Genomic DNA, 57,671 nt, shown 5'->3' on the forward strand with positions numbered 1-57,671 from the left:
TCTTATGCTAAGGTTAACCAAATGAGGATCATTTGGCGTGAATAAAAAACCTAAAGCAGAAAACGCCAGAATTATAATACAAATGAAATATGATAATTTGTGTCCTTTTAACATAGTGCATCTCCACTCTTAATCAACTTATTTTTCTGTAGAAGCTCCTGTACATAATCTGATAATACATTAAATATAACAAGCATAACCGCAAGAAATAAAACAGAAAGATGTATCATAGGTGAATCACGATTTAAAACACTATCAATAATTAGATATCCTAGTCCAGGCAAGGAAAAAACTCTCTCAATCATTGCTGCCCCTGCAAGGGTTAGCCCAATACTTTGTAAAAAGCTGGGTACGAGGGCAATAATTCCATGTGCTATGGTATGATTAAAAAGAATTCTTATCTCTGATAATCCCCTGCATCGAGCATAAAATACATAATCACTATCGGATTCTCTTTCCAAATTTCTGAATAACAATCTAGCATAAAAGGCCATTGGAGCTATGGAAAGACAAATCGCAGGATGAAAATATTTCATAAAGCCAACATTTCCAGCAACTGAGATAGCTCCCCATTTCACAGCAAATATATCAAGATATACACTTGCAATATAAAACCCAGGAATTGAAATAGCACTAAGGGTTAGTAGTGAGAAAAACATTCCAACCTTCTTTTCCCTTAGCAGATATAACAGGGGTCCAAATAGAATTATACCTATAATTTCTAATATCATTGCTATAAAGACTACTTTTATCGTTACGGGTACTGCATTTAGGAGCTGATCCCAAACAGGTTTGCCATCCACTAAGGACTTGCCAAAATCCAATTTCAAAGCATTTTTCATCCAGTTCCCATATTGAACAATGAAGGCCTTGTTTAGTCCCATATCAGAACGGATTTGTGCTATTTGTTCCGCACTAGGATTCATCATAGCCCTTCTTGCATATGCTGTTGCTGGATCTACGGGTGACATACGCATAAGCCCAAAGGATAATAGGCTTACTATTAGAAAGGTTAATATAACTTCCAGTATTCTTTTAAATGTAGGTTTAAATTTTGACATACTGTCCCTCCACAACGAGTATTTAAATTGAATATAGTTAGATATATCTAACTGAAAAACACAAAAAAAAATAGTTTACTCAACTATTGACAATAGTACATTAATTATAATCTTTTATCTACTCTGATTAGTCAAAATCAATCCAATTAGACAACGGATTTGACATTTCATTTTTGGGACATTAGCTTTACCTTTTCTTTTTTTATTGAGAACAATTCCAATATAACTTTAATATTTACAATATTCCCTTTAAGCCTATATTTATAATAGCTATTCCACTTATTTCCCGCAAACTAGCTTCAAAGGGCTTACAAATAAATGACTTTATATTTACCTTTAGGAATCTCATATTTTATAATGAAGGGTAGAAATCTATTTGTAAGCCCTTATACTAATTTATACTTACCAAAATATAGGATATTTCTTTAAAATTCTCAATTTAGACGTTTCCAGCTAATTCATTATTTGATTCATGGGAAACTTCAAAATATTTATCTTTAATATTCATTTTATTATCAAATTCATATACTAATGGAACTCCCGTAGGTATATTTAATTCTACTATTTCTTCCTTATTTAAGTTTTCAATATATTTTACAAGTCCCCTTAGACTATTGCCGTGGGCAACAATTATTATTCTTTTCCCTTGCTTCATTAAAGGATATATATTTTCATTCCAATATGGTATAACTCGATTAATAGTAGATTTCAGGCTTTCCCCTAATGGCAATTCATCCTCCGGAATATCTTTATATTTTATATCGACCTTCGGGTACATAGGATCATTTTTAGACAGCATTGGTGGTGATACATCATAACTTCTTCTCCATAGTTTTACTTGATGTTCTCCATGCTTTTTTGCAGTTTCACTTTTATTTAGTCCCTGCAGTCTACCATAATGTCTTTCATTTAACTTCCACGTTTTCTGTATTGGTATCCAATGCAAATCCATCTCATCTAATATTATATTAAGAGTTCTTACGGCTCTTTTTAAATATGATGTATAGGCCATATCAAATATATAGCCTCTATCTTTTAGGATTCTGCCAGCTTCCCTTGCTTCTTCAACACCTCCTTCAGATAAATCAACATCCGTCCAACCAGTAAACTTATTTTCCTTATTCCATAAACTTTGTCCATGTCTCACAAGTACAATTTGCATGATAAAAATCCCCCTTATAAAAACAAATCCCTACATCACTTATATATATTTCTATGCTATTGTAATATCTTTATTTAAATAAACATCCTGAATAGCGTTAATAATGCTTATTCCCTCATTCAATGGTTTCTGGAATGCTTTTCTTCCAAGAATTAATCCACTTCCCCCTGCTCGCTTGTTAATCACAGCAGTTTTTACGGCTTCGGCTAAATCATTTGCCCCCGATGGGCCACCTGAATTAATCAATGGAATTTTACCCATATAATTATTTATTACTTGATATCTAGTAAGGTCAATAGGATTTTCTGAGCAAAGTTCTGTATATATTCTTTCATCGAATTTCCCATAATCGCTTTTTCCCATATTTAACGCCTTAAATCCACCATTATTAACTGGTAATTTTTGTTTTATAATATCAGCACCAATTGTTACTCCTAGGTGATTTGCTTGACCTGTAAGATCCGCTGAGGAATGATAGTTTTTATCCTTATTAAATTCATCATTTCTTAAATAACACCATAGGATAGTGAAAAGTCCTTTTGAATGTGCATATTCAAACATTTCACTTATCTCAACGATTTGTCTGTTAGACTCTTTAGAGCCAAAATATATAGTAGCCCCTATTCCTACAGCTCCCATATTATAGGCTTGTTCCACAGAAGCAAAACGTATTTGATCATATGTATTGGGAAAGGATAATAATTCGTTATGATTAATTTTAACAATAAACGGTATTTTGTGGGCATATTTTCTTGATACAATGGATAATACTCCTAATGTAGATGCAACTCCATTACACCCGGCTTCTATTCCAAGTTTAACAATACTTTCGGGATCAAAATATATTGGGTTTTTAGCGAATGATGCCCCTGCGGAATGTTCAATTCCTTGGTCAATAGGTAATATAGATATATACCCAGTTTTTGCCAACCTTCCAGAATTATATAAACTACTCAAATTTACTAAAACTCTATTATTTCTATCTGATCGCATAAAAACATTATCAATAAAATCCTCATTTGGAAAGGTTATTTGTTCCTTTTTGATTTTAGGATTGCTAAATTCCAGAAGTTTATAATCAGCACCTAGTAAATCCTTAATCTTCTCAATACTTAACATTTTAATCATCCTTCCTAATAACTTTATTATATTAAGTTTGATCCTTACAAATTATTAAAGGTAATCCCCAAGAATAAATGATATTGATTTTCAATATCATTTATTCCTAAATTATAAACTATTTCCATTTGCGATGTCAATAATCTCCATTACATAAAGCTACATCCTTGTTACTGTACCTTGTCTAATATTAAACTAGTTCAACTTTCTCACTACGAAAAAATATGGTTATATATATGGCATCAGATAAAATCTTATTTAAAAATTTATTGAAGGCTGCTATTCAGAGACCATAGAGAGTTTAGGGTGAATCTTAATTTATACATATAGAAATATCTGATATTTCTGGGGATTTTTGATATGTATAAATTAAAGTTTTGACTGGAATCTCTATGTTACTCATCTAAAATAGATACTAAAAACCCTTGAACTCAAGCATAAAATTCAAGGGGTTACATCTATTATATTCAATTTTTCAACTCAAAGCCTAGTGCAAATTGACATGTTTACACGTACCATATCTTATAGGGATCCTTTTATTTTTATACTCCTTTTTTAGGTATCTTAAAACATAATTTTCTCTATTTCCACCACAGAAAAGAAAACTGAATAAACGCTAGTGAAATTAATGATTTTTACGACATATGATAGTGTCAAGTCAGGACAAATAATATCAATATGTACACAATCCCAACGGGTTCTTGACTAACAAATATGACTTTTACTTCAAAACATAAGTAGAAATATAGTTTTGTCTGTCCTGTTCTGAATTATACTTGTTTATAAGTTTGATTTAATTCATATACTGGAACTCTAAATCTTTAACTCCTACACCTACAAACAACTTAAGTCCTTCATCATCACATAACTGCTTAATAACAGGAACAAATTCCTCTTTAGTCCCAAAAGAAACACTTTTTATCCGTTTTACTCCATTTGGATGCACGTAATCCTTTGAAGGTCTTACATTAATATTAAACTTGGTTCCCAAAACTGGAATCTCCAGATCATAAGGAAAAAGACCTTTAAACCGCAATTTTCTATTCTTTGTGTCTGTCCTCCCTGATCTTAACTTTAGATATTTTAGATTTGCTTTGTCAAGGATTTTCTGCTCAATATCCACATCAAACCTGTCATTTTCTAAGGCAACCCCAATTAATCCTTCTTTGGAATCATCCCAAATATTAAGTCTATGTACAAAATCTTTTTTACCCATAAATACAAATATTTTTTTTGCAAAAGAAGGCATCCCTGTATTATGTAATAATTCAAGATATGGTCCTTCTGCAAAATATATTAAGGCATTACAAGGATTTTTATTCTTGCCATATTCAACTGTAAAACCTTTATTAGTATATTCATTTACAGCCGCATCTAAGTCATTTACTTTATATATAATATGTCCTAACTTCATTTTTGATTCCTCCTATTCTTTTATTTCAATTTTTCTTTACAATCTTTTGAGTATTCTAACAGTGTTTTACTCCAATGTTCCATATCATCATCCTTTCTCATAATGTTTATTTCTATTTCTTTTTCTATACTCTTTAGGCAACAATCCTATAATCTGTCTAAAAGCACCTGAAAATTTACTAGGATTAGAATATCCAACTTTTAGCCCAATTTCCGCAATTGACAGCTCCGTCAAAAGTAACTCTTTAGCTGCATAACTCATTCGATATTCACGCATATAGGTATTAACCGGTTTACCATATACCCCTTTAAAACAACTTGTCATGGCTGTCAAAGGTATTTTGAATTCATCTGAAAGCTCATTAAGAGTATAATGATGCTCCAAATCATCAACCATTAGTCCCTGTATAAGCTTCACTTTCTCCACGTCTGATTTATGAAAGTAGGAATATTCGTCTACTCCTAATAATTCGTCTTCTTCAACAGAATCCAAAACCAATAATAATTCTAGAATCTTAATAGTCGCATAAGTACTCTTATTCTTCATTGTTACATCCCTTAACGATTCAAAGATACTGTTGAGTTCAGTATAATTTTGAATAAAGCATGGATAAGAATGGTCTAAAAACTTATCTCTTAACTTTTTTAAGTTCACTGGAAAGCTAGGAAAGCATCTTTCAATTGATTCCTGCGCTTTTGGTAAAAACAATGCTATACTCAAAGAATGATAATGATTCAACGGAAAAAAATAACCATCTGCACTTTTCATACGACTGTCTACACTTATATCTCCTGGTTTGTGATAAACAAAAACTCCTTCATCCACTGAACATTCAAGCCTGCCTTCATAACAATAATCAATGGCCAAACAGTCGATATCTCGCCGATCTTCGCTAACGACACCATTCATATGAAAATCACTGAATATTAAACTGATATCCTCTAATACTTCATATATGGAAATAATGCCTTCTCCCGTTTCATTACGCATGATATATACTTTTGAATCCTCATTCTCAACAACCGACACCGATGCATTTAAAGTGTTTGTTTCAAATCCATTCACTTTCATTTAACTCCTCCAAAGTTAGCCTTAATTAACACAATATAGCAATATATTACACTAGGTATATATATAAGTCTACTCCACTTCATCGTTAATACTCCATTTCATTGTCAAATTATACTTTCGATTTTCTTATCAATGTTTCAAATAATTGTTAGAATTCTCCACATCCTTTGTTTATCACGTTCCGATAATTCTATCTCGATTTTTCAATCATATATATCCTTAGGTTTTCTCTATAGGCCTGTTTGCTTGTTTTTTTCGATGACTTCATTTGATATATTTTCGAGGTAGAGATTTAGTATGTCTTCAAAGGTAGATTTCCCATTGTATTGTTTTCGTATTTTTATTGGTATTTTCATTTCTATTATTTTTTTGTATAAGAAATCCCCTACTTCTCTAATTGAGCTATAGGGGATAATGTTTAGATTTTAATTGGGTTATTGAAATAGTAAAAAAGAACCGATGGTTAGTCGATTCTTATATTTAAAGTAGTATATCCAAAAGCGTTCTCACCCATCTTCTTTAGTATCGTTATATTTATCATAATTACTTTTTCTAGTTTTTTCAAAGGTTTTAAAATATTTAAGCAGCAGTTAGTCTGCTTCGTAAAAGACGTGTATATTCTCTCCCAAATATACACGTATATTTTCCACTACATATTTTTAAGTTTTTTGAACGTATTCCCACATACCATATCATATAGCAATTCTTATCGTTATACTCCTTTTTAGGTCAAGTATTGATATTCAAGAACGTATTGTACTTATAAGAGGCAAAGGTAATAAAGAACGAATTATGTACATTTCTTCTGATGCTGTTATTTCCCGTCTTAAAAAGTGGCTTTGTATAAGAAACTCATTTAATCCACAATCAGAGGCATTATTTTTAAATAAATATGGTACACACTTATCAATTTATTTAGTGTAGGTTGAAAAATCAGGAAATATTGAGGCGTAAGAAATTTTGATATTAAAAGCTGTCCAATTGAGGCATACTATTATTTATTATGAATAAACTGGTCATTTGTTTTTATTAATATAGAAATATAGATGTACAAAAAAAGATATCACTAACACATATCAATTCACAATAACTGTTTGACTCGAAACTATTATTTTCCTACAAGTAGTCTGATATAAAACTAATATAAAAAGGAGTGTTTTAGTTGACTAATAGCAACTTTAAAGCTATGTTAGTGTCAGAAATAGAAGAAAAAAACTTTGAAAGAAGAATTATTGATAGAAGGATTAAAGACCTACCAGAAGGAGATATACTAATAAATGTGAAATATTCTTCTCTGAACTATAAAGATGCTCTTTCTGCTATAGGCAATCGAGGAGTAACAAGAAATTATCCACATACTCCTGGAATTGATGCTTCAGGAATTGTAATGGAAAGCAATAATAATTATTATAAAGTTGGAGATAAGGTTATTGTGACAGGATTTGATTTAGGAATGAACACATGGGGAGGCTTTGGAGAGTATATTAGAGTTCCTGCTGAATGGGTTCTTAAGCTTCCTAAAAATCTTTCACTAAGAGAGAGTATGATCTATGGTACTGCCGGATTCACTGCTGCTTTATCAGTTTATAAAATAGTAAATTCAGGTATCAAACCTGATGATGGAGATATATTAGTAACAGGTGCAACTGGAGGAGTAGGTAGTATAGCTATTTCAATCTTAAGTAAAATTGGTTATGATGTCATTGCTGCTACAGGAAAAACTCATGAAAGGGAAATGCTCTTAGGAGTTGGTGCAAAGGATATAATTCATAGGAAAGAAATAGATGACGATTCCGGAAAAGCTCTTTTAAGGGGAAGATGGGCTAGTGTAATAGATACAGTTGGTGGAAATATGTTAGCTACAGCAATTAAATCAACTAATTATGGTGGTTGTGTGACATGCTGTGGAAACGTAGCCGCTCATGAATTTTTAACATCTGTATATCCCTTCATTCTAAGAGGTGTAACACTATTTGGAATCGATTCTGTTAGGTGTCCTATGGATATTAGACTTAAGATTTGGAAGAAATTATCTTCAGATTGGAAAATCAGTGATCTAAATGATAATGTAGATGAAGTCTCATTAGAAGGATTGGGTAAAAAAATAGATCTGATCTTAGAAGGTAAACATAAAGGTAGAACTATAGTTAATCTTGATTTGTAGATTGGAGGATATTTATGAGATATCAAGGCACAATCTATCCTCCTCCAAGTGAATTTGATAGCCTAATTATACAGGCTCCATAGGTTGTCCTCATAATAATCGCAAAAGTGTGTAAATTCCTTGGTTATTAGCAGTCTACCCGATGGAATCTCGTCACTGTCTCCACATGAGTTGGATTATGGTCGCTTAAGATTTAAGCTTTATTGAAGGTTTTAAGATATGCTTTAAATCCTTGATTTCACTACTATTCTATAAGTTTAGCAAAGTTATATATGATTTTAATTTCTTGGTTTTCACCTATTATTATTTTATCTATAAACATATTGACTACTTCTCTTGTTATGTTTTCAAAATTTTTATAGCTATCAAATAGCTTGGTTATTCTATCTAGTTCCTCATGCTGTTCTAATTTTTTATTCAATATATTTTTTATTTCTATCAGCTTTAGTTCTATAGCATTACTTTCTTCGTCTAGCTTTGTTGTTGCAAGGTCATAGGCTTCTTTTGTTAGTTCATCTGTGCTGAATTTTATTATTAGCTTTGATTTTATTTCTTTTATCTCCTGTAGCCTTGCTTCGTATTTTGTCCGCTTGTATTTGGCTGTCTTTTCACTGGCTTGAATCTTCTTGTTGATACTAGCTTTGATTTTTTCGTAGTCATTGAATTTATCTGCAAACTTCTTTAGGTCTTTTTGTAGGATTTCTTTTAAGGTGCTTTCCTTTATTTTATGAGTGTTACAGTGATTTCTCCCATATTTCTTGAATGTTCCACAGTAGTAACTCTTATGACTTTTTATTAACCAAAGTTTTTTTCCACATTCTCTACAAAATAGTTTGTCACTGAATAGATGTTTTTTTGGCGTTGCTCTGACTCTGGATTTTTGGCTTCTTTCCTGCATTATTTGCTGTACTAGCATGTATTTTTCTTTTGATATTATTGGTTCATGGCTATTTTCTATGATGACTGGCTCTTTGTTTGGTATCTTGTCTTTTGTTGTTATGTCTTTTGTTGTTATGTCTCTTGTTGTAGATACACATTGGCTTAAGATTCCTGTATAGTGAATATTTTTTAGTATGAGCTTTATGGTTGTACCGTGCCATCTCCTCCCCGCATTCTTTTTTTCTTTTATTTGGGAAGGTGTTGGATAGCCTTGATTTGTTAGCTCTCTCGCCATGTATTCTGTTCCATACCCTTCTATGTACATTTGATAGATTTTCTTTACTACTTCTACTGTTTCATCGTCTCTTGGAATAAGTTGACCACTTTTTATGGTATATCCATAGGGTGGGTCTCCTGATAGGAATTCTGCTCTTAGGGCTTTTGAGCGTTTGGCTGATTTTATTCTCTTGGATATTCTTCTGCTTTCATCTTCGTATAGCCAAGCAAACAGTCCATATTTGCTTATATCATCTTCTAAGGTATTGATTGAGCCATCTAAGCATATGATGTGGATGTTATTTGCCATTATAACTTGTTTAAATTCATGGCTTATCCCTATGTTTCTTGCTGGTCTTGATAGTTCTTTTGCTAGTACTACGTCAAATTTCCCTGCCTTTGCATCTTCAACCATTTCTATGAATCCAGATCTTTTTCCATGTGTACCAGAGTCTACGTCTTTGTATATTTTGTAGAGTGTCCAACCCTTTGCTGATATGTATTTTATGAACATATCCTGTTGGTTTTGTAGTGAAGATTCTTGCTCTATGTGTTTTGTTGATACTCGTATGTATATCGCTGCTTCTACTCAATTAGTTCGAGTAATTCAATATTATTTCTTTGATTTTTTAAGCATTTTCTCTGCACCATCAATTGATTCTATAAAATGCTTCTCTACTGTAGTTAATTCATTTTTCATTTTTTCTTTATATTTATTGTACTCAAGGCTAGCTTTTTCTTTAGCTTGGTTATGGCTAATTGTCCCTGCATGATTTAGTATTTCATTGTCGGTCATTCTTAGAAAATCGTCTAATTTTACTAACCAGTCCTTCATATACATTGGTTTTTTCCTAATAGCCTGTAATTCAGCAAATTCTAAATATGCTGTTACTATTCTATTTAGTATATTTATTTCATCTTCTTTTAAATAATTCTTAGCTATTATTGTATCTGCCTTTTTAGGTTTATCACCTATAAATGCTGTCATTCCCATGCATGGTAGCTTCGCATTTGCTCTGTTATAAATAATTTCAGCTGCTGTATGCCTATGTGCCGCCCAGTGCATTTTGTTTTGTATTGTTTTAAAAAATATTATGGAGCTTTCTATCTTTGGATCATAATCAATACTAGTAGCATAAATGTCTAGTACCTTCCTCCAAAACACCTTTTCTGAGGAACGAATATCTCTAATTCTTGCTAGTAGCTCATCAAAATAATTGCCGCTACCAGCTTTTTTAAGAAGTTCATCGTTCATTGTAAATCCTTTTATTATGTATTCTCTAAGTCTTTCTGTAGCCCAAATACGGAATTGTGTTCCTCTGTGAGATTTTACTCTATAGCCGACTGAAATAATTACGTCAAGGTTATAGTGCATTACATCATATTTTTTCCCATCTACAGCAGTTGTTCGGAAATTCCGAACGACTGAATCTTTCTTAAGCTCACCTTCTTTGAATATATTAGAAATATGCTCGCTTATCGTTGATTTTCCTTTTTGAAATAGCTCACACATTTGAGCTTGAGACAACCAAACCGTATCATTCTCCATAGTTACCTCAATCTTCGTCTGCCCATCCTCAGTTTGATATATGATAATATCCGAGTTATTTATATCCATAAGCATTTTCACCCATCTTCTTTAGTATCGTTGTCTTTATTATAATTATTTTTTCTAGTTTTTTCAAAGATTTTAAAATATTTAAGCAACAGTTAGTTAATCTGCTTCATAAAAGACCTCTATATTCTCTCCCAAATATAGACGTATATTTTCCTATCTCTGATAGTCTACTCTCCAGATGATGGTTAGGACTAAATAGAAGTATCATTATTTGATTCTATGAGTCGTGGCGATTTATTCTTACTAGGAATAATTTTAAGGCAAAACTTAATACCAGAGGTATTTGGAATACTAAGTTGGTATCGTTTAAGTATTCTCTTATCGCTCTTGCTGTTATAGCAGTCATGGCGTTTTCCCTTATGTCGCTTTCCCGCTAAGGTCATAGGAGTAACGTACTTAAATATTTTCTGTATTTAGTTTTCAGTGTTCATATGAAAGGAAAAATAACCCCTTACTTCTTTAAGGAAAAAAGTAAGGGGTTGGCTGAAAAAAATTTTTATTTAAAACTAATATTCTCGCTCATAATTAATGGCATTTGGATTATCCCAATCTAGTCCTCTGCCCTTCTTTAGTTCTGCTATTTTCTCAATTAAAGCATCACCTTCAAGCTCTGATAATGGATAGTTTCCATTCTTAGAGTTTTGTTGATTATTTGAGTTTTGAGATAATAAAATAGCTACAGCGTTAAGAATGTTATCCATTCTTTGCTGTAGCTCTCTTTTATTTGCATATCTTGCGTTCAGTTCTAGTCTGGATTGTATTTTTTCTTTAGTTAGTTCATCAGCTTTGTATAGCTTATTGTTTCTACATTTTTTACCGCTTGGAGTGGTGAAGGTGATATATTTTCTTGTGTCTGTCCATTTAACTTCATAGCCTAATTTTTTCATATTGTCTATGAATTCTCTTTTTGATGTGGAATTTCTTATGCATTCATTGACTGCAAGGTACAACTCGTATTTCCAGCTCGTTCCTCTTTGACTACTCCTATATTCTCCTGCTTTTGTATAGTTGCTTTTGTCCATAGATGGAATGACTATTAATCCATATTGTCTACAGATTTCGTCAGAATAACCCTTGAGCCTTTGTAAGTCCTTTGGATTCTGTTGCCATTTATAGCCTGTTTCATAGTTAACTGTATTGATTATGAAATGATTGTGAATATGGTCTTTATCTATATGGGTTGTTATTACTATTTGAAATCCTTTGAAGCAGTCAAGCTCTAATAGCTCTTTAGCTATTTCATTGGCTGTTTCTGGGGTTAGTCTATCATATGGTGAGAAGGATTGTACAAAGTGGATGAATTGTCTTCCTATGTCCTTGGCATAGCTCCGTTTTATGGTTGTTATTTCTACGTAGGCATTGTCTGGATTACAATCTTTTCCCCATATTAAATGGGGTTCAGTCTTTTCTGGACTGGTGATGTAATCTATTGCTTTCCCTAATCCTGTGAGGGTTTTGTTGGTTCGGTTAAGAAACTCAATAATTGCCATATATTATTTAGCTCCCTTCTAGTTCGGCTTAGGTCTGGACATGTGATTCTTCCTTGATGACATAGGGTAACAAGTTGGTTTAGATTTGTATCAATTTTGATTAATTGTTTTGCTACTTATGGTAATCCATTTACAGATACTACTTTCTTACCTAAAGCAGAAAAAGCTACGAATCTGCTTAAGCTCATTCCAGATTTCGTAGCTTTTTTCTTTATGGTTTCATATTCTTTTTCTGTCACTCGCAGAGTGATTAATTTGGTTTTCTTCATTCGATTCTCCTTTCGTGAAAGTAATATTTTTACAGAGGGTTTGGGAGATTTCTCCCAACAAGCAACTAAATGTATTACATTTAGTAAGCTTGCCAACTCTAAAGAGTTGTTACTTGGATTTGGTGCTTTAATATTAGATTTATATACTTGGAAAAATATGAAAGAAGGATATTGGAAAAGAAAAAAAGTTCTTGTTTGGTGGTATACCTGTTAAGACCTTTTTTAAATGCTGATTATATGCCTGCTATATTATACGATTTTGGTATAATCAGCTCCAAAGACTACTCTATAATAATACAACTCATTTAACTTATTAATAAGTCCTTAGCTAGACTAAATTTAATACTCGAATTAGAAGCTTCAAAACATATTCAACTTCACTTGCTTGACTTTTTAATTTCTCTATATCATCTTCAATAAATCTTATGGATATAGAATGGGCTGTGGAATTTCCACTTTCTCTATATTTATTAATTACCTTGATGAAGTCTTTATTCAGATTCTTTTCAAGATGAGTAAAATCATCTAAATTTGCATCCAATATCTCTACAATTTTAATAAAACTATGACATTTTCTATACCTTGGATCATAATACTTTTCAATATCACTTGTTCCGTATTTCTTCTTAAAAATATCTATAATAAGATTTTCAATAAATTTTCTTATAAGAAATGGTATTACAGAGAATAGACCGTAATTATATGCTCGATTAATCTCAGATTGTAAATCCCTGTAAAAACCATCTGGTAAATCTTCAATTTTTAGATAATGACTAAATGTAATTTGAATTTCTTCTATACCTAATTCAGGATTTTTTATATTGAGCTGGTTAATTAGAAATTGGTTCTTTAACATAAATTCTTCATTTGTATCTTTTAATTTTTCATTAAGAACATAATCAATAAAACTTTTAGTTTTTTCTTCGCCTTCCGACTTTAAAATAGAGTTAAATAGATTCAACACACATGAAGGATAATCATTATCCCCCCAACTTTGACTTCTTAGAAGCCTATAGGTATCAGCAACATATTTTTCCAAACCAAAAAGTTGAGCTGATAATCTCCAATCTGTACTCCAACAACAATCTGTAATTAATTTTGTTGCCACTGCTAAATACTGTTTCATTATGTATTCCTCCAATTATCATTATTTTAAAGACCACAACTCTATGCTCTGAAATGATTATGCCAGTGTTGTATAACGTGTACTTATTGCTACCGCCGTTCACCAACCTAACTATTAGTAATAATATTCAGTTTCATCTTTCCTTTTTTCACATATATGTAAATCAATTATACTAAAAAAATTATAAACTTCATTCATCCTATTCTCTAAATTAACTAAATCTAAATATGTCCATTCTTCATGATGTAAGTTTAGTTTCCTATTAACTGGGTATCTAAATGCATCTCCTTTTATATCATAATTGTGAAATTCAGTTATATACTCCTGTAAAATATCTAAATATTTCATTTCATCATCTGAAGTATATTCTTCTATGATTGGTCTTAAACAATTCCAAATTTTCACAAGACTATGGTCTATTCTATTTATTTTATTTTCTTTTCTTTTTCTTCTCTTGACAGATAACTATATTCAAGAAATAAGTGTTTCATTATAAGTTCAAGATATTGTCTATAAGAAAATATAATAGGAAATACTAGCTTATCTTTTAAATTATGATCATTATTTTTCAAACCTTGTTCTATTAATATATCTCCTGATTTTTTATATCCTTCTGAATAAACATAAAATTGTGCATCCTCTTCTCCCCATCCGAAATATGCATATTCGCTAAAAATTTTACCTTCTTTAAATAATTTTCCTTTTGTAATTAGTTCATGACTCATATTATTCCCCCCTTAACATTTCAGATTTTTAACTTCCGAATTATAAACATTAGTCTCACGATACTATTATTCCTTCAAAAAAATTTACTACTAATTTCACACGACTATAGTATTTAAGTTTAAGATATTACTTTATTTGTAATTATGTTTATAATAGTTGCTCATTCATATAGTTCTATAACTCATCTTAAATCCATACCAAAATTATACATTGTCTTCACATATATTTTAATTAATAACGTACCTTACTGTTGTTTTTCTTACCATTTCACAATCTTCGTTATAACAAAATCAATTACTTATTTAACCCATAAAAAAACCGATAAAGCCTTTTACAATATGCCTTATCGGTCAAATCAGTTTCTTACTATTTGCATCTGCAATATTTTATTATGTAACTGTTATATAGGCTCAAGAACATTCAGAAGCTTAATGCAGTCTTTATATCCTTGAAAATAAAGTGTTTCCCTCTCTATCCATTCAATCCTTCCAGTACAATCCTTATTTCTTAAAATAAATGCTCTATCTTCATCATCAAGTGATTTAAGTATTTCCCTAATCTTAATGCTTTCTTCTACATTATTCCTTACTAATTCACTATACTCTTTATCAGTGTCACGTAAATTCTTCATTATATCTTCATGAATGTCAAAAAATAATCCTTGAAGATATTCCATATATTCAGTTGACATAATTCCCCTCCTTGTGATGATTTCTTGAATTACTATCTCAAACAGGGTATAATAGATTTACCGCTATCTTTGATAGTGGTTCATTAGAAGTGGTGGAATTGCTTGATCGGCGTTCACCGCTTCTTTTATTTATCTTTTAGGGAATGAATACCATCTCTAATGCCCTGTGCCTGAGTTTTATTATTCTTCTTACAGTAGGTTTTTAAAATATTTAATGTCTCCTCATTAATACGAGCTGTTATTTTAATTGGTTTAGGGCCATCAGTTGGTCTCCCCATTTTTTTGGTAGCCATATAACACCTCCTATTTTTGTCTCCCATAAGTCAAGTGTTTTTTTACACTCATTCAGTATTGAATTTACTCATCATCGTAACTTTAACATTATATACTTAACTCCTTCTACACATTCTAATTTTCATAATCCATTCCAAAACGTATATCAGCACCAAAGATAGCTAAATTATAATTATCTTCATCAAGGCAATATAGAATATCTCTAGGTAAAATATATTCATCTTTGTATCCATTATAAAGATTAAACCCCAGTCTTATAAGTGCCTTTGAACTTGTGCAGAAATCAATATTTTTATTATTCAAACACTCTGTATTTATCCAATTTTCTTTAAAATCATAGATGTGATTTCTTTTATTATACAAGTAATTATTACTTTCTATAATGCAGAACAAGGCTTGTCTTTCCTTGTCCTGCGGGTGGGTTCTGTCATTAAACATTAGTTGTTTAAATGTTCTTGGCAAGAAAATCTCATATTATCAACTCTCATTATTAATTTGGAGCATAAGAAAAGCCCATAAGATTGTTAAAATCCTCTAGACTTTGTTATTATACTTGTATGCCCATCCTCTCTAGTAGCGGTCATAATATTTAATTACATAAAAGTAAAAAAGAAATACACACAAAGCTTTTGCAATGTGCGTATCAATATAGATTTTAGCTCTTATTTAAGTTCAATATGAATCTCTTTTCCCAGCCCTTTTGCTACCTTAAATAAAAAATCTAATGTAGGATTATAATTACCACTTTCTAATCTACTAATATTGGATTTCTGTGTACCAGTGCGAAAAGCAAGCTCTTCTTGAGTCATATTTTGCTCAGTTCTTGCTCTAATTATTTCTGATATAATTTCATATCGTGGTTTAAGTTTTTCATATTCAGCTTTAAATTCTGCATCTTTCATTAAATCCTCTTTAACCTTTGAAAATGATATACCTGCTTTACTCATCGTCACACCTCTTTTCATAATCATATTTATATTTTATTGCTTTTTCTAACTCTACTTTTGGAGTGGAATTTGTTTTCTTCAAGAATCCATTTAACAATACAAATGTATTTCTATGGTATGTAAAATAAAATATTCGTGAAGCATCTGAACCAAGCTTTATTCTTAATTCATACAATCCTTTATATTTTTACCTTTTATACGCTTTACATACGGTTCTTTTAAGTTAATTCCATGTTCTTGTAAAAGCTCTATTTCGCTATATGCTTTTGCTCTCATTTTTGGTTGAAGCGATAATAGAAAGTCTACTACAGGAACATCACCATTTTCTTTTATATAGTATTCTATTTCCCAATGCATTTTTATTCCTCCGCACTATAGTATATGTTCCTTCTTAGTTATATGTTATCATATAAGATAACTATATTCAAGAAGTTTTATTTCTTAAAATTTAATTACTCAACAAATATTAATCATAAATCAACTCTTTCAACACAACCTCCTCAGCCACTTCACGAGCCTCCTGCCTAATTCTATAGCTCTCCATAAAACTCCTATCATCAGGTAATGGATGTTCTCTAAGGTATCCCTGCTGAATCCTCTCAAATCTCTCATAAACCTGCTTCTCTATTTCAATAACATGCTTCATCAACTCCCCTTCTAAAAGCAACCTAGAAAACAAATAAGGCTTGTTTTCCTTCAAATATTTATACCTTAACCTACCATACTTTTTAAGCTCTACACTTTGATCAATCCCAAAATCAATCTCTGGATAATAATAATCACCTTTTCTAACATATTTAATCTCACTCATTATAAATCTTCCTTTTCACTTTTTATTTTTCCATACAAAAAAAGCCGACAAGATTATTAAAATCCTATCAGCTTTGCTTTACTTATAAATTCGTCTAAACCCTGTATTTACAAGGTATAAACCTACAACTATCACACCTATTATTCCTTCCTAGTAAGTAGCGAGCAACACTCCACATGATAAGTATGAGGAAACATATCTAAGGGCTGTATCTCTTCTACCCCGTATCCATTTTTAGTTAAATATTTTAAATCCCTTGCTTGGCTTACTGGGTTACAAGATATATATATGACTTTTTTAGGACCTAATTTAACTATGGAAGATAAGAATTTTTCATCACTCCCGCTTCTTGGAGGGTCCATAAATACTGTATCCACATATTGCTTATCTTCCGCCATTTTGACCATAAATTCCCCGGCATCACCTTGGTAGAATCGAACATTTTTAATTTTGTTTCTCTTTGCATTATTAATTGCATCCCTCAAAGCATTTTTGTTGAGTTCCACACCAATAACTTTTTTGACTTTGCTGCTCAAAATTAAAGCTATTGTGCCAATACCACAATATGCGTCAAGTACTACTTCTCCTTTTTCAAGCTTTGCCATATCAATTGCTTTGTTGTATAGTTTCTCTGTTTGAATGGGATTAATCTGATAAAAAGACTTTGGAGAAATTTGAAAAACCTTACCACATAGTTTGTCTTCAATAGTACCTTTACCATATAATACCTTTTCAATATTTCCAAGAACCACACTGGTTTTTCGATTGTTAACATTCATAACAATTGTTGTAATTTCAGGATGTTTTTTCAGCAGTGCCTTTACAAAGTTATTTTTAGAAGGAAATATATGTGTCGAAACTACAAGTACTACCATGATCTGCCCACTAGTAAATCCTGTTTTGACCAAAACATGTCGTAAAAATCCCTGACCAGAGTCTTCATCAAAGGGCTTCATCTTGAATGATTTCATCAGTTGACGAATTGAACCAATAATGGCATCGGCATGGGGGTCCTGAATAATACATCTATCTATGGGAATAACCCTATGGCTGTATTCCTCATAAATTCCAGATATAATTTCTCTTTTTTTTCCATATCCAAAGGTTGAATGGATTTTATTGCGGTAGTCATAGGGCTTATCCATAGTGATAATCCTATTAACTTTCCCATAGTCTCCTAGCAGCTTTCTAACACTTTTTTCCTTGAAATCAGTCTGGGCTTCATAGGACATATGCTGTAGTTGACAACCTCCACACTTAAAAAAATAAGGACATTTAGGAACAACTCTATCCTTTGATTTATCAAGTATACTATTTACTTTTCCCGTGTTAAAATTTCTCTTATTAAAAATCTCTACTTCAGCTCTTTCTCCCTCAATCAAATAAGGAATAGTAATCTTTTGGCCATTTATGTTTACAATTCCCTTTCCTTCTTCGTCTATAGCTGTACAATTTACATTTACTTTTTGATTTTTAATATCTGATCTTTGATGACTATTTTTTTTTACCCCTTTGTTTTTTGTTTTATAATTTCTTTTATTTTTTTTCACTAATCCTCATCCTTAAAAATTATTGTTTAAAACCATTTATTACACTTGGTAATTATATTTTATGGGGATTCTATTTGTAAGTCAACGGTATAAAGTTTATAATTCCAATGTTTTATGAATTTCACCTCAATTAAGGCACATATAGAGAGTCTAGGGGGAAATCTTAATTTATACATATCGAAACGTCCAATATTTCTAGGAATTTTTTACATGTATAAATTGAAGTTTTGACTGGAATCTCTAAAAAAAAAATAAACCAGTCATCTGACTTGTTTATTTTTTTATGTGCCTAAATATCCTCTTCTATGCCACAGCTCCGTTCTACAAACTTTGGAGGCCATGCTTTTGGTGGTGTACCATTCTTTTTAATTCTAAAGTTGCAACAATCGCACCCCCATGCCAAGTTTTTAGTACGATGCAGTTCAAGCCCAAGGGCTTCAAATAGTACATAATCTAAATTACATAGGTAGGGTATCAATTCATCTGCATTTTGACTACGCATAAATTTTACAATGCCACACTCAGTATAATCTATACCAACATCATATGCTTTACCATCTCCCTCAAAAATTTCCCATACCCAATCTCCAGGGTATTTTTTTTGTTGAGAATCTTCTGCTCTTTTTTTCATTTTAATAAGATTTCGTTTTGAAAATATCGTTTTCCCCATCAACCTACGTATGAATAGTGGCATTTTTTTCAACTGCCTCTCCAGGGATAAATGAATTAATTCCCCGACTTCCTCAACATCATATCCATATCCATCTAATACAAGATATAAAGCTAACCCCCAACTAGCTTTAATAAGATTAGAAGTGAGATTATTATCCTTTCCTCCAATATAAGGGAATTGTGGTATAAGCTTTTCAAACTCCTTTAAAGCCTGAACACGAATTTCATTTGCTCCTTCTTTCCCAAATTTCGATACAAGCTCTGGCTTAATGGGCTTAAGAAATTTATCCATTCCTTTTATTAACTTTTGTTCCTGTGACAAATAAAACATATTTGATTCCATATCAATCCCTCCCCCTTAAAGTTTTCCGACACCCCAAAATAGTTAGTTAATTCTTCTTATAGAAAATGGGGGTGTCTCAGAACAATAAATTTTTTCATTATTCTAAAACACCCCAGTTATGAATTCAAACAATCGTCTTTTAACACAATCCCTTGAAAATATTATTTATTTAGTTCCATTGTATTACAACTACAATTGCTCTTGCTATTTGATCCAGACATTGGACAACCAATGCATTTAGTACCTCTTCGCTTTTCCTTAACAACCTTTGTAATAGATAAACCAATAATTACTATAATCACCAATCCAACTATTATATTTGTCATAATCTTCTCCTATACAGCTTTTTCTAGTTTTTGCTGTGATAAATTATTTCCTTTTTTCACAAGGTATACAACATACGCTACCATCGCCGCAACAGCAATAAGTCCTGGTATAAATCCTCTACCGAAAGAACCTGTTGTAGCTAATGTACCTATTTGATAAGTTAAAAATGCTACCACATAGCCCATTCCAAATTGGAATCCAATACCGGCCCAAAGCCATTTGCTATTTTCCATTTCAGAGTTCATTGCCCCAATAGCGGCAAAGCAAGGAGGCGTGAACAGGTTAAACATAAGATAAGCTAAAGCAGCCACTGAAGTTAATCCCATAACACTTGCAACATCTGTAGCACCTGATACTAATTCTAATGCATCTGCATCAATGAAATTGGTAATTGAATAAACTACAGCTAAAGTACCAACAACATTTTCCTTAGCTATAAAACCAGTGATAGCTGCTGCTGCAAGCTGCCATACACCAAATCCTAATGGAATCAACAATACAGCAAATGGTGATGCAATACTAGCTAATATACTTGTTCCTTCTGCTCCTTCAGCAACAACTTCAAAATTCCAGTTAAATGTTTGCATAACTTGTACCGCTGCGTTACAAAGAAGTATAATAGTACCCGCTTTAATAATAAATGCTTTTCCTCTAGCAAACATTGAAACTGTAGCCCTTTTGATGCTTGGGAATCTATATTCTGGAAGCTCCATAATGAAGAATGATCTTGCATTCTTTTCACCAGTAATTCTTACCACAACTAATGCTCCAAGAATAATTATGGCAATACCTAGAAAATACATACTTGTACCAACCCATGCCGAATCGTCAAAGAATACTCCAGCAAATAATGCAATAACTGGTAATTTTGCTCCACAAGGCATGAATGGCGTTAACATTGCAGTAGTTCTTCTTTGTCTTTCATTTTTGATAGTTCTAGTTGCCATAATCCCAGGGATAGCACAACCAGTACCGATAATCATAGGAATAATTGATTTACCAGATAAACCAACACGCTTAAAGAAACGATCCATTATAACAGCTACACGGGCCATATACCCACAATCTTCAAGTAATGCTAGTAAGAAAAATAACACCATAATTAGTGGTAAAAATCCAACTACGGCTCCAACACCACCAATAATACCATCTAACAGTAATGCACTAAGAATCGGCGATACTCCTTCACCAAGCATACCTCCAGCCCATGCATTTAAACCATCAATCCATCCTACAAGTATATCCGCTAAAAACGGTCCTAGATGTTCTTGGGAAATAGAAAATACCGCCCACATCACAGCCGCAAAAATTGGAAGTCCAAGCCATTTATGAGCTAAAATTCTATCAGCCGCATCTTGCTTAGTTTGTTGAACACTGCTTATCTTACGATTTTCTACCTTTGAAACAATAGTATTTACAAAATTATAACGCTTTTTATCGGATTTTTCTACTTCTTTAGCATCTTTAAGATTGACTCCCTTATTGTCATATGGTGCTTTTTGACCTTTTCCTTTAACTTCTACTACTTTTGAAATTAAAAGTTCTAAACCATTGTTGCTTGATTTGGTTGATACGGTTTTTATAACCGGACACCCTAAAGCTGCACTTAGCTCAGCTACGTCAATGGCTGTACTTTTTTTCTCATTCAAATCACTTTTGTTAAGTGCTACAACTACAGGAATATCTAATTCCAGAAGCTGAGTTGTAAAAAATAAACTTCTACTTAAATTTGTCGCATCAACAATATTGATGATTACATCTGGATTTTCGTTTTTAACAAAATCACGGGTAATAGATTCCTCAGATGTAAAAGGTGACATAGAATATGCCCCGGGAAGGTCAACAGCAGTAATTTCTACCCCCGTCTTATTTAAATTATTCTTAATCTTACCTTCCTTTTTCTCAATTGTAACCCCCGCCCAGTTCCCAACATGTTCAATCTTACCAGTTATGGCATTGAACATTGTTGTTTTACCACTATTGGGGTTACCAGTTAGTGCTATCTTCATAATTTCCCTCCTAAATCATTTATTAGCATAGCTAACTTAAGATAATAATTAATTATATATGAGATCGAATATCAAAGTTGCCTTAAGTTAACTTTATAGCCAATTTAAAAGCTATATCCCTATAGCTTTTAATAAAAATTATATAATAATCGCTTGTGCCAGTTCTGAATCAATACTATATCTTGCATCCTTTATGGATATAACATAGTTTTCAGCCAATATAGATATTACAGTTACTTTTTCACCTTCATAACAGCCCAACGTGAAAAGAAAACTTTTCATCTCTTCATCATCAGTTTCAACTCTTTTTATTATATATTCTACATCTACCTTTGCTTCAGATAAATTTTTCACCAAATCACCCTTACCCGTCTGTTGAAAATCATAAATGCCATGGGTCACTTCACTTGCTAAAGCATCAGCCATATACAGACCTCCTTGTATCTCTTATTTTTAGTCTTTGGAGTTTTTCTGAAAATAATCTTCTATGGCCCTAAGCATGCTATCACTAACAAAGTGTTCCATCTTACAAGCATTCTTAGATGCCTCAGTCGTTGTTAAACCAAGGGAATGTTCAAGAAAATCAGCAATCAACTTATGTTTATAATATATTTTTTCAGAAATTTTTCTACCTTTTTCTGTAAGAGTAATGCTTCCATAAATTTCTTTTTCAACCAAATTCTGATCTTTTAGTTGTTTCATAGCTTTGGACACACTTGCTTTTGAAACCCCTAATGCTTCAGCAATATCCACACCATGGGCATGTCCATGGTGTTTTTCCAATAAGTATATTGTTTCTAAATACATTTCAATCGATTCATTATAACCCAAAATGCTCCTCCAGTTAACCAGTCTATTTCATATTTATTATGAAACTATGTCAAGAATTGGTTGATTACAATTATCAATTGCAATCATATTATATTCTAATTGATTATATTTGTCAATGACTTTTACTTTTTTTCATATATACTTAACACCCTCTATAATGTGATATACTCCAAAAATTTATACATTTTTACAAAACGGTAATACCTCAATTTATCCAGCTGAGAAAATTGCATAACTCTCACTTAGTAAAATGGCATAATATATATGATGTAGCTTGTAGGATTTTAAAACTACATGGAGTTGATGGTTTTTATAGAAAGTAATCATTCAATTTGCTCAGCTAAACAATTTTTTGAATATCTCTGTATTTTTTAGGAGTAACACCATACATTTTCTTGAAAAGTCCTGCAAAATGACCTGCATTATTATATCCTACTTCCTTTGCAATGCTTTGAATACTATAATCCGAATTCCTTAAAAGAAGTAAAGCGTGATTTATACGTAATGTTTTAAGATATTCATATGCTGTGGTTCCATAAATCTTTCTAAATGCTAATTGAAACCGTGTTGTACTCATATTTGCAATCTTTGATAAATCTTCAATAGATGGATACTCTGATAGTTTTTTATCCATATAATCAATCACTTTCTTTAATGCCCTTAGGTCATTCTTGCTAAGCTTTACACTTGAGGTTTTCAACTTAGTTGCTTGTTCATAGCTATAAGTAGCAAGTGCCAAAAGCTCTAATATCTTGCCTTCCAGATAAATATGATGTGACATTCCTTTAGCCTGACAGCTCTTAATTTGTTGGAAAATAAAATTTAGCTCCGGTTGATTTGGGCTAACTGTCAAAAATTTCATAGCGTTTTTCGCTTCACGATACTTATCACCATACCTTTGTTTAAGAAATACATCATAATACCCATGGGCAATAACAACTTTTGTAAATCGAACTGGTTCTTTGGCTTTACAATGCACATATATTTTTCTACTTTTATTTATATAGCAAAATATACCTTTTTTTACTGGCTTCACCTTCTGTTTTCCCACTCCAAAGGAACTTGAACTCGTTTCAAATTGACTTATCTCTACATAGCTCTGACTAATTTCTGAAATCTTTTCAAAATTTTCCTTTGGAGTATAGTCTGCTATTAAAACCATGAACATATCTTTAAATGAAATGATGCGAAGGCCGCCTTCCCCATATTCTGGTATCATTCTATAATAATAATCGCCTTCCTGTGAGTACTCTGGCAATAGGGTCAATGGAATTTGCTCCATAATAGCTGAATAATATTCATGTATGGTTTGTGTCATCATCTTACCTCCCATCCAAATTCAATATCATTATATCATTACTTTATATCATGTAACATCATAATTTTATCACAATATTACCATTTTTAATTATTTAAAAACATTCTATGGCGTTGAAAATATACTATTTCACATCATTTTTTCATAGGACACCATGAACTGATAATGATTATTGCTATTATTCTGAAACAGTCTATAATAAACACTGTGAAACTGCCAAAAAAAATATCAACTCAGAAGGGAGTAATAAAATGGATAATAATCAATCCCTATTTTATAATGTGTTCCATCTAATAAAGGGAGAACGCATTAGGCTTACAATTGGACTGCTTCTTGCAGTAATATGTTCGGGACTATCCTTTGTTCCATACTTAGCAGTATATAAGATTATTTTGAAATTAAGTCAACAGAAACTAAGTTTTTCATTTATTCTTTTTTGGGCATTAATCAGCATGGTTTCAGTTGTTTTAAAATCTTTACTTATGTCTATTGCTAGTCTCTGCACCCATACCTCGGCATTTAATGCAATGCATAAACTGAGATTGGAAGTTATTGATCATATGTCAAAATTAAATCTTGGCTTTTTCAATAATAATTCCCAAGGTAAAATCAAAACTGCCTTGTTTGATGATATTGGGCGTCTTGAAAACTTTATAGGTCACAATCTTATTGAGCTTGCTCAATCCTTTGTTGTTCCCATTATTTTATTTATTATTCTTATAATTATCCAACCTATAATGGCACTATGTATTTTAATTCCTGCTATACTAGGTATCATTATTCCTATGCAGATTATGAAGGGATATCCGGATCTAACTAACAGATTTGCCGATACTATAGCTTCTGTTAACGCCTCCGTAAACGAAATGATGTCAAGTATGCAGGTTTTAAAAATGTATCATTTATCTGCTAAGCATTTTAAAAGATATACCAGTGCCCTTTCTCTATATACCACATGCCTCAAAGACATGGCAAAAACTTCGTGTTCACCAATAGCAATTACCGTAGTAATTCTTGATTCTGCTATTTTATTTACACTACCTGTTGGTGGATTTATGTATTTACACGGGCTACTTCCACTTGGCAGTTATTTGTTGTTTATTCTATTGTCAATGTGCTTTTTCAGTGCATTTTTTAATCTCATCAATATACGGATGGGTATTATGGAATTAAAAAGTGGGCTTACACATGTAAAAGAAATACTGAGTTTTAAACCCCTTTCAAGTGGAACCATTTCACTACCATCAAAGAATTGTCACAGCATAGAATTCCATAATGTATCCTTTTCATATAACGACAATCCTACACTCACCAATATAAATCTGATTATTCCCAAAGGAAAACTTACAGCATTTGTGGGAGCATCTGGAGCCGGAAAAACCACAGCAGCTCAACTTATTGGGAGATATTGGAATGTAAACACAGGGGAAATACTAATTGATGGTATCAATATTAATAATATCACTACCGAATCATTGATGGATATGACATCCTTTGTTTTCCAGGATACTTTTATGATGGATGACACACTCTTGGAAAATATATCGATGGGAAGTAAGTGTCCCTATGAAAAGGTTATAGAAGCTTCTAAGGCAGCTCAGATTCACGATTTTATACAAAGTCTACCTAATAAATATGAAACACCCCTAGGAGATTTAGGTATTAAGCTTTCCGGGGGTCAAAAACAACGTATTGCAATAGCACGGGCAATTCTTAAGGATTCCCCTATAGTTATTTTTGATGAAGCCACATCCTTTTCTGATATTGAAAATGAACATAAAATTCAGCTAGCATTACAAAATCTATTAAAAAATAAAACAACAATAATGATTGCACATCGTCTACATACCATAATAGATGCTGATAACATAGTAGTTTTTGATGAAGGAAAAATAGTGGAACAAGGGAAACACCAAGAATTAGTAAAAGCCCGTGGAGTTTACGAAAAAATGTGGAATACTTATATAAATTCACCTATAAAGGAGGCCTCTTAAATGTTTAAAACGATAAGCAGCTTGCTTAAAGACAATAAAAAACAACTCTACCTTCCTATTTTCATGACCATAATTGATGCCATTGGCAGCATGGCTTTATACTGCGTTCTATACTTAACAGTAATTGATTTACTTAATACTAGCTTAACAAAATCAAAAATAACAACCTATACTATTATTTGTCTTACAAGTGTACTTTACAGAATTTTAGTCTATAGGAAGGGGTATCTACTTTGCTTCCTTAGAGGCTTTGATGTAGCCCATGATGTACGTGTTGATCTTGGAGAGCATATATGCAGTTTGAGTCTTGGATATTTCAATAAAAATAGTGTAGGTTACCTTATGAATACCCTCTCCAATGATGTATCCAGCTTTGAAGGAATACTTTCACATGCTCTACCTTTTTGTATAAAAACAGCCACTTTGACTATTTTGATTTTGATAAGTACTTTTTTTATTAATTGGAAACTGGCTCTAGTACAATTGGCCGTCATTTTATTATCATTTCCCATACTTCACTGGAGTAATTATCTAGTTGAGAGATATGGTACAGAAAAACGCAATCTAAACTCTCGTATGGTTTCCGTTGTGGCAGAATATATAAATGGCTTTAAGGTTTTTAAATCTCATAATATGACAAATATACATTTTACTCGTATGCTTAATGCCTTGGAAAACACAAGAAAATTAAGCATAAAAACAGAATATAAGATGGCAATTCCAAATACCATGTATTCCATTATAGTAAGTTTTTTAACTCCACTTATTTTATTACTCGGGAGCTATATGCTTTCTTTAAATATTTTTTCTATTGATTCCTTTATAGCATTTATGATTATGAGCTTAGCTTTAACTGCACTTCTTGTATCCTTTGAACACTATTACATCATGTTAAATGATCTAAAGCTGGCTTCTAATAATTTGCAAAGGACTTTCGGTTTTAAAGCTCTTCCATATAAAGAAAACAGCTTTGAGCCTACTAACTTTGATGTTTCCTTTGAAAATGTTGATTTTGCCTATGAAACTGGAAAGCAAGTTTTATATAACATCAGTTTTTCAGCAAAAAATGGCAGTACTAACGCTTTGATAGGTCCTTCGGGAGCAGGCAAATCCACTATTGCAAGTTTAATTGCTCGTTTTTGGGATCCTACAAAGGGTACCATTAGAATTGGAGGCAAGGATATTAAAGACCTCAACCCAGATTCTCTTCTTCGTTATATAAGTGAGGTATTTCAAGAAAATGTATTACTAAGGGATACCATATTTAATAACATCAAAATTGGCCGTGCTGATGCATCCTTTGACGATGTTATAAAAGCAGCAAAGACTGCAAATTGCCATGGGTTTATTAAAAAGCTACCAAGGGGCTATGATACCATTTTATCCCCGGGAGGTTCTTCCCTTTCTGGTGGAGAAAAACAGCGTATAGCCATTGCCCGGGCAATTCTCAAAAACGCACCTATTCTACTTCTAGATGAATCAACGGCTTCACTTGACCCTGATAATGAATTGAAAATTAACAATGCACTGGATAAGCTGATGAAGGGAAAAACAGTTTTTGTTATTGCCCATAGACTAAACACAATTCAAAAAGCTGATCAGATAATCGTGCTAAATGCTGGTACTATTGAAGAATTAGGGAATCACAGTGATTTGATGCTTCAAAAAGGGCATTACTATAGAATGGTTAAGGAACAAGAATGTGCAAAAAAATGGGTTGTCTAAATATTAAATTAATCAAAAATGGAGTGAATAATGATATGAAAAATAATAAAAATAGTAGAATCCAATTAATGACTGAAGGTAATGTAACAAAAGCTTTATTTAAGCTTGGAATCCCAATGGTGGTTAGTATGCTTGTTATAGCCCTTTACAATGTTGTAGATACCTATTTTGTTTCAGGACTTGGCACAAGTCAAGTGGCGGCGGTTGCAGTAGCATTTCCTATTTCCCTAATTTTTTCTGGCATTGGACTGACATTTGGTACTGGTGGTGGCTCTTATATCTCAAGATTACTTGGTGCAAAGGAAAATAAAAAAGCAAACGAAGTAGCCTCTACTGCTTTATTTAGCGCATTGATTATAGGTGTAATTATAGTATTACTTATATTGGTCTTTTTAAATCCCGTACTACAATTTATGGGGGCTACTGAAACAATTTTGCCTTACGCTAGAAATTATGCAATAGTCTTTATTATTAGCATGCTCTTTAGTACGATAAATGTTTCTACTGGTAATTTAGTAGTGGCACAGGGTGCTTCAAACATTACTTTGTCCGCTATGATTAGCGGATCAGTTTTAAATATGATTTTAGACCCTATATGTATCTATTCATTCAATCTAGGCATCCGCGGTGCAGCTATAGCAACCTTGATTTCTCAAGTAGTTACCACACTAATATATTTATGGTTTTTTTCTAGTAAAAAAAGTTATATTAGGATCGGGCTATCAAATTTCAAGCCTAGTAAGACTACTTATTCTCAAATTATAAAGATCGGTATATCAATGCTTCTATTACAATTACTTTGCAGTTTATCAATGAGTTTTATTGCAAAAGCAGCTAGTGACTACGGAGACGAAGCAGTAGCAGGGATTGGAATTGTTCTACGAATTATAACCCTTGGAACTAATGTAGTCTTTGGTTTTATGAAAGGCCTTCAACCAATGGCAGGTTTTAACTACGGTGCAAAAAACTATGGAAGATTAAGGGAAGCAACTCAGATTAGTATGAAATTGACCACACTTTTTTGTATCGCATGGACAATTATTACCTTTATTTTTGCCAACCCTGTGATCTCTTTATTTAGTTCAGATCCAAAGGTAATACAAATTGGTGAAAAAGCATTAAGGGCAAATACTATTATGTTCTTTACGTTTGGTTTTCAGTTTACTTACTCCACTTTATATTTGTCATTAGGTAGAGCCATATCGGGAGGGCTTTTAAATATTGGTCGCCAGGGAATATTTTTCATACCAGTGATCCTAACTCTCCCCTCCATATTTGGTTTAAATGGAGTTATATATTCCCAAGCAGTGGCGGATTTTCTAACGACCTTTGTTACAATTTTCTTTGCATTTAAATTCCAAAAAGAGCTTAATCATCTCACAGAAGGAAATAATATCTATAACTAATAGTTTGTGGTAATATCAACAAAACTCAAACAAATATTTTTAAAGGGACTATCCTAAAAAATAGCCCCTTTTTTCACTATTTATTTAGGCAATTCATTAAAGTCAGTATCTATATAGCCTTTTACCACAGCCACACTAGAATCTCCATACCTTTTCCCAAAGTCCTCCATTCCTTTGTCTATCATATTTATAGCCCTTTCACCTAGTTCTTCAATAAGCACTTCAGTTGTGGTTTTATAAATGTGTCCACAATGATATTCCCATGGCATGATAGCATTTTTACCTGGACGAATTAACTTTTTATAAATGAAGCTGGCCATTTTTCTACCCTTTAACTGTGCATCATGAAAAACAAAATCACAATGTGTACCATCATTCGGTTGGGTTGCATTAACGTCAATACACAAATCTTTATTGAAACCCTTAACTACAGCTTTATCAACCTCCATACAAAAATATCGTCCATAGGCCATCAAATCATTATCCTCCCAAGCGGAATGCCATGAACATTTAAAGACATGTATAGCCGCATGGGGGCTTCTCTCCACTAATTTTTGTTTCATCTCTTCCTTTGGCATTTTTAACTCTACATATGCCATATAATTATCCATAGTTAATTCATCACCATTTGCCTTGGCTCTTAAGGCCATTCTTCTACCTCGCTGCATGCCATATCTAATGACTGCCTTACGCATAATAGTCCCCCCGGATTCTTCCCCTATTGCCTCAATAACAGCCTTAGAAATCCATGCAAATAGTAACGCATGATGAGTTGGTGTAAATCTCTCTACCATATTTACCCCCTTATATTAATCTTATTATATACCCAAAACGGAACTCCACCCTCCTACAAAAAATTTAGTGATTGTATCTAGGTATTCAAAAGCTTCTGCTTCAGACATATCTTGTCTGACTATTTCATAAATAGCTGAATAGTGAATATGGGACAGGATGTGAAGTTCCTTCCTTGAGATATCCTTTACATCGGTTCCCTGATTTTTAAGCTGTGCAAAATACTGAAGTCCATGTTCAACACTATTGCTCACGATTTCATCTACATAATTGGCATGGCTTGTGCCTTCAGCACACATTAAAATCAATTTAAATTCATCTAAATATTTATACATATAGCTAATATGTGCCTTCATATTAGAATCGGAAATTGCCCATAGGGATTGTCTATCTACTTCTCCCCTTTTTAATAGATCATTATATTGATTCATCATATTTACTTGCATATTGCTAGACTCCTTCAGAGCCGGAGAAACTAAGGTCTCGAATAAATGGTTTTTATCGGAAAAATGAGCATAAAAAGCTCCAGTTGTTACACCTGCCATTTTAGTGATATTTCTTAAAGAAGCATCCTTGTATCCCTTTTCTAAAAATTCCTTTTTAGCACATTTTAATATCTTGTCCTTGGAATTTATTCTTTCTATAGCCACTATATATCCTCCTTCCCCCTTTGATAACACTGTTATTATACTTCGTCTATTTCCCCATGTCAACTAGATATTGGTATTTATTATCATCCTAATGGCAGTAATATTCTAGATTACTCTACACTTTCAACTCCCCATGAATTGTTTATGTCAAATAGCCTAAACTGTTTGTGATATTACCTAAACGCTAGGAGAGTTTCTATTGAAAACTATAACACATAATATCTAAAGCTTTTCTTTGGCAGACAAATAAAATGCTCGGAAAGTCTAGTGGGATATAAATTACATGGTTGCTTTTCTGAAGTATTTAAACGTTACACAGGACTTACACCTAATGAATTCAGAAAAAATGTTCTTTAATTTTTGTTATTAATATATAATAAGATTATATAAACTTTGAAATTTTTATACAAAGGAGAGGAGTTTTATATGATGGAAAAACTGACTTTTGTAATGGAGAATTATCTTGAGGCTATATACGAACTTTCAAATAAAGGTGATAGCGGTGCTAGGCTATCTGATATTGCTAAGCGTCTTGGAGTTACAAAAGCAAGTGCAAATAGTGCAATGTCAACATTAGCTCAAAAAGGATTAATTTCAAACGAAAAATATAAGGAAATTTTTCTTACTCCAAAGGGAAAAATATTATCGGAACAAACCTCCCATAAGCATCATGTTATCCGTCATTTTTTTGTTGAGGTTCTAAAGGTTGACCTTAAAATTGCCGATGGGGATGCGTGCGCTATTGAACATGTTATTAGTAATGAAGCCGTTCTGGCTATGGAGGACTATCTTTCAAATCAGATAATCCCTGATTAGGGTTTAAATATGTATATTTATTAGCAAGATATATTTGACTATAGCTATTGTCATGCCTTAAATTTCTTGGGATTAGAATAGGGATGCTTGAGAATGACGCAGATACATATTCTGAAATAACCCCAGAGCAGGTTTTTTCAACAATATTATATAAAAAACCTGCTGCTTGATAAATTATTATGATTCTATGCACTTTCTATAATAGTAGTAATTGTATTATCGATTTTATTTCTAGTTTCCCTAAGATTATTTGCTTCTAATTTAAGCTTTTTTAAAATATTTTTAACTTCGTTATTTATATTACTAATCTTAGTCTGGGCCCTGCATATTTTTGATTGTACCGCCCAATCCACAAAAAAACCATCGAAAAAATAATCTGCAAAACCCAAGAAGGAATCTAATTGCAAATCGATATCAATAGATGTGTCAACATCCTTCAATTCCCTAGCAAAATTACCTATCCACTTTTGCATATCTGTAATGTGACCTTGAGCCTTACTCATCTTTTCCCTTTTTGCCATAGTTGCTATTAATCCTCCCCCTAACATATCTCACGTCCCCCAATTTTCTGCTGATTGCAAAGCATCCATTGCATGGTTAATATATGTTAATGTATGATTACCCGCATTAATCGCTTCATTTATCTCTTTGAGCTGGCTACTAATCATTTTGTCCTTTTCAATAAGCTCTTCGATGTCATTCCATTTATTAGGCATATATGCCAAAATGAAGTTTCTTTTCTTTTTTAATAAAACCTCATAGTCTTCCTTTGCATGACCTAATAAATTATATTTCTCCATAAGTTTATTTAAGGTAATTTTACACTCTTGAAGTTGAGAAAACACGCTATCACACTTGAGCTTCGCGGTCAATGCTTCGTGTTTTTCTTTATCTAATTTTTCAGCTTTATCATTAAGTATTGTATGAAGAAAATTGGTAAAATTCATTTTACCTAGTTTTTCCACGTCACGTTCTTCTTTCTCTAATATCTTCTTTAATTCTTGCCACTGTTTCTCTAATCGACTACAATCTTGTCTTGTACTATTTATAAGTTTTTCATAACGATTTGCCTCACTTATATTTTCTATGCATTCATATAATTTATCATTTAATTCTTTTCTTTGTTCATCCTGATAATTCATAAACAGCACCCCTCTTTTAGGTCAATTATATTCATATATTACCATATCAATATAATAAAATTCAATCATAGCTATTAAGCGTTGTCAAAATTTGACTTTAAATAATTAACCCTATTTTCACTTCACTTTCCAAAGACAAATTACAAGTGCCGCCTTAAATTTTTATTTTGAAGCAGTCTTATTTTTTTTCATGGCATAAAAATGAAAATCACACATATGGTCCCCGTAGCCAAGAGCGTATTTTCTTTCAAAGTGCATTTTGGGACTTACATTTGTAAAATTTATTTCATCATTATTACAAAATAAAGCACATAATTCATGACAATCATATCGTTTGAAAGCATCATTCCAAAGGCATCCTTTTATATTGTATTCAAAGTTACTTTTGTTATTTTCTACCCATTCAACATCCCAACTATCTCCCTTTAGACCCATGGTAAACATCTTTCTAAAAAGAGAAAAGAAAAAGGGCAGCTTTCCCATTCGTTCATATACTTTTCTTGAATTTTTTTTAGTATTATCCGAAATCATTTTTTTCATATGCTCAAATGCCTCTTCCCTGCTCATTTGAATCTGAAGAACACGATAAAGAGCAATGGCGGGAAAAATGCTTTTAAAAAGATTCCCTCTTCGGTTTTTACTTTCCTCCATACAGTTTTCCTTTAATTTGGTCAATTGATCATCTGTATTTTCACATATAAATTTAGCAATTTTTTCATCGAAATTATTGATGATATAATTTTCCATATATTTTACCATAGCAACATACCCCCCTCAAAGAATTATTGATCTTCTCAAAATTACAATGTCGAATTTCTGACATAATAGCCTCTACCCATCATGTTAGAAACTACAATAACAGCGTTATCATAACAATGTTATTATAGCATAATTTACCATAGACTACAATGAAAATGATACCTTTTATCAATAACTAAAGGTGATTTCATAATTTAATTCTTTATTCACAATGGTATTGTATAAAAAGACTGGATAAGTCACTCTAGAGATTCTCGTCAAAGCTTCAATATATAAATATGGAAATTTTAGATTATCATAAACAACTAAGAATTTTTAAAAAAGATATATTAATAATTTTGAGCTATTTTATTAGCAAATACTTGAGGAAATTGCATAATTCTAACTTGGCACAATTGCACAATAAATGGGGTATGCCTCTAGGGGATTTAAGACTATATGTAGTAGTAAATTTTTGAGGATTGTAATTATGCAATTTGCTCACTTGACAAAACAGAATAAAAGTTTTAAAATAACGTTGTTATCTTAAAATGTTGGGAGGTGTATCTTGAGACCAGTCAACGAAGAACTAAAATCAGAAATATTAAATATTAGCAAGAAAGAGTTTTTAGATCATGGATATAATAAAACCACTGTACGAAGTATTGCTACATCCTTAGGCTGTACTACAGGAGCAATTTATCGTTATTACAAGGATAAATCTGCAATATTTGATGCTCTGGTAAAAGAACCCTGTGAAATACTATTAAAACGATTTAGAGAAACTTCACTAAATATTTCATCATATTCAGAGGATGTTCAAGTAAAAAGTGTTCCTGAGATGTCTGCCGATGAATTTGATTGGATGGTAGATTATATTTATGACAATTATGATGTATTTCGATTGATTTGCTGTGCTTCAGAGGGAACCAAATATGAAAATTATATTGAACTTCTAATTGAGATTGAAGAAGAATCCACAAATCGCTTTATTACAACATTAAAAGAAAGTGGAATGCTCAAAAGTAATATTGATCCTTTAATGTCACATATTTTAGCTAATACTCTTTTTTCAGGAATTTTTGAAACCGTTAGGCATAATCTACCACGAAATATTGCCATGGAGCATATGCACACCTTGCAACAATTTTTTTGGGGTGGATGGGTCAGATTATTAGGGATTTAATAAATCCCTCAGGCTGCCTAAAACCCGAATTTCTTCGTTGTTGCTGAAACCAAGAACCCTTACGTATGTCTGTATACGCTACGACCTCTCGGTTTCAGCACGCCTCGAACTTCAAATTTTAGGCGGCCTGACATCTTGTTGACTTTGTCAACAATCTGAGGGATTTAATAAATCCCTTTTTTCAGAAATATGAGTTAGACTTATCTAATCATATATGCAAATTTGTAAGGAAGATTTCACCAATCAGCAGTACAACATAGTTCTTGGAGAGGGACTCTAAAAACTACTACTTTTATATCATACGAGGAGAAAATTATGTTAAATCAATCTGTAAAAAACAATAAGCTTCAAGGAAAAGATCTCATTTTTGTGGGTATTTTCACTGCAATATTTTTAGCAATTACCATTATAGTATCAGGATGTGCTTTTTTACCAATTCTTCAAATTATGGTATCCCCAATTTGTGCATTGCTATATGCACCTGTCTATTTGCTGTATTTGGCTAAGGTAGGTAAACCTCTTGCAATTACAATCTTAGGGGTTATTTGCTCTGCATTTGTTGGCCTCTTAGTATATGGTAATGTTTTTTGTTTCCTAGTGAATATGATGATCTTTATTGTCGCAGAATTGATTGCAAAAGCCGGTGGCTATAAAAGCTTCAAGCTAAATGCAATCAGCTATTTTGTAGTATCTTTTTGGACTATGGGTGAGAGTGGTTCTTTCTGGTTCTTTAAAGATTTTGCAGCAGAGCTTTCTTTAAATGGTGGATATACACAAGAATGGGTTGAGGGTGTTTCTAGGTTATCAACACCATTATCCTTTGTAATCGTATTAGCTGCCATCGCTGTGGCCGCTATAATCAGCATTGTATTTGCAAGGAGAATGTTTAAAAAACATTTCAAGAAGGCAGGGATTATCTAAGATGAAACTGATGTTTTCCATGAATCCAATAACAAAAATCATCTTAATACTTTTAGTTAATATTTTGCTATTTAGTTACGGAGACGCAGTTTATGTTACTATTACTACTTGGTATGCAATTTTTTTGATATTTCTATTAGGAAAACATGGTACAGCATATAAGACAGGAATGGCATATCTTACATATTCATTGGTAAATTATTTTATAAGCTTTGCTCCCAAAGCAGTGGTATCTGCTTGGGGGCTTGTAATATACCCCCTATTGCTTTTTATGCCATTGTTTATTTATGGGATACTAACATTTACAACTACACAGATTAGTGATTTACAAGCTGCATTACAAAAGCTTAAAGTCCCCAACAAATTCATATTGATTTTGCTAGTCATATTTCGTTTTTTACCCTCGCTAAACAGTGAAGTGAGAAATATTAAAGCAGCTATGAAACTTAAAGGCGTAAGTAAAAATCCCATAAAATTGGTGGAACACATCTATGTACCTCTTTTGTTCAATTGTATTAAAATTGGCGATGAATTGAGTGCATCTGCCTATACAAGAGGAATGGGGTTATATCCACAGGCAACTCCATTAAAAAAATCTAAATTTGGTTTGCTTGATATTATCAGCTTATGTATGATAGTAACACTTATTTGCATGAGAAGGGGGTTAATAGCTTTATGATACGGTTTAGACATGTAAATTTTTCTTACCATAGCCCAGACGAAGAATCCAAAGAACTAATTTTAAAGGATATTAATATTTCTATTGAAAAAGGGGAATGTGTGTTATTTACAGGAGCTTCAGGTTGCGGAAAGTCAACACTTTTGCAGTTAATCAATGGTATCATCCCTGAATTTACAAATGGAACTGTGGATGGAGATATCCTATTACAAAATCGGAGAGCAGATACCTTAAGTATTGCTGAAAGGTCGATGCTTGTCGGTTCGGTTTTCCAAAATCCAAAATCTCAATTTTTTCATCTAAATACTTCCGATGAAATATGTTTTGGTGCTGCAAATCATAGAGTTCCTATAGAAAAAATTAAGGACAGATTTAATGACACAGTAGCACTATTCTCTATAGAAGATTTGATGAACAGAAACATTTTACAGCTATCTGGTGGAGAAAAACAGCAGATAGCATGTGCTTCTGTGACCATGAGCCAACCATCTATTTATTTGCTAGACGAACCTAGTTCTAATTTGGACCCAGAAAGCATAAAAAAATTAAAAACCATTTTACTTGAATTAAAAAAACTTGGAAATACCATCTTAATTGCAGAACATAGATTATATTATGCATTAGAGGTATGTGACCGAGTAATTTATATGCAAAAAGGACGGATAGTATTTGATCAAGGAAAAGAAGAATTTATGAATCAATGTGATCAAAAAGCACATGGGCTTAGGAGCTTTTATGCCAATTCTATTGACAAACTTTGGAAAGGTTGTTATGAAGAAGTGGAAGGAAAAATAGAAGATAGCATTTGTATCAACGAAATGCTTGTTACCTATCCCAATAAAGTAGCGGTTGATATTACAGATTTAGAACTACCTAAACATAAGGTAGTGGCAATTGTAGGAGGTAATGGAGCGGGCAAATCAAGTTTTGTTCGTGCCCTTGTAGGTATTGATAAAACAAAGCACTTTATATTAAATGGCAAAAAAGCTAAAAGGAAGGACTGCATAAAGCAAAGCTATATGGTTATGCAGGATGTAAATTGTCAATTATATTCAGAGTCTGTATTGGACGAATTAGTTGATTTAACAGAGGAAACTGATGAGGAAATTGCAAAGGCAAAGGAAATACTCACCAAGCTTCACCTTATTGACTTTGTAGAAAGTCATCCTTTGGCATTGTCCGGGGGACAAAAACAAAGATTGGCAATTGCCTGTGCATTGTTTTTAGATAAAAAAATATTGGTATTTGATGAACCAACAAGTGGATTAGATTATAAAAATATGCTGAATGTATCCTTAATTCTGAAAGATTTAAAGGAAAAAGTGGATTGCTTAATAGTTATTACCCACGATATAGAATTAATTGAACAATGTGCTGACTATATTTTAGAAATCCATCAAGGACGAGTGAAAAGACAACTAATAAAAAACGAGGAGGAAATTAAATGGAAACAAAAAATCCCCTACTCCGCTTATGGGAATTAGGAAAAGATGAGCATAAAAAACTAAAATCAGCTACGGTACTGGCCATTTTCGGTGTGATTTTTGGAATTGTTCCCTTTTTTTGTGCCGCAAAAGTGATAGTCGCCTTATTGAATGATCAAAAAGACTTTGGATTTTATGTTTTATGGTGCTTTATTGCCCTTGGCGGTTATGTTTTACGCACCCTACTCTATAATATGGCCCTTGCTTTTTCACACAAAGGCACCTTTAGAATTTTAAAACATATTAGACAAATGGTTTTAGAAAAGCTTCCAAAGCTGCCTTTGGGATCTGTTATGGAGGTCTCCAGCGGTAAAATGAAACAGGTGATTGTAGACCAAATTGAAGGAATGGAGGTTACACTCGCCCACCTCATACCTGAAATGACCGCTAACATCATCGCACCTATTTTAGTAATTATTTATCTCCTTATTTTAGATTGGAGATTAGCACTTTTATCACTGGTATCTATCCCCCTTGGTATGGTTTTTATGATGCTAATTATGCGTGATTATGCAAAGGACTATGAGCAATCGGTTAAAACCACACAGGATATGAATGAAACCATAGTTGAGTATATTGCAGGTATTGAAGTAATCAAAGCCTATAACCAAGGTAAAAATTCTTATGCAAAATTTAAGGAAAGAGTGATGGCCAACGCTTTCTATTATTACGATTGGATGAAACGAAGCCAGTTTGGAATGTCCCTTACTTATTCCATTGCCCCAACCACACTTATCACTATTTTACCCTTTGGCTTTTTATTTTATGTAAGGGGTAGCTTACCGGTGGATAGCTTTATTACCATTATTATATTGTCGATGAGTATAGTTGCTCCCTTACTAGCCGCTATGGGATTTATAGATAATTTAGCAAAGGTTGGGACTACTGTTGGTTGTGTTGATGAGCTTTTGAATGCCAAGGAGCAAGACCACGGAACAGACGAAGTAAATTTAAAAAACAGAGATATTTTATTATCCAATGTTTCCTTTGGATATAGCGAGAATAAAGAGGTTTTACATGATATTACCCTTTCTATTCCAAGCAAAACCGTAACGGCTCTAGTGGGTCCCTCTGGCAGTGGAAAATCCACAGTAGCAAAGCTGATTGCAGGTTTTTGGGATGTAAATGGTGGTCAAATTTCAATCGGTGGGCAAGATGTAAAAAACATCCCCTTAACACAGCTTTATGATGAGGTGGCATTTGTTTCACAGGATAACTTTCTTTTTGACGATACCGTAATAAACAATATTAGAATGGGCAATACAAAAGCCACCGATGAAGAAGTAATGAATGTGGCAAAACAGGCAGGCTGTGATGATTTTATTAGGGCATTACAAAATGGCTATCAAACAAAGGTCGGCGGCGGTGGTGCGCATTTATCAGGTGGAGAAAAACAAAGAATTTCCATTGCTCGTGCCATGCTGAAAAATGCTCCTATTGTGGTGCTTGATGAAGCTACTGCATATATCGACCCTGAAAATGAAACAATCATTCAAAAAGCTGTTGCAAAATTAGTCACAGGAAAAACACTTATCTTGATAGCACATCGCCTATCTACCATTGTGGGTGCAGACAAAATTGTGGTTGTTAATAATGGCATGATTGAGTGTGAGGGTTCCCACAATGACTTGCTTCAAAAAAGTAAACTATACAAGGATATGTGGACAGCACACATGGGTATGAGAGAGGAGGCCCTTGCATGATAGAGACATTAAAAAAAATATGGAGCTTTGCAGGAGAAGAAAAATCAAATATAAACAAATCGGTAATCCTTAATTTTATATATGCTATTTTTTCTATGGGGGAAATCGCCGCAATCTATCTCATTCTATCCAAGGTTTTAGAAGAAAACAAAAATCTTAAAAATGCTTGGTACGCTTTAGGTTTACTACTGATTAGTATTTTGGGGAAAGCTAGCATGAAGTATTTCTCACAGCTTCAACAAACCCACGCAGGCTTTTTTATGGCAGCAAACAAACGAATGCAAATTGCCGACAAGCTAAAGCGTGTTCCAATGGGTTATTTCAATGATAATAGCTTAGGTGAAATCACAGGAGTTACAACTACTGTTTTAGAGATATTGGAACTTCAGGCCTCTATTGTCTTAGTAAATGTTCTCGGTGGTTTTATAAATGCCTTCGTCTTCTCCATTGTGATTATTGCATTCGATTGGAAAATAGGCCTTCTTATCGCTTTGGGTACATTGATTTATCTATTGATTTCTTCGGCTATGGAAAAAAAATCTGCAATCATTGCCCCCCACAGACAAAAATCTCAAGCAGTGATGGTATCTGCTATATTAGAATATCTTCAAGGTATGAGTGTGGTAAAATCCTTTAATCTGACAGGAAAAGGCGATAAAACCCTACGTGATGCTTTGGAGTATAACTGTGAAAGCAATTTAAAAATAGAGAAACTATTTACTCCTTACATTATACTACAAGGTTTATCATTACAAATTTTCAGTGTTGCTATCATTCTTTTCAGTGTTAAATTCTACTTAAATGGATCAATGGTGTTATTAGACACATTGATGATGATCATCATCTCATTTTTAGTGTTCTCACATATCCAATCAGCAGGTAGTAGTATTTCTCTTTTAAGAATTGTAAGCAGTGCCATGGATGAGGCAAATCAAACCGATAAGATTCCTGAAATTGATGAAAATGGAAAACATATTACACCAAATGATTATAATATCCAGTTCAAAAATGTAGATTTTTCTTACGAAAATAAAAAAATTCTCAAAAATGTTAGTTTTACTATTCCAGAAAAAACAACTACAGCCATTGTTGGTCCATCCGGTTCGGGCAAAACCACCCTTTGCAATTTAATCGCACGATTTTGGGATGTGGACAGCGGTAGTGTATCCATTGGTGGTGAAAACATCAAGGCCTACAGCTTGGAATCCCTTATGGACCAAATCAGTATGGTATTTCAGAAAGTATATCTTTTTGCTGATACCATTGAAAATAATATTAAATTTGGCAGACCCTCAGCTAATCACGAGGAAGTAGTCGCAGCTGCAAAAAAAGCTTGTTGTCATGATTTTATTATGGCATTACCAAATGGTTATGATACTGTTATTGGGGAAGGTGGAGATACTCTTTCCGGTGGCGAGAAACAGAGGTTATCTATTGCTAGGGCTTTGTTAAAGGATGCACCTATTGTTATCTTAGACGAGGCAACCGCCAATGTTGACCCTGAAAATGAGGATAAACTGCAAATAGCTATTGAAGCCTTAACACAGAACAAAACGATTATTATGATTGCACATAGATTAAAAACCGTTAGAAATGCAAATCAAATTCTTGTTGTGGACGACGGAAGCATTGTACAAAAAGGAACCCACGATGCTTTGATGAAGGAAGATGGTATTTACAGCAGCTTTATTTCCACAAGAAAACAAGCAGTAGGTTGGAAATTATAATTAGCAAAGAAATATTAAAATGAAAAATTATGAAGGATTATCAAGGTTATGTTAGCTGTATGCTCTATTAAGGCAGGTATTAAATATAAATAAGCAGCGATAAAGCATTCCAATGAAGTATCACAAAACTCAAAAAGAAAAAGGGTCAGACCAGCCAGTAATAGTCAAGAGTTTTTACTAGCTGATCTGCCCCCTTATATATTGTAGTAGGTTTATGATATAAAGATACTATGCTTTTATTAATTGTCTGTTTTCTTCAATTACCTGTTTATACGCCTTTGTTTCTACAAATATTTCATCCTTTAATGGATTGAGTTTGTTTTTACGAATCCTATTAAACTGATAAACAGCTAATGCAACATTTGCAATTAAGGCTATAAAACTTACAATAAAAAACGCCGTCGGGTTATGGGTAGTAGCCACAGGAGATATCCTATCTGCAAATGATGGAACAGTCATTACAAACATAATCCACAATGCAAGGGTGTTAGCACGGTGCTGTAACCAAGCTCCCCTTTTAATAAAGAATGCAGGTATAGTACAAGAAAGCAACAATGCCAAGCCACAATAAAATGAATGATCTGCTATACAATTGTAGGTATATGCAAAGTTCCATAAATCATAGGCTATAATCCAAGCCCAGATCATGTCAGGCCAAATCATATCCTTTGTCTTATCCTTAGAAATAAAGATACCAAGCCAACCACAAATAGTAATTATGTTAAGTAGTCCTGCTATACCATTCATAATATTCCAAGTTCCTGACATCACCCAAAGATTATCTATATATGCTCCATTCCATGCTCCGTATGTAAAGCATTCAAAGTCACGAATAGCCGCCTCCAGTATATTGAGTGCTAATATAAGAGGTGGAAAGCATAACGCCCACTTCTTTTTAGCAAGGGAAGGAATATATCGGATAGCCATAAATCCAAGACACCCCGCAAGAGCTGAATAGGTTTTTACCCAGTTAAACCATGTACCAGTACCATATTCATTTCCTAAAGCCGCAGTCTTAGGCCATACAAAGATAGTCAACCCTATAGGAAGGATAAGAAAAAGTGACAATCCTCCCCATTTTGTAGATCGACCAAACTCATTAAAAGCCATTAAAGCAAAAACGATGAAAAGCCATATACCCCAGCTAGTAAAATTTGTTGCTTCATACAAAATTCCCATACAATTCTACCTCCTAAATATTAAAAATCATTAGTCAATTATGTAACCGTACTTCCATATTTTATTTAGTCTAATAAGCATTCTACATCCTAAAATATATTCAAAAAATAAACCAGTCATCTCACTGGTCATTTTAATTCTCTTCGTAGTTACTTCATCCCTTACATACATTGAGTATGCCCAAGATAAAATGCTTAGAAAACAATCAAAATTCCTTTGCAATCCGACTTGTTTATTTTTTCCATTCGCCCCAAATCCCCTTTTACTTTTCACAAAAGTCTAAGGGGATTTTAAGGTGTATCTATAGAAATTACAATGGATCATTTAAATCTTAGTTTGTAGATTTATTAGCGTACTCTATATAAGTAAGGACTATTTTAACAAGCAATGATTTCCTTAATCATAAATTCTTTTCCAGATAATATTTCACAATCTTTTGTTCCACAGTTTGGACATTTACCACTATTCTTAATGATATTAAAAACTTTATCACATTTCTGACAAATGGCATTGCCAGGTGAAATCTCAATTTCTAATTTTGTCTCTTGCAATAAAGTCCCATAAACTGCCGCCGGATAACAGGATTCAATGTATTTCGGGATCATCGATGAAAGCTCACCAATTTGTAAAACCATTGTATCAATTTTTTTTAATCCATTTTTCTTTGCAAAATTTTCAACAGTTTTAACGACTTCAATTATAACTCCTAATTCATGCAAATGAATACACCTCTACTTGTCAAAATCTTAATCTAAATGAACCTTGTGCTTCTTGTCTTTTATTATTTCAATTTATCAATTTCTCTCGCTGACTTTTTTACCATAAAAAGCTGACTTCACTGATTTTATTGGCTTTTTAATAGCAATTCTCACCTTTCGTTTTAAGGCATGTTTTACGATGGTAGACTTCATATCACTAAATTCTGGACTTGGACTATCATACTTTCTTACCAGTTTTATTGCATCAAACTTACATTTTGTAGTACACACACCGCATCCTACACACATGAATTCATCTGTGACTGTGGCACCACACCCAAGACAACGTTCCGTTTCCTTCTTTATCTGAGCCTCTGTAAGTGTACCACGTAAATCTCTAAAGGTTTCCTTAGATTTTATTTCCTTAGCATGGCTTGCTTTTTGCCTTGGAAGTCGATCATACCCTTCAAGAACAAGATCTCCTTTATCAAATGCACGGTAATCTCGTTTTATACGACCAAGAATTAAACTTTGTCCATTCTGAACAAAACGATGGATCGAAATTGCTCCCTCTTTTCCCATTGCAATGGCATCGATAGCAAACCTTGGCCCACTTAATGCATCTCCCCCTGCAAATACATCGGGTTCACCGGTTTGGTAAGTAACAGGGTCAGCTTTAATTGTCTTGTTAGGATTTAATTCTATATTACTGTTCACAATCAAGTCTCCCCAATCCATTGCTTGACCTACAGAAATCAATACATTGTTTGTCTTGACTATCTTTGTCTCATTTTCATCGTATTTAGGATTAAACCTCTTGTTTTTATCGAAAACAGAAATACATTTTCTAAATTCCACACCTACAACCTGACCATTTTCCACTAAAATTTGTTTTGGTCCCCAGGAATTGTTAATGCTAATGTCTTCTAACAATGCTTCTTCGATTTCTTCCTCAAGGGCAGGCATTTCTTCTCTATTTTCTAAACAATACATCCCTATTTTTGAAGGGCTAATACGTGTAGCTGTTCGGGCAACATCAATGGCAACATTACCTCCACCAATTACAACCACTTCACCCTTCATTTTTAAATCTTCACCTAGATTCACTCTGCGTAAAAATTCTACACCAGTAATTATACCCTTTGCATTTTCACCCTCGATTCCTAGCTTTCTACCTGCTCCAGCACCTATGGCTAGATAGAATGCTTCAAAACCTTTATTTCTCAAGTCATTTAAAGTTACATCTTTGCCTACTTCAACACCTGTCTTAAATTCAACACCTAATTCTCTCAAAATATCGATTTCTGCATTGACTACATCCTTTTCAAGTCTAAAGGCAGGGATTCCCAGTGTGAGCATTCCTCCAAGTACTTTTTGTTTTTCAAATACCGTTACCTTATATCCATCAATAGCTAAATAGTAGGCACAGGAGAGTCCCGAGGGCCCAGCACCAATAATGGCAATCTGCTTCCCATAATCATGCCTTTTTTTAGGTATGTAGCGATTTTTTTCATTCAAATCTTGTTCCGCAATGAATTTCTTGATATCATCGATAGCTATAGGATCATCAATATCGCCTCTAGTACAGGCTGATTCACAATATCTTGGACAGACACGTCCACATATTGCAGGAAATGGATTTTCGTACTTGATAAGCTCAAGTGCCTCAGTATATCTTCCCTGAGAAGCTAACTTAATATAACCCTGGATACCAATATGGGCAGGACATTCTGCTTTACAAGGACTTGAACCAGTATCCACAACAACTTTTCTGTTAATACGATAGTCGGGATTCCATTTATCTGGACCCCACTGTGTATCATGGGGAAGCTCTCTTTTCTTCTCTGGAATAGGTGTTTCTGTACAGATTTTTTGGCCTAATTTCAATGCCCCACTTGGACAATTTTCAACACATTCCCCACATGCAACACATTTATCCCTATCCACCTGTGAAACATAGTTTGAACGCACCATATCAGGATTTTGCCACATATTAGCAATTCTCATGCTAAAACACCCGCATCCACAGCAATTACAAATAGCATGGGTTTTCCCGGGCCCATCTGTATTGGGTATACTATGCATTAACCCATTTTCTTCTGCCTTTTTAATAACTTCAAAGGCCTCTTCACGGGTAATCTCCCTACCTCTACCTGTTTTTATATAATATTCAGCAGCATGACCCATCTGAATACACATATCTTCCTTTAGGTGTCCACAGCCTTCTCCCATGGCTTCCCTCGACGTACGGCAGGCACAATCTGAAACTGAGAAGATAGTATTTTCATTGAGATACTTAGAAACTTCTTCATAGGATGCTATTCTGGTTTCACCATCAATGGCTTGCTCAATAGGAATAACACGCATAGGTCCTGATCCCACAGGAACATTACCTGCAGCCAAAGGCCCTTTTAATTTTCCGTATTCATCAAAGCACCTGCCTAGTTGTGGATACTTTTTGACATTTTCCCTGTTATTGACTATCATTTCCATATGACCCGGAACCCAGAGTTCAATCCAATACTTATTAACCCCATCAATTTCATTGACAAAGGCAGCACCAGCAACTGCTAATTCCCATAAAAGTTTCTCCGTTTCTTCTACAGATTTACCACATAAAGGAGCAACCTCTTTTGCACTCATTCTTTTACGTAATTCAAGACAAAGTCCTGCTTCTGCCATTTCTTCTGTAACAATAGGTTCAAGAATTTTATATTCGGGACGATCTGGAGTAATTTCTTTTTTTGAACCACGTTTTGTCCTACTTATCTTATTTGCAAGATCTAATACCCTTTCCTTCACCATATATAATTTTCCCCCATTCAGAATTTGACTATATTTTTATATTTATTTCCAATTATTAACTTCTGTACGTATCCAATCCGTCCATTCATCAATACCTTCACCTGTTTTAGCAGATATTGGAATAACCTTAATTTTAGGATTTAATTTCTTTACCCGTTCCTTAACCGCTTCTAAATCAAAATCAAAATAATCTATAGCATCCATCTTATTAACTAGGAGAATATCAACAATTGAAAACATCAAGGGATACTTTAAAGGTTTATCATCTCCCTCTGGAACACTTAAAATCATGGCATTTTTCGATGCCCCAGTATCAAATTCTGCTGGACATACTAAATTACCCACATTTTCTAAGATGACAAAGTCAATTTCTTCTGTTCCTAATCCCAATAGTCCCTGTTTCGTCATATCAGCATCAAGATGACACATACCCCCTGTGTGTAGTTGGATTACTTTTGTACCTGTTTGTGCAACGGTATAGGCATCTACATCTGAGTCAATATCCGCTTCTAAAATACCAATCCCCATTTCATCCTTTAAGGCATCAATCGTCCTTAAAACAGTTGTTGTTTTACCAGAACCTGGCGATGACATCAAATTTAATAAAAAGGTCTTCTCCTTCTTCAATTCTTCCCTAAGCAAATCCGCTTGTCGATCGTTATCTTCAAAAACGCTTTGCTTAATCTCAAGAACTTTATACGTATCCATAATATTCCTACCTCCATTTCAGCTTAAATTATTTGCTCAATTAATAAGTTTATATTCTTTGATATGATTTTTTTTCTGCAAGCCCTTTGATTACCTTATAGGCTTTCAGGTCTGTATAAAGTTCACCAAGATAAGGATTCCTCTTTGTTTTAACCACTTTGTAAATCATATACACTAATACTAATATATTTACAACTAATGCTAAAAAGCTAGGTACAAATAGTGCCCCTGTGTTGTAGGATGATGCAACTGAAAAGACACCCTCATCGATAAATGCAGGAAATGTCTGTGCGAACATACACCATATGGCCAAGGTTTGTGCCCGATGTTGTAGCCATGCTCCTTTTCCCAAAGTAAAGGCACAAATAGTTGGTGGTAATAGTAAAGCAAAACCACAATACCAAGCATGACCTGGTAGACAGTTATAGGTATAAGCAAAATTCCATACATCATATGCTATTATCCAAAACCATAGCATATCAGGCCATAGCATATCTTTACTTCCATCCCTATTAGTTTGTTTTTTTATGCAAATCCCAAGCCATCCAGTTATGGTTATGATGTTAAGTATACCTGCCACACCATTCATAAAATTCCAAGAACCACCAATCACATACATGGCTTCATCCACTAAATTCCCTCCACCTGGATACTGCATACCAATTTGAAAATCACGGGTTACTGCCTCCAAGATGTTGATAGCTAGAATAAGTGGTGGAAAACATAATGCCCATTTCTTATCAGATAATCTACATTCATCACCTGTCAATTTATTTTTCCATTTAACATGTCTGATGCACCAAAATCCTATACATCCTGCTGTACATGAATACACCTTTACTAAATGAAACCAGTCTGTATAAGTTGTATCCCTTAATATCGTAAACCATAATATAGAAAGTATTAATGGCAAAACAAAAAAGCAGAAAAATCCAACATATTTCCTTCTACGAGCTATTTCATTAAGCCCAAATAGTGCTATAAAAACAATAAACCAAACCCCCCATACACTTAATACCGATGCTCCCTCGGCATAGTTAAAAACAAACATATTATAACCCCCTATTATAAATATTTAATGCTTTATAAATCGATTGTATAATTTCAGTTACAATCGTATAGCATTCCTAATTAGATTGCTATTCTCTTGTTATTTTTTTATCATTTTTAGTATATTTAAAAAAATTATTGCTGTCAAAAAATTGAAAACGTTGAAATTTCAACGTTTTCTAATTTTCTATTCCAAGTATAGTTTACATATTAAAAACAGAGTAAATCATGTGTAAAATGCCCCATAAGAGAGATTACTATACACGAAAGTGTAAACTATACTTGAAAATAAAAAAGTTGCTTCAATGATTTAAAATCATCGAAGCAACAATTGCCATTAAAAATATTTATCTATTAAATAATTTGAATACCGAATACAGTTCTCCATTGAAACGGTACTCATAATTTCACCGGCTAAATATATATTGTTTTTCCCTTGCATGGATTCCATTTTTTCATAAAATCCTTTTTGCAAAACACTGGTATCTACATAGGGACATTGTTTCCAATGCTTAAACTGATAAAGTCTTGGATCATGAAAGTTTAATTTCAATAGATCACTTTTTATGATTTCTAAGGCTTCTGCTTTAGAGTTTTCTGGATTGGAATAAGCATAACACATCACCAATCCTTCACCATCCCATGAATCCCACCTAGAGTTCCATATCAGTATATGTCCCCTCTTTTTCACAGATAAATTTTCAAGAACACAACCACATCCTTTTGTGGTCTTATCAGCTATGAAAGCATATACATTAAAATCCTGATATTTTATGGAATTTAAAAATTCTTTCATTTCTTCATCGTCCCCATAGACATGGGAAAATTGATTTAATGGGGAGGTTATAACTACTTGATCAAATTCAAGTGCCTCAAAATCCGTATAAACCCATATTTTCTTATGCTTTGACAAAGAAATTTCTGTTACAGTTTGCGTCAACCTAATATCATTGATTTCATGCTTTAAGCAATCAACCAATGATGAAACACCATCTTTCCATGTATAAAATTCAGGTAATCTCATAAAGGACATTAAATTATCATAATTAAGTATTCTAAGAACATAAAGTGCTGGCATAAAATCTATATCTCCAAGCCCATAGCTAGTAAAATAATGAACATATACTGTTTTCAAAACCTTGAACTGATTTATATCACACCACTTTGAGAAAGGAAGCATCAACGAATCCTCTATGTTATGTATATTGACTTTTTCCAATGATTTATATTTCTCTAAAACATCGGGGAGCCTATGGAGTTCTTTGACAAAATCATCTAATGCTTCCTTTGGTATTTGTATAATTTTATTACCATTTATATCATAATTAACACGGGATATTTTAGGCCCGTCAATTTTAATATGAAATGATTTCATAAGTGCTTTTAAACTTTTCTGATAGGGCAAACCAAAAAGAGTACCAAGCTCATAGGACTTACCTTTATACCAAATTGTGTGAAGTTTACCACCTACCCGGTCATCTTTTTCAAAAATAGTAACATTTTTATATCCCTTTTTTTTTAAACGATAGGCCATAACCAGTCCAGAAAGTCCTCCACCAATAATAGCAACCCTACGATCCCTCCTATTCATTTTGATCACCCCTCTCAAGGTGATTAATCAAAGCCAAAATCCAAAGAGGTAATGTATCAAGATCTACATGATTATGGGCTGCTCTTTCAACGATTACTTCAGCAGGTACTCTACCAGCATTACATCCACTAGTTATGACCCTTAACAAATTATAATCTCCTAAAAATTTATTGAGTTCACGTTCAACCTTAGAAAAGGAATTAATTTTTTTATAGGTTCCAATCTTATTGTAAAACTCTTTTACTAAAATCTCGTTAAAATCATCCATATGATTTAAAATAGTATTATTCCCAGGTTCTATGAAATTGTGATTAATATTCATATCCTCTATAATTTCTTTATACCTATTGCCCTTAACAAAACAGGGTAAAAATTCTTTTGTTTTTTCGGTAACTAAATTTTTAATGCTCAAATTTAAAGTCTTTAGCAAATATACAAATCTCAATTCAAAATAGTACCATATATCAATATCCTGTTTTCTATTATATAATTTTACAGCACCCCATTTTGAATATGTGTCATAAAGACTATATTGATATATTTTTCCAATACCATCAAATGTACCCACATAATCTATCCTTTGAATAACTAAATATCCAGGGTAAGCTCCTTGCTGTTTTTCAAAACAGGTTGTTAGTTTCCTATTTTTTTGTTTCCCATGAAAATAAAGTCCTTTATTCCTTGAATATTCTATTCGTTGAGCTTTTTTTGATAGTTTGTGCCTCCTTAAGACATTGTAGATGCCCGACACTCCAATATCGAACCCCTGGGATCTTAGCTCGTAATATATTCTATTTGGCCCATCCATAGGATATTTCTCTACATACATTAGGATTTCATGCTCAATCTCTTTATTGACTTTATTTGGCATTTGAGGTTTTTTAGGCTCTTTAATTTCAAGACCCATCATACCATGCTTTTGATAAGATCTTTTCCAATTATAATATGTAGTTCTAGATATCCCAAATAACTTACATGTATGGGAAACATTCTTTTCTTTCAAAGCATGTTTTAAAATCATATACTTATTGTGTGCATTAAAAGCTTCTGTTTTCATAACAATGCCTCTCTTTATTATCTGTGATATATAAGTTCTCTTCTATAGGGATTCCAGTCAAAACTTTAATTTATACTATGAAAACCCTATATATTTGTTTAGTTTTAATGTGAAACAACTATATTTTTGACCTGTTTTCATATGTTTTCATCAATCGTTTATGATTGCTGATACTGTATAGTAATAACCTGCTGGTGGATTTTCTACCGCGCCTTTATCAGTAACAAATTTTACATTTTTACCAAAATGCCTTGCAGCTATCCATAAATGACACATTGCTATACCCATATCGATTTGATTCATCTTTTTATATACAATAGCTTTTATAAAGTTTGATTTAATACAATAGGCATGGATTTTATTATTGTCTACCTTCAAGAACCAAGGTTGACTATTTGTTGCCGATGGAGCCAGACGAACTGCTTCTATAAGTTTATCTTCTTTATCATCATCTCTAATCTTTTCAATAGTCTTTCTTTTAAACTCAGATATATTTTCTCTATGTAAGCTCTCTGTTGGATTCCCGAAGGCTAAGGCAATCACATATTCTAATTGGAATTTTTTTAATATTTCTTTCTTAGGTTGTGCCATTCCAACCCAACAGCTTCCTAATCCATTAGAGGAAAGAAATAAATCTACTTGTTGAAGTATAAATCCTACATTCGTTAGATACCCTTCCTTATTTTCAGATGATATTAGAATATAGTGGGGAGCCTTAATAGGAAGTATATTTTTAACCACCTCACCCCCAACAATATTCATTTCAATTTTAATATCTTCATATAAGGGTTCCACTTTATCCATATAAGCTGAAATATCCTCAAGGGTATTTTTACCAAGTGGCTCTAGATCATATTTCCTAACAGACTTTCTTTTATATATTATGTCATAAAAATCTTTATTTTGCATTATTCTACCTCCAATCAGTTATAGTTTGTTAAAATATTTTTATGATATTTTACCCCTGTGTATGCTGCAAATATAAGGGAATATCTAAAAATCATTACAAAAACAAAGGAATTTTGTGGCTTAATGAAGGGCTTTATATATAATAATATTGCTAAACCAATTTTCTGTCAATTTAAGTGGGTTTTAAATGATTATCATTTATCTAATTGTACATATTTGTATTGAGATTCAGCCCGTTTCTATCCTTCATTATACCTCTCCTTCAACTTTCCAGTATACCAGAAACAATTATAATCCCCACAAAATAGCAATATATTTACTAATAATGAAAAGCTACCTGATGATTTTACTACAAATCATCAAGCAGCTTTATTTTGTAAACATTCTTAACTGAGCAAATTGCATAATTAATTTCTATAAAAACCATCTACTATAGGGATTTTAAAATTTAAATTTTTCTACTGGTTCTCCTGAAAATAAATTTACTATACTTGCATCGCCACTATCTAGATAAAATACTTCAAGAGTTGGATTATCAGCTGTTTCATAACCTTTTTTCACTAATGGTGCATTATCGATTACCAACTGCTTTTCATCTAAACTATCCGTAAACTTTACGGCACCACTAATACGTGTTATTGTAAAATCCTCTGTGGTAACAACAAATTCTATATATGGATTTTCCACTAGTTGTTTATAGGCATTTTTCTTATTAGATGTTGTAAAATAGAATTTCCCATCCTTAATTAAGTGAACATGTTGTGGTCTTGCATGTGGCCTATTGTTTTGTGCTGTAGCTAATACACCTGACTTGTTTTCAGTTAAAAAATCAATAATCTTTTTCATTATCATTCTCCTCTTCTATTTCTTTATAATGCTCTGTTAAATTCCCAAGCAATTTATGTAACACACCTCTTAACGTCCTAAGTTCTTCTAATTCAAGACCCGTTTTACAAAAAGCTTTTTGTGGGATTTCAATAGCTTCAGATCGCATTTTTAAACCTAATTCTGTTAATTGAATAAATATTGAACGCTCATCATTAGGGTTACGCAACCGCATAATCAACTTTTTTTTCTCCAGTTTTTTTATAACGGGCGTTAATGTATTTGAAGCCAAGTAAAGCTTTTGCCCAAGTTCTTTCATTGTAATGCCATCCTGTTCCCAAAGTACAAGTAGAGTGATGTATTGGGTATAACTTATATCAAAGGCATCTAGTATTGGCTTATATGAACGTATCACCTCTTTTGAGCAGGCATATAATGCAAAACATAATTGCTTCTCAAGTTTTAATGAATCAATATCCATAACACACCTCTTTGAAATCGCATAAGATTAAATCGTATGCGATGTTTATATAAATAATACCATATATATATGTACTTTTCAACATTTTTTTAAAAAAACTTCAATTGATAAAACTTCCGCAAGGGGCCCTTTCCTTTGCCACGCCTTTTATACGACGTTATGATATTTTCTAAAGAGAAGATACCTCTTTTACTGAAATATAATTCACCATGGTGGCTCACCTCTTCATAATATAATATACGTAAAAACCCATAATGTAAAATATATATTATGAATGTTTCTATTTTACATAGACTATACTCAAGCATTCATGCTCCATCTTGAACTCTCATCCTGTAGAGTATATAACTTTTTATACAATCCGTTATTTCCCATCAATTCCTCATGCTTGCCCATTTCCTCAACCTCTCCATCCTTTAGGACAACGATCTTATCAACATTCTCTATAGTTCGCAATTTATGGGCTATAACGATAACAGTCTTTCCTTGAATCAATTTAGAAATTCCTTTCTGAACGAAATTTTCATTTCTAGGATCTAAAGAAGATGTAGCTTCGTCCAAAATGACAATCGGAGCATTTTTAAGTAAAGCTCTTGCAATAGAAATTCTTTGTCTCTCACCACCGGATAGTTTGCTTCCATTTTCTCCTAATAACGAATTATAACCATCGGGCAAATCTTTTATAAAATCCTCACAACCAGCTAATTTTGCCGCTTCTATGATTTCTTGTTCTGTGGCATTTTTATTGCCAATTTTGATATTATTATATACCGTATCATTAAATAAAACGACATCTTGAAACACTATACTAATATACTTCATAAGATGTTCTGGCTTCATTTCTCTTATGTCGTTTTTACCAATAAGAATCTTTCCATGATCTACATCCCAAAACCTAGCAATCAGTTTTATGAGTGTACTCTTTCCACTACCTGATGGTCCCACTATGGCTGTTATTTGATTTTCGCAAAAAGGTATTGTCACATAATTGATTATGCTTTTTTCTTCATAAGCAAAACTCACATCTTCGACATATATATTAAAATCTGAAAGTGGTATTGTTTTTTCTCCGCTAACCCTTGGAATTAACATTAACTCCCTCATCCTTTCGGTAGCAAATCGATAGTACATCAATTCTGCCAAGGATACGATTTGAACCAATATAGGACCATATATTCTAATGGATAACAGACAAAATAGAAGAACAGGAATAATATTGACATGTCCACTAACATATAGCATTATTCCAACAAATATTGTTATTCCTGTACCTAATTGAAGAATTATTTGAGAACCAGAAAAAAAAGCTCCTGTTATTATTTCCCCCTTTAGTTGCATATTTTTCATAGAAGTTAGAATATTATCAATGTGCTTAAAATTATTTTTAGAAGTTCTACATGATTTAATAACTTTAATTCCTTCTATATATTCTTGCACGGCTTCTTCTTGTTCAAGCTTTAACTTGGTTAATACCCTCACCCATTTTTTATGAATTGTTCTACTTGCCCATATAATAAATATAGCGGTTGGTATAGTAATAATTACACAAAGGGCTAACCGCCAATCAATAATTAAAAGGCAAATACTAATAATGATAGTAGATATACATGTGGCGATGACTTGAGGTAAAATGTGACTAAGTACCATTTCAATGGAAGCACAATCCCCCATAATATTTGTTGTAATCTCTGCTAAATCTTTCATATTAAAAAAAGTCATAGGAAGCTTCCGTAAATGCTCAGCAACTCTTATTCTGTAGCTTTCTGCCTCTGAATAAGAAGCAACAAAAGACTTTCGATGTTCATAGATTGTAGCTAAAAACATTAGAATCATTACAAATACTCCTACAAAAAATAATATCCATATCCTATTCCAGCTAATTTCTTTTTCTGATAGTGGCTTTAAAATTTCCACTAACACCTCAATAGAAATAATAATCGGAATCATAACCAGCAGATTTGATATTACACTTGCAAATACAGCTTTTCTTAATTTAGTTTTGCTAATATCAGAAATATACAGTAGTTTTTTAATTTCATCCAATATTTTCACCTCCGATACGCCATAGCTGAGCTTGGCTATATGTTTCCCACATAGAATAATAGTTTTCTTTATTATTAATTAATCCATCATGTGACCCAACTTCCGCAATTTTGCCTTTATCCATAACAATAATTTGATCCGCTTTTTTTATTGTATTTAAGCGATGGGCAATCATAATGACTGTTTTGTTAGAAAGAAGTTCTTCAAAAGACTTTTGAATTAAGTATTCGTTTTCAGCGTCATTAAATGCTGTTGCTTCATCTAATATAATAATAGGTGGATTTTGTAATATAGCCCTTGCTATTGCAATCCTTTGCTTTTCACCACCAGATAAGTGTACATTTTCACTTCCAATGATTGTATTGTATCCTTGTGGAAGATCTGCAATAAAGTCATGGCAATAGGCTTTTTTAGCCGCCAAAATAATATCTTCGTCTGTTGCACCCCCACATCCCATTCCAATGTTATCCCTTATACTTCTCTTGAATAAATAACTATCTTGAAAAACAAAACCAACTAGACTCATTAACTGATTCGGTTCTATATTTCGTATATCTACTCCTCCTATCAAAATCTGTCCCTCATTCACATCATAGAATCTTGGTATCAAGTGGGCAATTGTAGTTTTTCCACTCCCAGATGCCCCTACAACAGCTGTTATTTTATTACTTTTCGCAGTGAAATTCACATTATCTAATGCTTGTGTTTCCTTAGCTTTGTCATAGCAAAAAGTAACGTTTTTAAATTCAACATCATAGGATTTTATAACTTCTTTTGAAGCAGAAAGAGACTTTACTTTTGGCTCTTGAAGTATCATATCCATATTTTGAATTCCATATTGAATTTGATAGGTTTTCGAAATCAAATGAACAACTTTTAGCATTGTTATTGTAATTGACGGTGCAACCACTATATAAAACACGGTTTTTGATATAAATGCATAGTAATTATTTGTACTACGTCCAACACATATTATAATAGGCAAAATAAAAATATAGATATTATGAACCAAAACTGTATATGTGGACATTGTCTTTTCTAGTTTTAAAGTGTATTTAATAGCCGACTCAGTATACTTTTTTATTACATTATAAAATTTTTCAAATGTTGCCAATGTGGTGTTAAATAATTTCAATACAGAAATTCCTCTTACATATTCAACGGCTAAATTATTCATTTCCCCATTTGCCTTGAAAACCTCTTGCATATGAATTTTAGCCGAATCTGTTTTAAATGATAATCCTAGTATATAAACTGCAAGCCCAATAATAGCTAAGCAGACTGCGCCATATCGCCAATCAACTAAAATAAGAATAACAAGGGTTATTAAACAAGATGTAACTGTATATACTAAATCTGGAAATTGATGAGCCAAAAAATCTTCTGTATTACCTATATCTTCATCTATTATTTTTCTAATATTTCCACTACCCATTTTTATACCAAATCCAATAGGCAATTCCGTAAAATGTCTTAACACGTCTTTTTTCAACTTATAAATAGTTTCAAATGCAGCCCTATGCAACAGGCACAAAGCCACAAAATATGCGAGTATATTTATTGCACTTCCAATAATAAGTACCCATGCTAATTTAAAGATTTGATCAGTATTTAATTCTACTGTCTTGGCAAATGATGCTAATATCTCAGAGGCTATATAATAAATTGAGATATAAGGCAAAAAGGAAGCTAATGCTGAAATAACAAGAAAAACGACCGCTAATATTACTATCCCCCTCTTTGTTGTTGCTATTTGTACTAACCTTTTTAATCCAGATTTATTTTTTACCCTATCCATCATACCTTCCATCCTTCCGAAATCTTCATTTGGCAATACATATCTTCGTACCAACCCTCATTTTTAATTAAGCTATCATGATTACCATACTCAAGAATCTTACCAGCCTTTAGAACTATAATCTTATGGGCATCACGTATTGAATTTAACCTATGTGCAATCACAATAACCGTCCTATTCTGGGTTAGTTTTGTTATAGCCTGTTTAATCTCTATTTCATTATCTGCATCCAATGATGCAGTTGCTTCATCTAATAGAACAATGGGGGCATCCTTCAATAATGCCCTTGCGATAGAAATTCTTTGTCTTTCCCCCGCAGAAAGTGTAAATCCCCCTTCTCCCACCATTGTGTTGTAGCCTTTTTCCATTTTCATTATAAATTCATGACAATTGGCTACCTTAGCAGCTTGTATCACTTCTTTATCCGTTGCATCTAAATTTCCAATTCGTATATTTTCATATACAGTATCTTGCAAAAGATAGACATCTTGAAAAACCATACTAATGTTTTTTAGTAGTTCATTAGGGTTAATATTACTAATATTATTATTTCCAATGATTACCGATCCTTCTTGTGGATCCCAAAATCTAGCAATCAAATTTGTTATAGTGGTTTTCCCACTCCCAGAGGGACCAACTAAAGCAGTTGTTTCTCCCATTTTTGCAACAAAACTAATGTTTTGCAAAACAGAAATATTCTCTTCATAGGAAAAAGTAACATTTTTAAACTCTATATCATATGAAGGGATATTCACTTCTTTCTTCAAGTAAGGCATTTCTTCCTGATTCTCAACTGCTATCAAATTTTCACTTGCCAAAGTCAAGTATCTAAATAAAACAAATTTAGGCAACCCTACTTTTAATATGTTTGAGAGCCCAAGATTTAGCATAATAAACGAGATAAATGAAACAACACTAATCTCTTCTTTAGATAACATTTGAACTCCCAAGATTAAAAACAAGGGAAATGATAGATCAATTAAAATACGAGAAATAAAAATATTTGGAGTTAAGGAAAACTCCGTTTTAATATTACTCTTTTTTAATTCTGAAAGTGCATTTCTTAATCGTTTAAAATTTGCTCCTACAACACCAAAAGACTTAAACACCTGAATACCTTCTATATATTCAACAACCCTAGAAACCAAGCCTTCCACTGCAATTTTATTCTTTTTACCTTCTTGTACAATTTTCTTCATTCCTAATATGACGATGGCAATGGCAATTACCATTAATACTAGTTGATAAATTGCTAAGTAAGGACATATAACAAATGAAAAAACTATCAAAATAACTCCTAGTAATATTATTTTCAAAATATCAGAAACTTGATGAGTTAAGATGACTTCTAAATCATGTAACTCTGTTGTAAGGGTACCAATTAGGTAACCACTAC

Annotated in this window: 56 protein-coding genes (2 of these 56 running past the window's edge); 11 read left to right on the forward strand and 45 right to left on the reverse strand. The window is 32.8% G+C overall.

Annotated features, from left to right (window positions below; genetic code table 11):
- The 6 genes from N4A68_04940 to N4A68_04965 form a co-directional block, all read right to left on the reverse strand.
- Nucleotides 1-114 carry the 5' end (the start) of an ABC transporter permease gene (locus N4A68_04940; GenBank protein ID MCT4563647.1) on the reverse strand. The gene continues 666 nt to the left of window position 1, outside the view, so the window shows 114 of its 780 coding nt (coding positions 1-114); it begins with the start codon at nt 112-114; its stop codon lies beyond the left edge, outside the window.
- The gene (locus N4A68_04945; protein MCT4563648.1) at nt 108-1,061 is read right to left on the reverse strand and encodes an ABC transporter permease; all 954 of its coding nucleotides are present in this window, start codon (nt 1,059-1,061) and stop codon (nt 108-110) included. Before N4A68_04945 ends, N4A68_04940 begins: the two co-directional genes overlap by 7 nt.
- 439 nt (nt 1,062-1,500) lie before the next feature.
- Nucleotides 1,501-2,223: a 2,3-diphosphoglycerate-dependent phosphoglycerate mutase gene (gene gpmA / locus N4A68_04950; protein MCT4563649.1), complete on the reverse strand. Its 723-nt coding sequence runs from the start codon at nt 2,221-2,223 to the stop codon at nt 1,501-1,503.
- 51 nt (nt 2,224-2,274) lie between these two features.
- Nucleotides 2,275-3,342 carry a class I fructose-bisphosphate aldolase gene (locus tag N4A68_04955; GenBank protein ID MCT4563650.1) on the reverse strand — a complete coding sequence of 356 codons (1,068 nt, stop codon included), beginning with the start codon at nt 3,340-3,342 and terminating at the stop codon, nt 2,275-2,277.
- Between the two features lie 793 nt (nt 3,343-4,135).
- Complete coding sequence (locus N4A68_04960) at nt 4,136-4,756, reverse strand: VOC family protein (GenBank protein ID MCT4563651.1); 621 nt, start codon at nt 4,754-4,756, stop codon at nt 4,136-4,138.
- 87 nt (nt 4,757-4,843) lie between these two features.
- Complete coding sequence (locus N4A68_04965; protein ID MCT4563652.1) at nt 4,844-5,827, reverse strand: AraC family transcriptional regulator; 984 nt, start codon at nt 5,825-5,827, stop codon at nt 4,844-4,846.
- A gap of 1,162 nt (nt 5,828-6,989) precedes the next feature.
- Between N4A68_04965 and N4A68_04970 the strand changes: the two genes are divergently transcribed.
- Nucleotides 6,990-7,991, forward strand: coding sequence for a YhdH/YhfP family quinone oxidoreductase (locus N4A68_04970; protein ID MCT4563653.1), 1,002 nt, complete (start codon nt 6,990-6,992; stop codon nt 7,989-7,991).
- 244 nt (nt 7,992-8,235) lie between these two features.
- Here N4A68_04970 and N4A68_04975 read toward each other — a convergent pair whose 3' ends face one another.
- The 21 genes from N4A68_04975 to N4A68_05075 form a co-directional block, all read right to left on the reverse strand.
- Entirely contained in the window at nt 8,236-9,717 is a 1,482-nt protein-coding gene (locus N4A68_04975; protein MCT4563654.1) for a recombinase family protein, read from the reverse strand.
- Nucleotides 9,718-9,759: 42 nt separating this feature from the next.
- Nucleotides 9,760-10,764 (reverse strand): virulence RhuM family protein, encoded by a 1,005-nt coding sequence (locus tag N4A68_04980; protein ID MCT4563655.1) that lies wholly within the window; start codon nt 10,762-10,764, stop codon nt 9,760-9,762.
- A gap of 506 nt (nt 10,765-11,270) precedes the next feature.
- Nucleotides 11,271-12,254: a relaxase/mobilization nuclease domain-containing protein gene (locus tag N4A68_04985; GenBank protein MCT4563656.1), complete on the reverse strand. Its 984-nt coding sequence runs from the start codon at nt 12,252-12,254 to the stop codon at nt 11,271-11,273.
- Nucleotides 12,255-12,370: 116 nt separating this feature from the next.
- A complete protein-coding gene (locus tag N4A68_04990) occupies nt 12,371-12,523 on the reverse strand; it encodes a hypothetical protein (protein MCT4563657.1) in 153 nt (50 codons plus the stop codon).
- A gap of 328 nt (nt 12,524-12,851) precedes the next feature.
- Nucleotides 12,852-13,649: a hypothetical protein gene (locus N4A68_04995; protein ID MCT4563658.1), complete on the reverse strand. Its 798-nt coding sequence runs from the start codon at nt 13,647-13,649 to the stop codon at nt 12,852-12,854.
- A 114-nt stretch (nt 13,650-13,763) separates the two neighbouring features.
- Complete coding sequence (locus N4A68_05000; GenBank protein MCT4563659.1) at nt 13,764-14,054, reverse strand: hypothetical protein; 291 nt, start codon at nt 14,052-14,054, stop codon at nt 13,764-13,766.
- A 20-nt stretch (nt 14,055-14,074) separates the two neighbouring features.
- On the reverse strand, nt 14,075-14,374 hold the full coding sequence (locus N4A68_05005; GenBank protein MCT4563660.1) for a hypothetical protein: 300 nt from the start codon (nt 14,372-14,374) through the stop codon (nt 14,075-14,077).
- A 401-nt stretch (nt 14,375-14,775) separates the two neighbouring features.
- Nucleotides 14,776-15,066, reverse strand: coding sequence for a hypothetical protein (locus tag N4A68_05010; GenBank protein ID MCT4563661.1), 291 nt, complete (start codon nt 15,064-15,066; stop codon nt 14,776-14,778).
- Nucleotides 15,067-15,191: 125 nt separating this feature from the next.
- Nucleotides 15,192-15,359: a hypothetical protein gene (locus N4A68_05015; protein MCT4563662.1), complete on the reverse strand. Its 168-nt coding sequence runs from the start codon at nt 15,357-15,359 to the stop codon at nt 15,192-15,194.
- A 115-nt stretch (nt 15,360-15,474) separates the two neighbouring features.
- A complete protein-coding gene (locus N4A68_05020) occupies nt 15,475-15,822 on the reverse strand; it encodes a DUF6075 family protein (protein MCT4563663.1) in 348 nt (115 codons plus the stop codon).
- A 200-nt stretch (nt 15,823-16,022) separates the two neighbouring features.
- Nucleotides 16,023-16,307 carry a helix-turn-helix transcriptional regulator gene (locus N4A68_05025; GenBank protein ID MCT4563664.1) on the reverse strand — a complete coding sequence of 95 codons (285 nt, stop codon included), beginning with the start codon at nt 16,305-16,307 and terminating at the stop codon, nt 16,023-16,025.
- Nucleotides 16,300-16,482 carry a type II toxin-antitoxin system RelE/ParE family toxin gene (locus tag N4A68_05030; protein ID MCT4563665.1) on the reverse strand — a complete coding sequence of 61 codons (183 nt, stop codon included), beginning with the start codon at nt 16,480-16,482 and terminating at the stop codon, nt 16,300-16,302. The genes N4A68_05025 and N4A68_05030 overlap by 8 nt, the downstream gene beginning before the upstream one ends.
- Entirely contained in the window at nt 16,470-16,664 is a 195-nt protein-coding gene (locus N4A68_05035; GenBank protein MCT4563666.1) for a type II toxin-antitoxin system RelE/ParE family toxin, read from the reverse strand. The genes N4A68_05030 and N4A68_05035 overlap by 13 nt, the downstream gene beginning before the upstream one ends.
- 109 nt (nt 16,665-16,773) lie before the next feature.
- Nucleotides 16,774-17,118: a TnpV protein gene (locus N4A68_05040; GenBank protein MCT4563667.1), complete on the reverse strand. Its 345-nt coding sequence runs from the start codon at nt 17,116-17,118 to the stop codon at nt 16,774-16,776.
- Nucleotides 17,119-17,258: 140 nt separating this feature from the next.
- Nucleotides 17,259-18,668 carry a 23S rRNA (uracil(1939)-C(5))-methyltransferase RlmD gene (gene rlmD, locus N4A68_05045; GenBank protein ID MCT4563668.1) on the reverse strand — a complete coding sequence of 470 codons (1,410 nt, stop codon included), beginning with the start codon at nt 18,666-18,668 and terminating at the stop codon, nt 17,259-17,261.
- A 289-nt stretch (nt 18,669-18,957) separates the two neighbouring features.
- Nucleotides 18,958-19,683, reverse strand: a complete 726-nt coding sequence (locus tag N4A68_05050; protein MCT4563669.1) for an L-2-amino-thiazoline-4-carboxylic acid hydrolase — start codon at nt 19,681-19,683, stop codon at nt 18,958-18,960.
- 161 nt (nt 19,684-19,844) lie between these two features.
- Nucleotides 19,845-20,009, reverse strand: a complete 165-nt coding sequence (locus N4A68_05055; protein MCT4563670.1) for a FeoB-associated Cys-rich membrane protein — start codon at nt 20,007-20,009, stop codon at nt 19,845-19,847.
- Nucleotides 20,010-20,018: 9 nt separating this feature from the next.
- On the reverse strand, nt 20,019-22,019 hold the full coding sequence (gene feoB / locus N4A68_05060) for a ferrous iron transport protein B (protein ID MCT4563671.1): 2,001 nt from the start codon (nt 22,017-22,019) through the stop codon (nt 20,019-20,021).
- Nucleotides 22,020-22,157: 138 nt separating this feature from the next.
- Nucleotides 22,158-22,373 carry a ferrous iron transport protein A gene (locus N4A68_05065; protein MCT4563672.1) on the reverse strand — a complete coding sequence of 72 codons (216 nt, stop codon included), beginning with the start codon at nt 22,371-22,373 and terminating at the stop codon, nt 22,158-22,160.
- Between the two features lie 99 nt (nt 22,374-22,472).
- Nucleotides 22,473-22,850 carry a metal-dependent transcriptional regulator gene (locus N4A68_05070; protein ID MCT4563673.1) on the reverse strand — a complete coding sequence of 126 codons (378 nt, stop codon included), beginning with the start codon at nt 22,848-22,850 and terminating at the stop codon, nt 22,473-22,475.
- Nucleotides 22,851-23,190: 340 nt separating this feature from the next.
- Nucleotides 23,191-24,168: an AraC family transcriptional regulator gene (locus N4A68_05075; GenBank protein ID MCT4563674.1), complete on the reverse strand. Its 978-nt coding sequence runs from the start codon at nt 24,166-24,168 to the stop codon at nt 23,191-23,193.
- 251 nt (nt 24,169-24,419) lie between these two features.
- Here N4A68_05075 and N4A68_05080 point away from each other — a divergent pair, with 251 nt between their 5' ends.
- From N4A68_05080 to N4A68_05090, 3 genes are read left to right on the forward strand one after another with little or no spacing between them, the layout of a single operon-like run.
- Nucleotides 24,420-26,162 carry an ABC transporter ATP-binding protein/permease gene (locus N4A68_05080; protein ID MCT4563675.1) on the forward strand — a complete coding sequence of 581 codons (1,743 nt, stop codon included), beginning with the start codon at nt 24,420-24,422 and terminating at the stop codon, nt 26,160-26,162.
- Nucleotides 26,163-27,887: an ABC transporter ATP-binding protein/permease gene (locus N4A68_05085; protein ID MCT4563676.1), complete on the forward strand. Its 1,725-nt coding sequence runs from the start codon at nt 26,163-26,165 to the stop codon at nt 27,885-27,887. It abuts the gene before it with no gap.
- 35 nt (nt 27,888-27,922) lie between these two features.
- Entirely contained in the window at nt 27,923-29,293 is a 1,371-nt protein-coding gene (locus tag N4A68_05090) for an MATE family efflux transporter (protein MCT4563677.1), read from the forward strand.
- A gap of 80 nt (nt 29,294-29,373) precedes the next feature.
- On the opposite strand, the gene N4A68_05095 is transcribed toward N4A68_05090, so the two are convergent.
- Both N4A68_05095 and N4A68_05100 read right to left on the reverse strand, forming a co-directional pair.
- On the reverse strand, nt 29,374-30,087 hold the full coding sequence (locus N4A68_05095; GenBank protein MCT4563678.1) for an L-2-amino-thiazoline-4-carboxylic acid hydrolase: 714 nt from the start codon (nt 30,085-30,087) through the stop codon (nt 29,374-29,376).
- 24 nt (nt 30,088-30,111) lie between these two features.
- Nucleotides 30,112-30,735, reverse strand: coding sequence for a TetR/AcrR family transcriptional regulator (locus tag N4A68_05100; protein MCT4563679.1), 624 nt, complete (start codon nt 30,733-30,735; stop codon nt 30,112-30,114).
- Between the two features lie 429 nt (nt 30,736-31,164).
- Here N4A68_05100 and N4A68_05105 point away from each other — a divergent pair, with 429 nt between their 5' ends.
- Nucleotides 31,165-31,551: a metal-dependent transcriptional regulator gene (locus N4A68_05105; protein ID MCT4563680.1), complete on the forward strand. Its 387-nt coding sequence runs from the start codon at nt 31,165-31,167 to the stop codon at nt 31,549-31,551.
- 185 nt (nt 31,552-31,736) lie between these two features.
- Here the strand turns inward: N4A68_05105 and N4A68_05110 are convergent, their stop codons facing one another.
- The 3 genes from N4A68_05110 to N4A68_05120 all read right to left on the reverse strand — a co-directional run bounded on the left by N4A68_05110 (nt 31,737) and on the right by N4A68_05120 (nt 33,452).
- Nucleotides 31,737-32,072 (reverse strand): hypothetical protein, encoded by a 336-nt coding sequence (locus tag N4A68_05110; GenBank protein MCT4563681.1) that lies wholly within the window; start codon nt 32,070-32,072, stop codon nt 31,737-31,739.
- 30 nt (nt 32,073-32,102) lie between these two features.
- Nucleotides 32,103-32,693 carry a hypothetical protein gene (locus tag N4A68_05115; GenBank protein ID MCT4563682.1) on the reverse strand — a complete coding sequence of 197 codons (591 nt, stop codon included), beginning with the start codon at nt 32,691-32,693 and terminating at the stop codon, nt 32,103-32,105.
- A gap of 162 nt (nt 32,694-32,855) precedes the next feature.
- Nucleotides 32,856-33,452 (reverse strand): L-2-amino-thiazoline-4-carboxylic acid hydrolase, encoded by a 597-nt coding sequence (locus N4A68_05120; GenBank protein MCT4563683.1) that lies wholly within the window; start codon nt 33,450-33,452, stop codon nt 32,856-32,858.
- A gap of 547 nt (nt 33,453-33,999) precedes the next feature.
- On the opposite strand from N4A68_05120, the gene N4A68_05125 reads away from it, so the two are divergent.
- The 6 genes from N4A68_05125 to N4A68_05150 all read left to right on the forward strand — a co-directional run bounded on the left by N4A68_05125 (nt 34,000) and on the right by N4A68_05150 (nt 41,131).
- Nucleotides 34,000-34,617, forward strand: a complete 618-nt coding sequence (locus N4A68_05125) for a TetR/AcrR family transcriptional regulator (GenBank protein ID MCT4563684.1) — start codon at nt 34,000-34,002, stop codon at nt 34,615-34,617.
- A 315-nt stretch (nt 34,618-34,932) separates the two neighbouring features.
- Entirely contained in the window at nt 34,933-35,538 is a 606-nt protein-coding gene (locus N4A68_05130) for an MptD family putative ECF transporter S component (GenBank protein MCT4563685.1), read from the forward strand.
- Between the two features lies 1 nt (nt 35,539).
- Entirely contained in the window at nt 35,540-36,217 is a 678-nt protein-coding gene (locus N4A68_05135) for an energy-coupling factor transporter transmembrane protein EcfT (GenBank protein MCT4563686.1), read from the forward strand.
- Nucleotides 36,214-37,701, forward strand: a complete 1,488-nt coding sequence (locus N4A68_05140; protein ID MCT4563687.1) for an ABC transporter ATP-binding protein — start codon at nt 36,214-36,216, stop codon at nt 37,699-37,701. Before N4A68_05135 ends, N4A68_05140 begins: the two co-directional genes overlap by 4 nt.
- On the forward strand, nt 37,662-39,404 hold the full coding sequence (locus tag N4A68_05145; GenBank protein MCT4563688.1) for an ABC transporter ATP-binding protein/permease: 1,743 nt from the start codon (nt 37,662-37,664) through the stop codon (nt 39,402-39,404). The genes N4A68_05140 and N4A68_05145 overlap by 40 nt, the downstream gene beginning before the upstream one ends.
- On the forward strand, nt 39,401-41,131 hold the full coding sequence (locus N4A68_05150; GenBank protein ID MCT4563689.1) for an ABC transporter ATP-binding protein/permease: 1,731 nt from the start codon (nt 39,401-39,403) through the stop codon (nt 41,129-41,131). The genes N4A68_05145 and N4A68_05150 overlap by 4 nt, the downstream gene beginning before the upstream one ends.
- A 228-nt stretch (nt 41,132-41,359) precedes the next feature.
- Here N4A68_05150 and N4A68_05155 read toward each other — a convergent pair whose 3' ends face one another.
- The 13 genes from N4A68_05155 to N4A68_05215 form a co-directional block, all read right to left on the reverse strand.
- Nucleotides 41,360-42,310: a DUF5692 family protein gene (locus tag N4A68_05155; GenBank protein ID MCT4563690.1), complete on the reverse strand. Its 951-nt coding sequence runs from the start codon at nt 42,308-42,310 to the stop codon at nt 41,360-41,362.
- A 377-nt stretch (nt 42,311-42,687) separates the two neighbouring features.
- A complete protein-coding gene (locus N4A68_05160) occupies nt 42,688-43,029 on the reverse strand; it encodes a hydrogenase maturation nickel metallochaperone HypA (GenBank protein ID MCT4563691.1) in 342 nt (113 codons plus the stop codon).
- 75 nt (nt 43,030-43,104) lie between these two features.
- A complete protein-coding gene (locus N4A68_05165) occupies nt 43,105-45,813 on the reverse strand; it encodes an FAD-dependent oxidoreductase (protein ID MCT4563692.1) in 2,709 nt (902 codons plus the stop codon).
- 42 nt (nt 45,814-45,855) lie between these two features.
- Nucleotides 45,856-46,521, reverse strand: a complete 666-nt coding sequence (gene hypB, locus N4A68_05170) for a hydrogenase nickel incorporation protein HypB (protein ID MCT4563693.1) — start codon at nt 46,519-46,521, stop codon at nt 45,856-45,858.
- A gap of 49 nt (nt 46,522-46,570) precedes the next feature.
- Complete coding sequence (locus N4A68_05175) at nt 46,571-47,572, reverse strand: DUF5692 family protein (protein ID MCT4563694.1); 1,002 nt, start codon at nt 47,570-47,572, stop codon at nt 46,571-46,573.
- A gap of 336 nt (nt 47,573-47,908) precedes the next feature.
- Complete coding sequence (locus tag N4A68_05180; GenBank protein ID MCT4563695.1) at nt 47,909-49,162, reverse strand: FAD-dependent oxidoreductase; 1,254 nt, start codon at nt 49,160-49,162, stop codon at nt 47,909-47,911.
- A complete protein-coding gene (locus tag N4A68_05185) occupies nt 49,155-50,219 on the reverse strand; it encodes a helix-turn-helix domain-containing protein (GenBank protein ID MCT4563696.1) in 1,065 nt (354 codons plus the stop codon). The genes N4A68_05180 and N4A68_05185 overlap by 8 nt, the downstream gene beginning before the upstream one ends.
- A gap of 150 nt (nt 50,220-50,369) precedes the next feature.
- Complete coding sequence (locus N4A68_05190) at nt 50,370-51,128, reverse strand: nitroreductase (protein ID MCT4563697.1); 759 nt, start codon at nt 51,126-51,128, stop codon at nt 50,370-50,372.
- A gap of 441 nt (nt 51,129-51,569) precedes the next feature.
- A complete protein-coding gene (locus N4A68_05195) occupies nt 51,570-51,974 on the reverse strand; it encodes a pyridoxamine 5'-phosphate oxidase family protein (GenBank protein MCT4563698.1) in 405 nt (134 codons plus the stop codon).
- A complete protein-coding gene (locus N4A68_05200) occupies nt 51,958-52,434 on the reverse strand; it encodes a MarR family transcriptional regulator (GenBank protein MCT4563699.1) in 477 nt (158 codons plus the stop codon). The genes N4A68_05195 and N4A68_05200 overlap by 17 nt, the downstream gene beginning before the upstream one ends.
- 300 nt (nt 52,435-52,734) lie before the next feature.
- Complete coding sequence (locus N4A68_05205; GenBank protein ID MCT4563700.1) at nt 52,735-54,477, reverse strand: ABC transporter ATP-binding protein/permease; 1,743 nt, start codon at nt 54,475-54,477, stop codon at nt 52,735-52,737.
- On the reverse strand, nt 54,470-56,278 hold the full coding sequence (locus N4A68_05210) for an ABC transporter ATP-binding protein/permease (protein MCT4563701.1): 1,809 nt from the start codon (nt 56,276-56,278) through the stop codon (nt 54,470-54,472). Before N4A68_05210 ends, N4A68_05205 begins: the two co-directional genes overlap by 8 nt.
- Nucleotides 56,275-57,671, reverse strand: the 3' portion of a protein-coding gene (locus tag N4A68_05215; protein ID MCT4563702.1) for an ABC transporter ATP-binding protein/permease. 328 nt of this gene lie beyond the right edge of the window; only the last 1,397 of its 1,725 coding nucleotides appear in the window; its start codon lies beyond the right edge, outside the window — the gene reads right to left on this strand; its stop codon occupies nt 56,275-56,277. Before N4A68_05215 ends, N4A68_05210 begins: the two co-directional genes overlap by 4 nt.

The organism is Maledivibacter sp. (genome assembly GCA_025210375.1).
Taxonomy (GTDB): Bacteria; Bacillota; Clostridia; order Peptostreptococcales; family Caminicellaceae; genus JAOASB01.

Excerpts from the sequence above, each read along its gene's own strand:
- N4A68_05155 (MCT4563690.1), bottom strand. The coding sequence starts at position 42,310 with ATGGGAATTTTGTATGAAGCAACAAATTTTACTAGCTGGGGTATATGG.
- N4A68_05120 (MCT4563683.1), bottom strand. The coding sequence starts at position 33,452 with ATGGTAAAATATATGGAAAATTATATCATCAATAATTTCGATGAAAAA.
- N4A68_04995 (MCT4563658.1), bottom strand. The coding sequence starts at position 13,649 with ATGAAACAGTATTTAGCAGTGGCAACAAAATTAATTACAGATTGTTGT.
- N4A68_04985 (MCT4563656.1), bottom strand. The coding sequence starts at position 12,254 with ATGGCAATTATTGAGTTTCTTAACCGAACCAACAAAACCCTCACAGGA.
- N4A68_05025 (MCT4563664.1), bottom strand. The coding sequence starts at position 16,307 with ATGAGTAAAGCAGGTATATCATTTTCAAAGGTTAAAGAGGATTTAATG.
- N4A68_05165 (MCT4563692.1), bottom strand. The coding sequence starts at position 45,813 with ATGGTGAAGGAAAGGGTATTAGATCTTGCAAATAAGATAAGTAGGACA.
- N4A68_04990 (MCT4563657.1), bottom strand. The coding sequence starts at position 12,523 with ATGAAGAAAACCAAATTAATCACTCTGCGAGTGACAGAAAAAGAATAT.
- N4A68_05130 (MCT4563685.1), top strand. The coding sequence starts at position 34,933 with ATGTTAAATCAATCTGTAAAAAACAATAAGCTTCAAGGAAAAGATCTC.
- N4A68_05085 (MCT4563676.1), top strand. The coding sequence starts at position 26,163 with ATGTTTAAAACGATAAGCAGCTTGCTTAAAGACAATAAAAAACAACTC.
- N4A68_05105 (MCT4563680.1), top strand. The coding sequence starts at position 31,165 with ATGGAAAAACTGACTTTTGTAATGGAGAATTATCTTGAGGCTATATAC.
- N4A68_04980 (MCT4563655.1), bottom strand. The coding sequence starts at position 10,764 with ATGGATATAAATAACTCGGATATTATCATATATCAAACTGAGGATGGG.
- N4A68_05050 (MCT4563669.1), bottom strand. The coding sequence starts at position 19,683 with ATGGAATCAAATATGTTTTATTTGTCACAGGAACAAAAGTTAATAAAA.
- hypB (MCT4563693.1), bottom strand. The coding sequence starts at position 46,521 with ATGGATACGTATAAAGTTCTTGAGATTAAGCAAAGCGTTTTTGAAGAT.
- gpmA (MCT4563649.1), bottom strand. The coding sequence starts at position 2,223 with ATGCAAATTGTACTTGTGAGACATGGACAAAGTTTATGGAATAAGGAA.
- N4A68_05040 (MCT4563667.1), bottom strand. The coding sequence starts at position 17,118 with ATGAGTGAGATTAAATATGTTAGAAAAGGTGATTATTATTATCCAGAG.
- N4A68_05195 (MCT4563698.1), bottom strand. The coding sequence starts at position 51,974 with ATGAAAAAGATTATTGATTTTTTAACTGAAAACAAGTCAGGTGTATTA.
- N4A68_05200 (MCT4563699.1), bottom strand. The coding sequence starts at position 52,434 with ATGGATATTGATTCATTAAAACTTGAGAAGCAATTATGTTTTGCATTA.
- N4A68_05015 (MCT4563662.1), bottom strand. The coding sequence starts at position 15,359 with ATGGCTACCAAAAAAATGGGGAGACCAACTGATGGCCCTAAACCAATT.
- N4A68_05010 (MCT4563661.1), bottom strand. The coding sequence starts at position 15,066 with ATGTCAACTGAATATATGGAATATCTTCAAGGATTATTTTTTGACATT.
- feoB (MCT4563671.1), bottom strand. The coding sequence starts at position 22,019 with ATGAAGATAGCACTAACTGGTAACCCCAATAGTGGTAAAACAACAATG.
- N4A68_05035 (MCT4563666.1), bottom strand. The coding sequence starts at position 16,664 with ATGCATTGGGAAATAGAATACTATATAAAAGAAAATGGTGATGTTCCT.
- N4A68_05150 (MCT4563689.1), top strand. The coding sequence starts at position 39,401 with ATGATAGAGACATTAAAAAAAATATGGAGCTTTGCAGGAGAAGAAAAA.
- N4A68_05190 (MCT4563697.1), bottom strand. The coding sequence starts at position 51,128 with ATGCAAAATAAAGATTTTTATGACATAATATATAAAAGAAAGTCTGTT.
- N4A68_05090 (MCT4563677.1), top strand. The coding sequence starts at position 27,923 with ATGAAAAATAATAAAAATAGTAGAATCCAATTAATGACTGAAGGTAAT.
- N4A68_05175 (MCT4563694.1), bottom strand. The coding sequence starts at position 47,572 with ATGTTTGTTTTTAACTATGCCGAGGGAGCATCGGTATTAAGTGTATGG.
- N4A68_05140 (MCT4563687.1), top strand. The coding sequence starts at position 36,214 with ATGATACGGTTTAGACATGTAAATTTTTCTTACCATAGCCCAGACGAA.
- N4A68_05135 (MCT4563686.1), top strand. The coding sequence starts at position 35,540 with ATGAAACTGATGTTTTCCATGAATCCAATAACAAAAATCATCTTAATA.
- N4A68_04965 (MCT4563652.1), bottom strand. The coding sequence starts at position 5,827 with ATGAAAGTGAATGGATTTGAAACAAACACTTTAAATGCATCGGTGTCG.
- N4A68_05055 (MCT4563670.1), bottom strand. The coding sequence starts at position 20,009 with ATGACAAATATAATAGTTGGATTGGTGATTATAGTAATTATTGGTTTA.
- N4A68_05005 (MCT4563660.1), bottom strand. The coding sequence starts at position 14,374 with ATGAGTCATGAACTAATTACAAAAGGAAAATTATTTAAAGAAGGTAAA.
- N4A68_05075 (MCT4563674.1), bottom strand. The coding sequence starts at position 24,168 with ATGACACAAACCATACATGAATATTATTCAGCTATTATGGAGCAAATT.
- N4A68_05185 (MCT4563696.1), bottom strand. The coding sequence starts at position 50,219 with ATGAAAACAGAAGCTTTTAATGCACACAATAAGTATATGATTTTAAAA.
- N4A68_05145 (MCT4563688.1), top strand. The coding sequence starts at position 37,662 with ATGGAAACAAAAAATCCCCTACTCCGCTTATGGGAATTAGGAAAAGAT.
- N4A68_05180 (MCT4563695.1), bottom strand. The coding sequence starts at position 49,162 with ATGAATAGGAGGGATCGTAGGGTTGCTATTATTGGTGGAGGACTTTCT.
- N4A68_05210 (MCT4563701.1), bottom strand. The coding sequence starts at position 56,278 with ATGATGGATAGGGTAAAAAATAAATCTGGATTAAAAAGGTTAGTACAA.
- N4A68_05095 (MCT4563678.1), bottom strand. The coding sequence starts at position 30,087 with ATGGTAGAGAGATTTACACCAACTCATCATGCGTTACTATTTGCATGG.
- N4A68_04945 (MCT4563648.1), bottom strand. The coding sequence starts at position 1,061 with ATGTCAAAATTTAAACCTACATTTAAAAGAATACTGGAAGTTATATTA.
- N4A68_05115 (MCT4563682.1), bottom strand. The coding sequence starts at position 32,693 with ATGAATTATCAGGATGAACAAAGAAAAGAATTAAATGATAAATTATAT.
- N4A68_04960 (MCT4563651.1), bottom strand. The coding sequence starts at position 4,756 with ATGAAGTTAGGACATATTATATATAAAGTAAATGACTTAGATGCGGCT.
- N4A68_05110 (MCT4563681.1), bottom strand. The coding sequence starts at position 32,072 with ATGGCAAAAAGGGAAAAGATGAGTAAGGCTCAAGGTCACATTACAGAT.
- N4A68_05080 (MCT4563675.1), top strand. The coding sequence starts at position 24,420 with ATGGATAATAATCAATCCCTATTTTATAATGTGTTCCATCTAATAAAG.
- N4A68_04955 (MCT4563650.1), bottom strand. The coding sequence starts at position 3,342 with ATGTTAAGTATTGAGAAGATTAAGGATTTACTAGGTGCTGATTATAAA.